Here is a 46,435-nt window from a genome sequence, read left to right as displayed (position 1 = left end):
AACGGCGCGCTGTTCGTGGCCGACGAGGTGCAGAGCGGCGTCGGGCGCACCGGCGACTGGTTCGCGTGCGACCGGGAGGGCGTCGTGCCCGACCTCGTGGTCGTGGCCAAGGGCGTGGCCGGCGGCATGCCGCTGTCGGCCGTGACGGGTCGCGCGGAGCTGGTCGACGCGGTGCACACCGGCGGCCTGGGCGGCACCTACGGCGGCAACCCCGTCGCCTGCGCCGCCGCGCTCGCCGCGCTGGAGGCCGTCGAGCGCGACGGCCTGCTGCAGCGGGCGCGGGAGGTCGAGGAGCTGGTGACCAGCCGCCTGCGGGCGCTGGCCGCCCGCGACCCGCGCGTCGGCGACGTCCGCGGGCGCGGCGCGATGCTCGCCGTCGAGCTGGTCGCCGCCGACGGCAGGACCCCCGACGCGGCGCTGGCCGCGGCCGTGGCCGCAGCGGCCAAGGCGCAGGGCGTGATCGTGCTGACCTGCGGCACCGCCGGCAACGTGCTGCGCTTCCTGCCGCCGCTGACGATCGGCGACGAGCTGCTCCACGACGCCTTCGACGTGCTCGACGCGGCCTTCGCGGGTGCCCGGTGACCGCCCTGGAGGACCGCCCCGGCACGGCCGGCGGCGCACCCGCCACCGCTGCGGCCGGAGGGGCGGCCACGCTGGCCGACGCCCGTGCGCAGCTGGCGGCGGCGGTGAAGCTGCTGGGCTACGACCGCGGCACCTACGAGCTGCTCGCCGTGCCGCGCCGCGAGGTCACCGTGAGCATCCCGCTGCGCCGTGACGACGGCACCGTGGAGGTCCTCACCGGCCACCGGGTGCAGCACAACTACTCCCGAGGGCCGGGCAAGGGCGGGGTGCGCTTCAGCCCCTCCGTCGACCTCGACGAGGTGCGCGCCCTGGCGATGTGGATGACGTGGAAGTGCGCCCTGCTCGACGTGCCCTACGGCGGGGCCAAGGGCGGGGTGCGCATCGACCCGCGCCGGTACTCCGCCGCGGAGCTGGAGCGCGTCACCCGCCGCTTCACCTCCGAGATCTCCCCGCTCATCGGCCCGGCCCAGGACATCCCCGCCCCCGACGTCGGCACCGACGAGCAGACGATGGCCTGGATGATGGACACCTACTCCGTCGGCGCCGGGCACACGGTGCTGGGCGTGGTGACGGGCAAGCCGATCTCCCTGGGCGGGTCCCTGGGGCGCGCCTCGGCCACCTCCCGCGGCGTCGTCCACGTCGCCCTGGCCGCACTGCGCCACCTGGGGCTGGACCCAGCGCGCTCGACCGCGGCGGTGCAGGGCTTCGGCAAGGTGGGCCGCGGCACGGCGCGCTTCCTGGCCGAGGCCGGGGTGGCCGTGCGCGCGGTCAGCGACCAGTACGGGGCCGTGGAGGCCCTGGGCGGGTCGGGGCTGGACGTGGTGGCCCTGGAGGCGCACGTCGACGCCACCGGCTCGGTGACCGGCTTCCCGGGGGGCGTCCCGCTGGACGGCCCCGAGCTGCTGACCGCTGACGTCGACCTGCTCGTGCCCGCCGCCGTGGAGGGCGTGCTTCACGAGGGCAACGCCGGTGAGGTGCGTGCGCGCCTCGTGGTGGAGGGCGCCAACGGCCCGACCACGGCCGCCGCCGACGCGCTCCTCGCGCAGCGGGGCGTGCTCGTGGTGCCGGACATCCTGGCCAACGCCGGCGGCGTGATCGTGTCCTACTTCGAGTGGGTGCAGGCCAACCAGGCGTACTGGTGGTCGGAGGACGAGGTGGAGGCCCGCCTGGCCGACCGCATGACCTCGGCGTGGCAGCAGGTGCTCGCCCAGTCCCAGCGCCACGGCGTGGACCTGCGGGCCGCCGCCACCAGCCTGGCCGTGCAGCGCGTCGCGCAGGCCCACACCCAGCGGGGCCTCTACCCCTGAGGGCGGGCATACCCTGCTGGACGTGGCCCTGGTGCTCGTGGTGGACGACACGGCGCAGATCCGCATGCTCATCCGCCTCAACCTTGAGCTCGAGGGCCACGAGGTCGAGGAGGCCGCCGACGGCGACGAGTGCCTGGCGCGCCTGCGCGACCCCGCCGCCGCCCGCCCCGACGTCGTGACGATGGACGCGGTCATGGAGCCGCGCGACGGGTGGAGCGCCGTCGCGGAGATGCGCCGCGACCCCGCCCTGGCCGACGTGCCCGTGGTGATGGTCACCGCCAGCGTGCAGGCCCACCAGCGCGCCCGGGCCGTGCAGGTGGGCGTCGACGCGCTGGTGGCCAAGCCCTTCGAGCCCACCGCGCTGGTCGAGGTCGTCGAGGACCTCGCCGCCGCCGGCAGGCCCCCGCGGGGCGCCAGCGCCTCACCTTCGCGCCAGTAGCCTGGTGGGGTGACCCCCGAGGAGCTGTCGGCAGCCGTCCGCGCCTGCCTTCACGACGCCGTGAGCGCCGGTGAGCTGGCCCTGCCGGCGGGCGCGGTCCCGCAGGCCGTGAAGGTCGAGCGGCCCCGCAACCGCGACCACGGCGACTGGGCCACCTCGGTCGCGCTGCAGCTGGCCAAGCCGGCCGGGCTGCCGCCGCGCGAGGTCGCGGCGGTGCTGGCCGCCCGCCTGTCCGGGGTGGCGGGCGTCAAGAGCGTCGACGTCGCCGGGCCGGGCTTCCTCAACGTCGTCCTCGACGCCGCTGCGGCCGGTGAGCTGGCGCGCACCGTGGTCGAGGCCGGCGCCGCCTTCGGGCGCACCGACGGCCTGGCCGGGCGGAAGGTCAACCTCGAGTTCGTCTCCGCCAACCCCACCGGCCCCGTCCACCTGGGCGGCACCCGCTGGGCCGCCGTCGGGGACTCCCTGGCCCGCGTGCTGGCCGCCGTCGGCGCTGACGTGACCCGCGAGTACTACTTCAACGACCACGGCGCGCAGATCGACAGGTTCGCCCGGTCCCTGCTGGCCCGCGCCCACGGCCAGGAGGCGCCCGAGGACGGCTACGGCGGCGCGTACATCGAGGAGATCGCCACCACCGTCGTCAGCGGCGCGCTCGCCGCGGGGGAGGCGGACCCGCGCACCCTGCCCGAGGCGGAGGCCCTGGAGGCCTTCCGCAGCCGCGGCGTGGCGCTGATGTTCGACGAGGTCAAGGCGAGCCTGCACGACTTCCGCGTCGACTTCGACGTGTACTTCCACGAGGACTCCCTGCACACCTCCGGCGCGGTGGCCACCGCGGTGCAGCAGCTCAAGGACTCCGGGCGCCTCTTCGAGGCCGACGGCGCCTGGTGGCTGCGCTCCACCGAGTTCGGCGACGACAAGGACCGCGTGGTCATCAAGTCCGACGGCAGCCCCGCCTACGTCGCCGGTGACCTCGCCTACCTGCGCGACAAGCGCGCCCGCGGCTTCGACCTGTGCATCTACCTGCTCGGGGCCGACCACCACGGCTACGTGGCCCGCCTCAAGGCGGCCGCCGCGGCGTTCGGCGACGACCCGGACGTCGTCGAGGTGCTCATCGGCCAGATGGTCAACCTCGTGCGCGAGGGCGTGCCGGTCCGCATGAGCAAGCGCGCCGGCACCGTGGTGACCATGGAGGACCTCGTCGAGGCCGTCGGCGTCGACGCCGCGCGCTACGCCCTGGTGCGCTCCAGCGTCGACTCCCAGATCGACGTCGACCTCGACCTGCTGGTCAAGCGCACCAACGACAACCCCGTCTTCTACGTGCAGTACGCCCACGCGCGCACCGCGGGGGTGGGCCGCAACGCCCGCGAGCTCGGGGTGCGCACCGAGGACGGCTTCGACCCCTCCGTGCTCGACCACGCCACCGAGTCCACCCTGCTGGCCGCCCTCGGCGACTTCCCCCGCGTGGTGGCGCAGGCCGCCGAGCTGCGCGAACCCCACCGGGTGGCCCGCTACCTGGAGGCCCTCGCCGGCAGCTACCACAAGTGGTACGACGAGCGGCGCGTCACGCCGGTGGGCGAGGAGTCCGTCACCGACGTGCACCGCACCCGCCTGTGGCTCAACGACGCCACCCGCACGGTGCTGGCCAACGGCCTGGCCCTGCTGGGCGTCTCCGCCCCCGACCGCATGTGACCCTGGAGAGCACCCCGTGAGAGCGCACCCCGCAGGCCCGCAGCACGCAGCGGGCCTGGGCGGTCCGGGCTGGCTGAGCGAGCCCGACGACCCGAACGACCTCCTGCCCGCGCTGTGGCCGACCAGCGCCCGGCGCGGCGCTGACGGCGCGGTGAGCGTCGGCGGCGTGCCGGTCACCGAGCTGGCCGCCGAGCACGGCACCCCCGCCTACGTCGTGGACGAGGCCGACTTCCGCGCCCGGGCCACCGCCTTCCGCGACGCCTTCGCCGACGCCTTCGCCGACGCCTGCGGCGGGGCTGACGTGTACTACGCGGCCAAGGCCTTCACCTGCACCGCGGTGGCGCGCTGGCTCGCCGAGGACGGCCTGCGCTACGACGCCTGCACGGGTGGGGAGCTGGCGGTGGCGCTGCGCGGCGGCACCGACCCCGCGCACGTGCTGCTGCACGGCAACAACAAGTCCGACGCGGAGATCGCCCGGGCGGTGCGGGCGGGCGTCGGCAAGGTCGTCGTCGACGGCTTCCACGACATCGACAGGACCGCCGACGCCGCCCGTGAGGCCGGCGTGCGCCAGGGGGTGCTCATCCGCACCACGGTGGGCGTCGAGGCCCACACGCACGACTACATCGCCACCGCCCACGAGGACCAGAAGTTCGGCCTGTCGCTGGCCTCCGGCCAGGCCGCCGAGGCCGTCCGCCGGGTGCTCGCGCGCCCGGAGCTCGAGCTGCGCGGGCTGCACAGCCACATCGGCAGCCAGATCTTCGACGTCTCCGGCTTCGAGGTGGCCGCCCGGCGCCTCCTCGGCCTGCACGCGCAGGTGCTCGCCGAGCACGGCGTGGAGATGCCCGAGGTCGACCTCGGCGGCGGCTTCGGCATCGCCTACACCACGCAGGACGCCCCCCTGAGCCCCGCCGACCTCGCGCGGGGCATGGCCGAGGTGGTCACCGCGGCGTGCGCCCAGCTCGGCGTGGCCGTGCCCAAGGTGTCCGTGGAGCCCGGCCGCGCCATCGCCGGCCCGGCCGGGGTGACGCTGTACCGGGTGGGCTCCACCAAGGACGTCGCCCTCGACGGCGGCCTGCACCGGCGCTACGTGGCCGTCGACGGCGGGATGAGCGACAACATCCGCACCGCGCTGTACGACGCCGACTACTCCGCCACCCTGGGCGGGCGCAGCTCGGTCGCCGCGCCCGTGCTGTCCCGGGTGGTCGGCAAGCACTGCGAGAGCGGCGACGTCGTGGTCAAGGACGAGTTCCTCCCCGACGACGTCACCGCCGGCGACCTGCTCGTCGTGCCCGCCACCGGCGCCTACTGCCACAGCATGGCCAGCCAGTACAACCACGTCCCGCGCCCGCCGGTGGTGGTCGTCAAGGACGGCACCAGCCGGGTGCTGGTGCGCCGCGAGTCCGAGGAGGACCTGCTGGCGCGCGACGTCGGCTGACCGGGGCGCCGGGCAGCGGGGCGGACGCGCGCCCGGGCACCCGGACCTGGCAGGATCAGGGGCGTGGCGATCGCGTACGCGCTCATGGGTGTCGGTGCCCTGCTGGTCTTCCTCGGCCTGCTCAACGGCGACATCACGACGGCGCACGACATCTCGAAGTTCAGCGGCGTGCTGCTCATCGGCATCGGCCTGGTGGCCTCCGCGAGGATCGCCGCCAAGCGCAAGCAGGCCGAGCGGATCGCCCGGATCCGGGAGGGCCTGCCGCAGGTCGAGCCGCTGGGGCGCGGCGGCGCGTCGCACTGACGCACCACCGCGCCGCCGTCGCCGGCGCGGCGGGGCTCAGACCGGCGGCAGCACCCGGGTGGGCACCGCCGGGTCGCCCTTGGACAGCGCCAGCCCCTCCCACGGCAGGCTGACCAGCACCTCGCCCAGGTGCTCGCGCGCCGCCGCGAGGCCGTCACCGCTGGAGGCCGGGCCCACCCGCTGCCCGCCGCGCACCAGCGGCACCTGCAGCGCGCGGTCACCGGGCTCCGCCGGCGGCGGCCCGCCGGCGCTGACGACCTCCTCGGTGGCGGTGCCGGAGCTGCGGTGGCGGCGCACGGCGGTCTTGCGGCCCCCGTGGCTGGCCTTGGACTCCGAGCGCTTGGCCACCGGGCGGCCCTCGACCTCCACGAGCTTGTAGACCATCCCCGCGGTGGGGGAGCCGGACCCCTGCACGACCGAGGTGCCCACGCCGTAGGCGTCGACGGGGGCGGCGCCGAGGGCGGCGATGCCGAACTCGTCGAGGTCGCCGGAGAGCACGATCCGGGTGCCCGTGGCGCCCAGGGCGTCGAGCTGCTGGCGCACCTGCACGGCCAGCACCGCCAGGTCCCCGGAGTCGATGCGGACGGCGCCGAGCTGCGGGCCCGCCACGCGCACGGCGGTCTCGACGCCGGCCCGGATGTCGTAGGTGTCCACCAGCAGCGTCGTCCCGGTGCCCAGGGCGGCCACCTGCGCGCGGAAGGCGGCCTCCTCGGAGTCGTGCAGGAGCGTGAACGCGTGCGCGGAGGTGCCCGAGGTGGGCACGCCGTAGCGCCGGCCGGCCTCGAGGTTGGAGGTGGAGGAGAAGCCGGCCAGGTAGGCCGCGCGCGCGGAGGCCACGGCGGCCTCCTCGTGGGTGCGGCGGCTGCCCATCTCGATGATCGGCCGGTCCCCGGCCGCCACCGCCATGCGCGAGGCCGCCGAGGCCACCGCGGAGTCGTGGTTCAGCACCGCCAGCACCAGCGTCTCCAGGACGACGGCCTCCTCGAAGGTGCCGGTCACGGTCAGCACGGGGGAGCCGGGGAAGTACACCTCGCCCTCGGCGTACCCGTCGACGTCGCCGGTGAAGCGCCACGCGGCCAGGTGCTCCAGGGTCTCCGGCGACAGCCGGCCCGCCTCGCGCAGCGCGTCGAGCACCGGCTCGTCGAAGCGGAAGCGCTCCAGGGCGTCCAGCACGCGGGCGGTGCCGGCCACCACGCCGTAGCGGCGCCCGTCGGGCAGCCGGCGCGCGAAGACCTCGAAGGTGCAGCGGCGCTGGGCGGCGCCGCTGCGCAGCGCCGACTCCAGCATGGTCAGCTCGTAGGCGTCGGTCAGCAGCGCGGTGCTGGGCAGGTCGGTGCGCGTCGGCGCCGCTGACCGCGGCGGGGTCATCTCCACGGCCTCACCGTAGGATGGGGGCGCGTGAGCACCCACCGGACGGACGCACGGTGATGACGGGTCCACAGCCCGTGCTGGTCCCGGCAGCGGGCGCGCGGCTCGTCGCCAGCGCCGCGCCGGCGGAGGCCGAGGAGCGCGTCGAGGCGCCCGACGGCGAGCTCGCCAGGCCGTGGGTCACCATCGTGTGGAACGACCCGGTGAACCTCATGTCCTACGTGACCTACGTCTTCCAGACGTACTTCGGGCACCCGAAGGAGAAGGCGGAGAAGCTCATGCGCGACGTCCACGAGGCCGGCCGCGCCGTCGTCTCCAGCGGCACCCGCGAGGAGATGGAGCGCGACACCGAGGCGATGCACGCCTACGGCCTGTGGGCCACCTTCGCGAAGGACGCCTGAGCGTGGCCCGCCGCTTCGAGAGCACCCGGCGCGGGGTCTCCGCCACCCTCGACGACGACGAGCGCGCCCTGCTCGCGGGCCTGCTCGCCGAGGTCGCCGAGCTCCTCGACGACGGGTCCGCCCCCGCGGCCGACCCGCTGGAGGCCCTCGTGGGCACCGGCGGCCCCACCACGCCGCCGGCCGACCCGGCGGTGGCCCGCCTCCTGCCGCAGGGCGCCCGCGACGACCCGGACGCCGCCCGGGAGTTCCGCCGCCTCACCGAGAAGGGTCTGCGGGCCCGCAAGCGGGAGGCGCTGGAGCGCGCCCGCGCCACGCTGGACCGGCCCGGCGCCGTCGTCCTCGACCCCGACGAGGCGCACGCCTGGCTGGTGTCCCTGACCGACGTCCGCCTGGTGCTCGCCGAGCGGCTCGGCCTGCGCTCCGACGAGGACGCCGAGGCCGTCCTCGCCGAGGCCGCCTCCCGCTCCCCGGAGGACCCGCGCGTCTGGATGGTCTCGGTGTACGACTTCCTGACCTGGCTGCAGGAGTCCCTGGTCGGCGCGCTGACGGCGCGGCGCGGGAGGGACCGGCGTGGCTGACGCCCCGATCGGCATCTTCGACTCCGGCGTGGGCGGCCTCACGGTGGCGCGCGCGGTGCTCGACCAGCTCCCCGGCGAGGCGGTGGTCTACCTCGGCGACACCGCCCGCGCCCCCTACGGGCCGCGCCCGCTGGCGCACGTGCGCGCCTACGCGCTGGAGTGCCTGGACGAGCTGGTCGCCTCCGGCGTCAAGCTGCTGGTCATCGCCTGCAACACGGCGAGCGCCGCGGTGCTGCACGACGCGCGCGAGCGCTACTCGGTGCCCGTGGTCGAGGTGATCCGGCCGGCCGTGCGGCGGGCGGTGGCGAGCACCCGGACCGGGCGCGTCGGCGTCATCTGCACCGCCGCGACGGCCACCTCGGGCGCGTACGCCGACGCCTTCGCCGCCGCCCCGGGGATCACGACGACGACGACGCCGTGCCCGCGCTTCGTCGACTTCGTCGAGGCCGGCGTGACGTCGGGCCCGGAGCTGGTGGAGGCGGCGCGCGAGCAGCTCGCGCCGGTGCAGGCGGCCGGGGTCGACACCCTGGTGCTGGGCTGCACGCACTACCCGCTGCTCACGGGCGTCATCTCCTACGTCATGGGCGACGGCGTGACGCTGGTCTCCAGCGCCGAGGAGACCGCCAAGGCGGTCTACCGGGAGCTCACCGCGCGCGGTGAGCTGCGCCCCGACGGGCTGGCCGAGCCGCAGCACCGCTGGCTGACCACCGCCGACCCGGAGCGCTTCGCGGTGCTGGCCCGGCGCTTCCTCGGCACGGCCGCGCCGGCGCGGCTGCGCGCCGAGCGGCACACCACGGTGCTGCACACCGGGCTGCTGCCCAAGATCACCGCGCCGCTGGCGCGCGACCGGTAGAGGGGGACGCGGCGTGAGGCTGACGGTGGTCGGGAGCTCGGGGTCCCTGCCCGGACCGGGCTCCCCGGCGTCGTGCTACCTGCTGGAGGCGGAGGACCCAGCCGGCGGGCGCACCTGGCGCGTGGTGCTCGACCTCGGCAGCGGCGCCTCGGGGCCGCTGCAGCGGCACCTGCCCGGTGGCGACCTCACCGCGCTGGACGGGGTGCTGCTCTCGCACCTGCACGCCGACCACTGCCTGGACGCCTGCTCGCTCTACGTGGCGCTCAAGCACGGCCCCGCCGCGCACCGCGGCGAGCCCCGGGCGCCGATGCCGCTGTGGGCGCCCGCCGGTGCCGCGGGGCGCCTGGCCCGCGCCTACGACCTGCCCGAGGACGGCCCGGGCATGACCGAGCAGTACGCCTTCGGCACCTGGGTGGACCGCCAGCCGGTGCGGCTGGGGCCGTTCACCGTGGAGCCGGTGCGGGTCGAGCACCCCGTGGAGGCCTACGGCCTGCGCGTCACCGGCCCCGCCGAGGGCGGCGGCACCGCGGTGCTGTCCTACACCGGGGACACCGACGACTGCCCCGGGCTCGACCACCTCGCCGCCGACGCCGACCTGCTGCTCACCGAGGCCAGCTTCACCGACGACCTGCCGTTCGAGCGCGGGGTGCACCTGTCGGGCGCCCGGGCCGGCGGCGTCGCCGCGCGCGCCCGGGCCCGCGCGGTGCTGGCGACGCACCTGACCCCCTGGGCGGACCCGGACGCGGTGCTCGCCGAGGTCCGCTCCCGCTTCGACGGCCCCGTCGACCTCGCCCGCCCCGGCGCCGTCCACTCCCTCTGAGGCCCCTCCGCGACCGCAGCCGAGCGCCCGGTCGCGGTTCCCGCGTGCCCGAGAACCGCAGCCGAGTGCCTGGTTGCGGTTCCCCGGCCCTCTGGAGCCGCAGCCGAGCGCCCGGTTGCGGTTCCGGCGTCCCCGGGAACCGCAGCCGAGCGCCTGTTCGCGCTCACGGGGGGCGACGACGGCGCGGGTGGGGGCGTCGGCGGCGGGTCCTAGGCTCGTGAGCATGGCTGAGAGCACCAGCAGGCCCGGCGGGCGGCGTCCCGACCAGCTCCGCGACGTCACCATCACGCGCCGCTACCTCGAGGCCGGCGAGGGCAGCGTCCTCGTGGAGTTCGGCCGCACGAAGGTCCTCTGCGTCGCCTCCCTCACCGAGGGCGTGCCGCGCTGGAAGAAGGGCAGCGGCTCGGGGTGGGTCACCGCCGAGTACGCGATGCTCCCGCGCGCCACGAGCACCCGCAGCGACCGCGAGTCGGTCAAGGGCAAGGTCGGCGGGCGCACCCAGGAGATCAGCCGCCTCGTCGGCAGGTCGCTGCGCGCCGCCGTCGACGTCGCCAAGCTCGGGGAGAACACCGTCGTGCTCGACTGCGACGTGCTCCAGGCCGACGGCGGCACGCGGACCGCCGCGATCACCGGCGCCTACGTGGCGCTCCACGACGCCGTCACGTGGGCCCGCGAGAAGGGCATCGTCACCAAGGACCCCCTGCGCGGCTCCGTCGCCGCGGTCAGCGTGGGCATCGACAGGGGGCAGCCCGTCCTCGACCTGGAGTACGTCGAGGACGTGCGCGCCGAGACCGACATGAACGTCGTCATGACCGGTGACGGGCGCTTCGTGGAGGTCCAGGGCACCGCAGAGGGCGAGCCGTTCGACAGGGCCGAGCTCGACGCCCTGCTCGAGCTCGCCGCCGGGGGCTGCGCCGAGCTGACCCGGCTGCAGCGCCAGGCGCTGGGCCTGTGACGCGCGCCGCGAGGGCGGCCACCGGTGGCGCCGGAGGGCCGGTGCGCGTGGTCCTGGCCACCCGCAACGCGCACAAGGTCGGCGAGCTGCGCGCCATCCTGGCCCCGCACCTGCCCAGCGACGCCCGCGTCGAGCTGCTCGCCGTGGGCGACCCCTCGCTCCCGCCGGTGCCCGAGGTCGCCGAGACGGAGGTGACCTTCGCCGGCAACGCGCTGCTCAAGGCCCGCGCGGTGGCCGCGGCCACCGGCCTGGTGGCCGTCGCTGACGACTCCGGCATCGCCGTCGACGTGCTCGGTGGCTCCCCGGGCATCTTCTCCGCTCGCTGGGCCGGTCGCCACGGCGACGACGCCGCCAACCTCGCCCTGCTGCTGGCGCAGGTCGCCGACGTGCCCGACCAGCACCGCGGCGCCGCCTTCGTCTGCGCCGCGGCGCTGGTGGCCCCCGACGGCCGCGAGCACGTCGAGCTGGGCGAGCTGCGGGGGCGCCTGGCGCGCGAGCCGCGCGGGGAGGGCGGCTTCGGCTACGACCCGGTGCTCGTGCCGGAGGGCTCCGAGGTCAGCTGCGCGCAGCTGGCACCGGAGGCCAAGGACGCCATCAGCCACCGCGGCCGGGCCTTCCGGGCCCTGGCCCCGCACCTGGTGGCGGCGGCCCTCAGGCGCTGACGGCACGGCCACCGCTGCCGGCTGGCAGGATGGCGCAGCCGCCACCGGGTGCGACGCCGTCATGACGGTGCGTCGTCGCGCCGGGCGCGCAGGAGGAGGCGAGGTGCCGGACCAGCACGGGCTGCCCCTCGCCGAGGCGCCCTCCTGGCTGACCCTGGACGGCGCCGACCGGGTGGTGGCCATGAACCGGCCGGCGGAGGCGCTGCTCGGCGCGCCCCGCGAGGAGGTGCTGGGGCGCTGCCTGTGGGACCTGTTCCCGCAGGGGCGCGAGCACGCCTTCGGGCCCCGCTACGCCGAGGCGCGCCGCAGCGGCACCCCCCTGGCCTTCGAGGCGTACGGCACCGGGGTGCAGCGCTGGCTCTCCGTGCACGCCGTGCCCGAGGGCGAGGTCCTGCACGTGCACCTGCTCGACGTCACCGAGCGCCGCCGGGCGCAGGAGGAGCTGCAGGCCACCGTGCGCCGCCTCGAGCTGCTCGGGGCTGTCAGCGAGCTGATCGCCCACGGCTCGGACCAGGGCATCGCCGTCGGTGAGCTGGCCCGCCTCGTGGTCCCCGACCTGGCCGACTGGTGCACGGTCACGCTCGTGCAGACCGGCCGGCTGCGGCGCACGCTCGGCTGGGCCCACCACGACCCCGCGCTCGAGCCGGTGCTGGAGCGGTACGCCGGCTACCAGGCCGCCACGATGAGCCGCGAGGCCGCCGTGGCGGTGTCCCTGCGCACCGGGCGTGAGGTGGTGGTCCCGGCGCTGCCGCCCCTGGGTGACTGGGTGGGTGACGCGCAGGCGCGGGCGCTGCTGGAGGTGCTGCGGCCCGCGTCGGTGGTGGTCGTGCCGCTGCAGGCGGGCAGCCGCACCCTCGGGGCGATGGCGCTGGTGCGCACCGACCCCGCCGCGGTGCGCACCGAGGCCGAGCTGCAGACCGCGCGCGAGGTGGCCCGCCGCGCCGGGCTCGCGCTCGACAACGCCCGCCTGTACGGCGAGCAGGCCGAGCTGAGCGCGGCCCTGCAGCGCAGCCTGCTCACCGCCCCGCCGCGGCCGCCCGGCGCCGAGCTGGCGGTCCGCTACGTCAGCGCCGCCGTCGAGGCGCGCATCGGGGGGGACTGGTACGACGCCTTCCGCCAGCGCGACGGCAGCACCGTGCTCGTCATCGGCGACGTCATCGGCCACGACTCGCGCGCCGCCGCGGCCATGGGGCAGGTGCGCGGGCTGGTCCGCGGCATCGCGCACGCCACCGGCCACCGCCCGGCGCAGGTGCTGACGGCGGTGGACGAGGCCGTGGAGGGCCTGGAGCTGGCCACCTCGGCCACGGCCGTCGTCGCCCGCCTCGACCCGCGGGCCGGTGGCGCCGGCGTGCCGCCCGACGCCGCCCGGCGACTGGTCTGGTCCAACGCGGGGCACCCGCCGCCGCTGCTGCGCCGGCCCGACGGCACCGCGGTGGTGCTGGAGGACGCCGAGACCGACCTGCTGCTGGGCATCGACCCGGGCACCACCCGCCGCGAGCACAGCGCCGCCCTGGCGGTGGGCAGCACGGTGCTGCTCTACACCGACGGGCTGGTGGAGCGGCGCGGCACGTCCCTGGACACGGGCGTGGAGGACCTCAGGGCGGCGCTGCAGGCCGAGGGCCACCTGCCGCTGGAGCAGCTGTGCGACGCCGTCCTGGCGCGGGTGCTGCCCGACGAGCCGGAGGACGACGTCGCCCTGCTGGCGCTGCGGGTGGTCTCCGGCGACTGACCGCCGGCCCCGCTGCTGGGGCGCCCGGTCGGCGGCGGGCTGGTGCGCGAGGCGGGACTCGAACCCGCACGCCCGGAGGCACAGGATCCTAAGTCCTGCGTGGCTGCCAGTTTCACCACTCGCGCTGGCCCGGCGGGGGCCGGTCAGTCGACGCCGAGCTCCTTGCGCAGGCGGGCGACGTGGCCGGTGGCCTTGACGTTGTAGGCGGCGCGGGTGACGACGCCGTCGGGGCCGACGACCACGGTGGAGCGCAGCAGCCCCGTCGTGGTGCGGCCGTACATCGTCTTCTCCCCCCAGGCGCCCCAGCGCTGGATGACCCCGCGCTCGGTGTCGCTGGCCAGCGGGAAGGGCAGGTGCTCCTCGGCCGACCAGGCCTCGAGCGCGGGCAGCGGGTCGGGGGAGACCCCGACGACGTCGTACCCCGCCGCGCTCAGCGAGCCGAGGTTGTCGCGGAAGTCGCAGGCCTGCGTGGTGCACCCGGGCGTGCCGGCGGCCGGGTAGAAGTACACGACGACCGAGCGGCCCCGGTGCTCCGACAGGGTCCAGCTGCCGCCGTGCGTCGCGGGGAGCGTGAAGTCCGGGGCGAGGTCACCCGGCTCGAGGCGGTCTGCCACGCCCAGGAGGCTAGCGGACACGCCGCCCGCTGCCCCCGAGCAGGTGGGCCTGGGCTGCCGGAGCGCGCTGCAGCCACTAGCGTCCCGAGCATGAGCGTCCCGCCCGACGAGCCGGCGCGCCTCGAGCGCGAGATCAGCCTCCACCAGCAGCACCTCGCCGCGACCGTCGACGAGCTCGCCTCGCGCGTCGCGCCCAAGGCGCTCGCCCAGCAGGGCGTCGAGAACGCCAAGGGCAGGGCCAAGGAGCTCGTGCTCGACGAGGACGGCGCCCTGCGGGTCGAGCGCATCGCCGCCGTGGGCGGCGCCGTCGTCGCCGTGGTCGGCCTGTTCACCGGGCTGGCCGTCCGCCGCCGCCACCACTGACGCCGGAGCCACCCGCCGGCGGTAGCGTCGGCGGGTGAGCACCTCTGCCGGGAGCCCCGCCGCCACGGGCGACGCGCGCCTGCCGATCCGGATGCTGCACGACCGCGTGCTCGTCGCCCTCGACCGCGAGGCGGGCGAGCGGCGCTCGGGTGCGGGCATCGTCATCCCCGCCACGGCCGCCGTCGGCAAGCGCCTGGCGTGGGGCGAGGTGGCGGCCGTCGGCCAGCACGTGCGCCAGGTGCAGCTGGGGGACCGGGTCCTGTTCGACCCCGAGGACCGGGCCGAGGTGGAGCTGTCGGGGCGCGACTACGTGCTGCTGCGCGAGCGCGACCTGCACGCCGTGGCCGCCCCTCGCGTGGAGGCCGGCTCCACCGGTCTGTACCTCTGAGCGCCGAGCAGGGGCAGCAGGCGCCCGCGCCCCCGGGGGACGGCCCCGCGGAGCGCCGGGGGGTGTGGCCCAACGCCCGCTACACGGTGCTCGACGCGCCGGGGCCGCTGCCCCGGGACATGCTGCGCGACCTGCTGGCCATCCGCCGCGACCCGCTGGCCTACCTGCGCTCGGCCGTGCAGCGGTGGGGTGACCACGTCGCCTTCCCGCTGCCCACCACGCCGGTGCTGCTGGTCAACACCGTGGCGGGGGCGCGGCGGGTGCTGGTGGAGGGTGCCGGGGCCTGGTCCAAGCGCACCGTCCAGTACGGGTCGCTGTCGCTGGTCACCGGCAGCGGCCTGCTCACCAGCGACGGCAGCGCCTGGCGCGAGGCGCGCCGCGTGGCGCAGCCCGCCTTCCACCGCTCCGGACTGGTCGCCGTGGCCGAGCAGTCGGTGGCCGCGGCCGAGCGCCTGCGGTCCCTCTGGGACGCCGGGGACGGCGCGGCCGGCGGTGTCGTCGACGTCGACGCCGCCGCGCTGCAGGCGACGCTGGAGGTGGTCGGGCGCACGCTGTTCGGGGGGGACGTCACGGCCGAGGGGGTCGACGACGGCGAGCGCGTGGTGGCCGCCGTGCTGGAGGCCCTGGGCGTGGTCGTCTCCCGCGCCCGCACCCCGGTGCCCGGCTGGCTGCCCACGCCGTCGCGGCGCCGGCTGCGGCGGGCCAACCGCGTCATGGACGAGGTGGTGGACCGGGTCGTCGCGCGCCGCCGCGCCAGCGGGGAGCTCGGGCAGGACCTGCTCGGGCTGCTCCTGGCCGCCGTCGACGAGGGCCGCCTGCCGCCCGAGGCCGTGCGGGGCGAGCTGGTGACCATGGTCATCGCCGGCCACGAGACGGTGGCCTCCTGCCTCACCTGGACGCTGCACCTCCTGGCGGAGCACCCGGAGGCGCAGGACCGGCTGCACGCGGAGCTGGACGCCGTCCTCGGTGTCGCCGAGGGCGGCGGCGAGGGCGGCGGTGGCGGCGGAGCGCGCTCCAGCCACCGGGCGCCGACCTGGGAGGACCTGCCCGCCCTGGCGTGGACGCGCGCCGTGGTCGACGAGTCGCTGCGCCTGTACCCCCCGGCCTGGGTGGTCACCCGGCGCGCCGAGGCCGACGACGTGGTGGACGGCGTGGCCGTGCCCGCCGGCACCCTCGTGATCGTCAGCCCGTGGCTGCTGCAGCGCCGGGCCGACGCCCACGCGGACCCCGAGCGCTTCGACCCGGGCCGGTTCACCGGTGAGGGGCCGGAGGTGCCGCGCGGTGCCTACCTGCCCTTCGGGGCGGGGGCGCGGCTGTGCATCGGGCGGGACTTCGCCCTCACCGAGGCCGTGCTCGTGCTCGCCTCGCTGCTGCGTGACAGGGCGGTGCGACCCGTGCCGGGCCGTGAGCCGGTGCTGGAGGCCCTGGTCACCCTGCGCCCGCGGCACGGCCTGCCGCTGCGCCTCGAGCGCCGCTGACGGAGCGCCGCTCGCGGGCCCTCCGGCGGCCACCACCCCCACCCGCACGGCCCCGCGGGACTGGTAGTGTGTTCACCGCACACGCGCTTCTAGCTCAATTGGCAGAGCAGCGGACTCTTAATCCGCGGGTTCTGGGTTCAAGTCCCAGGGGGCGCACCCGGTGCGGAGGGGCCCGACCTGACCAGGTCGGGCCCCTCCGTCGTCCCCGGCCGCTCGCAGACCGACGACGACGGCACCCTCACCCGGCGCGCAGGGACACGTCCGCGGCCTCGGCGACGTCCGCGGTGCGCCCGGGGGCGCTCTGGAAGCGCCAGTACAGGTTGGTGTGCGCCACGACGTCGGCCACCGGGGGAGCGCCCCACGCGCTCTTGTCGCCGGCGGTGTGGGCGTCGCCCACGAGCGTCACGTCGTAGCCGCGGGTGAAGGCGCCGTGGATGGTGGACCTGATGCAGGCGTCGGTCTCGGCGCCGGTCACCACCAGCCGGCCGACCCCGCGCTCGGCCAGGACCTGCTCGAGGTCGGTCGCCTCGAAGCTGTCCCCGTAGTGCTTCTGGACCACGGGCTCGCCCTCGGCCGGAGCCAGCTGGTCGACGATCCTCCAGCCGTCGCTGCCCGCCGGCAGGCCCTCGTCGGAGTGCTGCACCCACACCACGGGCACGCCCTCGGCGCGGGCGCGGTCGACCAGCCCGGAGATGGCGGTCACCACCTCGTCGCGCCGCGGCGCCTCGCCGACGACGTCGTTCTGCACGTCCACGACGAGCAGCGCGCTGCCCTGACGGCCTTCCAGCGTGGTCATGGTGCCTCCCACCTCGGTGCGTCCTCTCGAGGCGGCACGCTAGACCCGGCCGCCGACACCCCGCACCGCTCGCGCGCCGGCGGTCAGCGCCTCGAGCGCCCGTCAGCTGCGCACGAGGCGCGCGATGGCGGCCGAGGCCTCGCGGACCTTCTCGTCGGCCTCGGGGCCGCCGCGGCGCGCGGCGTCGACCACGCAGTGGGCCAGGTGCTCCTCGAGCAGCCCCAGCGCGACCTGCTGCAGCGCCTTGGTGGCCGCCGAGACCTGGGTCAGGACGTCGATGCAGTACTGGTCCTCGTCGACCATGCGCTGCAGGCCGCGCACCTGCCCCTCGATGCGGCGCAGGCGCTTGAGGTGGGCGTCCTTGGCGTGCGAGTAGCCGTGCTGCGCCGCCTCGTCCATGGTGCCGAGGATACCCCTGGGGGGTGTCAGGCGACCTCGTCGACGGCCGCCTCGCCGAGCCACGGCTCGAAGCCGTCGCTGCGGCCCGCCCAGCGGCCCAGGCCGCGGGCGAGCTCGGCGTCGGTGAGCAGGCTGTCCTGGAAGGCCGCGAGGACGGGGGCGGGGTCCTCCTCGACCCCGGTGACGACCAGGCGGGTGCTGCGCTCGACCTCCAGGCCGGTCGCGCCCCACGGCCCCGCGTCGCCCACGCTGAGCTGGCCCCCCGCGCCGTCCCAGGCGCCCACCACCGCCGGGCGCGTCGGCAGCCAGAACCGGCCCCGCCCCACGAGCCGGCCGCCGGCCAGCGCCTCGAGGTTCCCGCGCAGCCGCTCGGGGTGGGCGGGCCGCCAGTCGTGCAGGTCCAGCGTCCACACGCCGTGGGCGTCGGGCGCGCCGCTGGGCGCAGCAGCGCGCGGGTCGTCCCACAGCCGGGAGGTGCGGGGGTCGTGGCGGTGGCGCAGCAGGTGGGGCGCCCCCAGGTCGCTGGCGGCACGGGCGTCGACGGTGCCCGGCAGGGCGAGGTGCTGCAGCAGCGCGAGCGTCCGCGCGTCGGCGCCGGGCGCCAGGACGAGGTCGGCGCCGCGCAGCTGGCGGGCGAGCACCTCCCCGACGCTGCGCGCGTCGTCGTCACCGTGCTCGAGGTCGCGCTCGCCGAGCAGGTCGTCGCCGAGCAGGTCGCCGGCGGCGGTGGTGCCGTCGACGGCGAGCACCACTCCGGCGAGGTCGAGGCGCTCGCGCACGGCGCGCTCGGAGGCCGCGCCGCCGAGCAGGCCCAGCAGCCCGCGGACCGCGGGCACCGGCTCGCTGGCCAGCGGCAGCGCCAGCAGCGCCGCGCTCCAGCGGTCCAGCTCGGCCAGGCGCACGAGCGCGGGCAGCAGGTCCTCGCGGACCGCGCACGACAGGCAGGCGTGCTCGAGGGGGACCACGACGTCCTCCAGCACGCCCGTCCCGTCGCTCACCACGCGGCGCAGCAGCCCCTGGCCGGCACCGGTGAGGTCGTGGCGGACGACCACGGCGTCGGGGGCGTCCAGCTGGACGCTGAGCACGGCGGCGTCGCGCGACGCGGCGTCCACCGCGGTGACGGCGGTGACGGGCAGGCGAGAGGCTGCGACCACGGGGGCCTCCGGGTGTCGTTGTGAGAACGGTTCTCGCCTAGAGTGGCACATCACGAGAACGCTTCTCGTGATGGCTACCCCGTGGAGGTCTTCGTGAAGGTCCGCTCCTCGCTGCGCTCGCTCGCGCGCCAGCCCGGCTCGAAGGTGGTCCGCCGGCGCGGCCACCTCTACGTCATCAACAAGGCCAACCCGCGCTCCAAGGCGCGGCAGGGCTGAGGCCGGCCATGACCCGCCCCTGCCAGGTGACCGGGCGCCGCGGGCGCTCCGGCAACGCCATCTCCCACTCCCACCGGCGGACCAAGCGCCGCTTCGAGCCCAACACCCAGTCCAAGCGCTACTGGGTGCCCTCCCTCGGCAAGCACGTCCGGCTGGACCTGACGCCCGCCGGCATGCGCGTCATCGACAGGCGCGGCGTCGCAGCCGTCGTCGCCGACCTGCAGCGCCGCGGGGAGGTGGTCTGAGGTGGCGAAGGCCCAGGACGTCCGCCCCGTGATCACGCTGCGCTCCACCGCGGGCACCGGCTCCACCTACGTGACGCGCAAGAACCGCCGCAACGACCCCGAGCGCCTGGTGCTGCGCAAGTTCGACCCCGTCGTGCGCCGCCACGTCGACTTCCGCGAGGAGCGCTGAGCATGGCCAAGAAGAGCAAGATCGCCAAGGACCTCCAGCGCCGCGAGGTGGTCGCCCGCTGGGCCGAGCGCCGCGCCGAGCTCAAGCGGCTCTCGACAGCGGCCACTGCCACCGAGGAGGAGCGCGCTGGCGCGCGCGCCGCGCTGCAGCGCCTCCCGCGCGACGCCAGCCCCACCCGACTGCGCAACCGCGACGTGGTGGACGGGCGCCCCCGTGCCGTCTACCGGAAGTTCGGGCTCTCGCGCGTGCGGCTGCGCCAGCAGGCGCTCGCGGGCGAGCTGCCCGGCGTCACCAAGTCCAGCTGGTAGGCCCGACGAGCACGAGGAGGACTGCGTGGAGAACGACCTGCACCCCGAGCACGGCCCCGTGGTCTTCCGCGACAGGACGGCGGACACCGCCTTCCTGACGCAGTCCACGGCGGTCTCCCGGGCTCGCGGCACGGTCGAGTGGGGGGACGGCCGCACCCACCCCGTCATCGACGTGGTCCCCCGCAAGCGGGTGGTACCCCCAGTCTCCTCCGCGAGCCACCCGTTCTGGACCGGGCGCGCCCGCGTGCTCGACTCCGAGGGGCGCGTGGAGGAGTTCCGCCGCCGCTACGGGCAGCGCTCGCAGTGACCACCTCCTCGTCCTCCTCGTCGTCGTCACCGGCCGGCCCCCTGGTGGCGGTCTGCACCGGCCACCGGTGCGCCGCGCTGCGGCGCCTGGACGGCGAGGACGACGAGGTGGGCGCCTCGCTGCGGCATGCCGTGCGCGCCTCGCGCGGCGGGGTGCTCGTCTCCAGCCCGTGCGTCGGCGCGTGCGCGAGCGCGCCCGTCGCGGCGGTGGGGCAGCGCGAGGACGGGCGCGAGCGCCCCGACGTCGTCGTCTGGCTCGGGCCGCTCGACGCCGGCGACCGCGAGCACCTCGCCGCGTGGGTGGGCGGGCTGGGCGCGGTCGGAGCACCGCCCGGGCTCAGCGGAGCCGGCGACGTGCCCGCTGCTCTGCGGCCCGCTGTGCTCGCCGTCCGGGGGCCTGCTGCTCATCAGGTCCCTGACCACGGCCGAGGGGCTGCGCGTGGGCGGGGGACCCCGGAGCACCGGGGGCAGCAGGGCGCCGCACCGACGCGCTCGCCACGGCGGCCGCCGCCACCGCCGTCGTGAGGGGCACCGACAGCGCCACGCACGCCCCGCCGATCGCCGTGCGGACCACCTCCTCGGCCAGCGCCGAGGAGCTGACGGCGTCGACCCAGCGCGGGTCGGTCACCGCGAGGATGACCAGCACGGGCAGCGCGGCGCCCGCGTAGGCGAAGGCCACCGTGTACACGGTGGAGGCCAGGTGGTCGCGCCCCACGCGCATGCCCGACCGCACCAGGGTGGTGAACGAGGCGCCGGGCGCGTGCTCGCGCACCTCCCACACCGCGGACGCCTGCGTGATGGTCACGTCGTTGAGCACCCCGACGCCGGCCAGCACGATCCCGGCGACCACCAGGCCCCGCAGGGTCTCCACCGACGTGAGCTGGCCCAGGTAGGCGGAGTCCTCGTCGGACAGGCCCTGCAGGTGGGTGGCGCCCACCGCGACCTGCGCGGCGACGCCGACGAGCACCAGCCCGCTGACCGTGCCCAGGTGGGCCGCGGCGGTGCGCAGGCTGAAGCCGTGCGTCAGGTAGAGGACCACCGACATGATCGCGGTGCACCCCGCCACGGAGACCAGCAGCGGCGGCCGCCCGGCCAGCAGCGCGGGGATCATGAAGAACCCGAGGACGGCGCCCGCCAGCACCATGCCGCCCAGCGCGGCCAGCCCGCGCCTGCGCGCCACCAGCACCGTGAGCAGGGCGAAGGCCCCGACCGCCACCGCCAGCGGGCGGGTGCGGGAGAAGTCGACCCACTGCCAGTCGGCGTCGTAGCCGGGCGTGGGCGGGAAGTAGCCCAGGTCCACCCTGTCGCCGGGCCTGATGCCCCCCTCAGCCACCTGGGCGGGCACCGGCACCTGCACCTGCTGCCCCGCCGAGGGCCCCTCCAGCACGGTGGCGGTGAGCACCGGGCAGCTGGCGGTGCTGGGCACGGTCCCGTCGGGCTGGCGGTCCAGCGACGTGCCCGGGCAGGTGCGCCGCTCCACCGAGACCGCTGACGCCGCCACGTCGACGACGACCGACCCTTCGGCGCCCACCTGCTCCCGCAGCGCCGCCAGGGTCCCCGCGGGCGGCCACAGCAGCGCCACCCCCACCGCGGAGGCGAGCGCGCACACCACCGCCAGGACGACGACGACGCGGCGCGCGAGCGCGCCCGCGCGGACGCCGTCGCCCGGACGCGTCCCGTCGGGGCGCGGGTGCCCGTGGCCGACGTGCTGGTGCAGGTCCGAGGCCACCCCTCCATGGTCTCGGCAGGCCCTGGCGCGCGGGCGGTTTCCGCCCACGCGACCCACCCCGGCGGCCCCGCGGCAGCGCGGGTGCCCCCGCCCGGTGGTGGCGCGCGAGCCCCGCCCGGTGGCGGCGCGGGCCGCGAGGGGCAGGGTGTCGGCCATGGCCCTGATCCGCTGCGACTTCTTCTCCGACGCCCTGGGACTGTCCACGTCGATGCAGGTGGTGCTGCCCCAGCCGGCCGCCTCCCAGATCGGCATGGCCAGCTCCGGCGGGGACGAGCCCCCGCCGGTGCTGTACCTGCTGCACGGGCTCTCGGACGACTGCACCACCTGGACCCGGCGCACCTCGGTGGAGCGCTACGCCTCCGAGCTCGGCCTGGCGGTGGTCATGCCGCAGGTGGCGCGCAGCTTCTACCTCGACGGCGCGCACACCGGTGCCTACTGGCAGTTCCTGTCCGAGGAGCTCCCCGCCGTCGTCCAGCGGTTCTTCCGCGTCTCCACCGACCGCGAGGACACCTTCGCCGCGGGCCTGTCGATGGGCGGGTACGGGGCGCTGCTCTCGGGGCTGCGCCAGCCGGAGCGCTTCGCGGCCGCGGCGAGCCTGTCGGGGGCCCTCGACGTCGCCGGGCTGCAGCGCGAGGACGCGCACGACGTCTTCTCGCACGTGCTCGACGCCCCGGCCGAGGGCACCTCCGCCGACCTGTTCGCCCTCCTGGACGTCGTGGACCCGGCCACCGCGCCGGACCTCTACGTGCGCTGCGGCACCGAGGACGCCCTGGTCGGCTCCAGCCGCCGCTTCGCCGCCGCCGCCCGCGAGCGGGGCTTCGCCGTGACCGAGGGCTTCGACCCCGGCGCGCACGAGTGGGGCTACTGGGACCGCACCGTCCAGGACGTGCTGGCCTGGCTGCCGCTGCGCCCCCGCTGAGCGGGGCTCAGCGCGTCGGGGAGGGCGCCCGCAGGAGCTCCAGGCGCGAGCCGGCGCCGCCGAGGACCGCGCCGAGGGCCTCGTTGAACCGCGCGTTGGCGGGGTGGTCGAGGTGGGCCTGGAAGGCGGACGCGGAGGCGTACCGCTCCAGCACCACGACCGAGTGGTCCTCGGCGTCGGAGGCGTAGACCTCGAAGCGCTGGTTGCCGGGCTCTGCCCGCACCGACTCCCCGTACTCCTGCAGCATCCGCAGGACCCGGGTCAGCTGGGCCGGGGGCACCGCGATGGTCGCGATGAGGTCCACGGCTCCGGGTTCGTCCACACGATCCTCCCTGGATGGCTCGGTGACCGCGCGCGCACCCGCTGCGGCGCTGCTCCCCGGCGCACCAGCGCTGGGGAGCAGCACCGCGGCGGGACCGCGGGTCAGCTGGTGGTGACCTGCTCCTCGGCGGGCACGGTGACCGCGCCCGTCATGATCGCCACGCCCTCGCCCATGGTGTGGGTCTGCGGGGAGATCACCGCCGCCCGGCGCCCGAGGCGCTGGACGTGGATGCGGTCCGCCACCTGCCACACGTGGGGCATGTTGTGGCTGATGAGGATGACCGGCAGGCCGCTGTCGCGCAGCTGCTCGATCATCGACAGCACGAGGTTGCCCTCCTTGACCCCCAGCGCCGCGGTGGGCTCGTCCAGGACGACCACCTTGGAGCCGAAGGCCGCCGCCCGGGCGACCGCCACCGCCTGGCGCTGGCCGCCGGAGAGGGTCTCCACCGCCTGGCCCATGTCCTGGATGGTCTGGATGCCCAGGCGCTTGACGGAGTCCCCGGCGCGCTGCTTCATGCCCTTCTTGTCCAGCATCCTGAACACCGAGCCCAGCACGCCCGGCCGGCGCTCCTCCCGCCCGAGGTACAGGTTGGAGGCGACGTCGAGGGCCGGCGCGACCGCGAGCGTCTGGTAGACGGTCTCGATGCCGGCCTCGCGGGCGTCCTGCGGGCGCTTGAAGCTGACCACCTGCCCGTCGAGGCGCAGCTCCCCGGCGTCGGGGACCACCGCCCCGGTGAGGGCCTTGATGAGGGTGGACTTGCCGGCGCCGTTGTCGCCGATGACGGCGAGGACCTCACCGGGGAACAGGTCGACGTCGACGCCGTCGAGCCCGACGACCTTGCCGTAGGTCTTGACCAGGCCGCGGGCCTGCAGGACCGGCTGCGCGCCGGCCGTCGAGGGGGTGCTCACGCCTTCACCTTCCGGATCCACTGGTCGACCGAGACGGCGACGATGACGAGGATGCCGATGGTCAGCACGCGGTACTGGTCGTCGACCCCGGCCAGGGACAGGCCGGTGGCGAAGGCCTGGACGATGAGGGCCCCGATGAGGGTGCCCAGCACGCCGCCCCGGCCGCCGAACAGGCTGGTGCCCCCGATCACCACGGCGGTGATCGACTGCAGGTTCGCGTCGGCCGCGGCGTTGGGGCTCGCCACCCCGGCGCGCCCGATGAGCACCCACGCGGTGATGCCGTAGAGCAGCCCCGCGGTGGTGTAGACGCTGAGCAGGACGCGCTTGACGCGGATGCCGGCCAGGCGCGCGGCCTCCATGTCGTCTCCGACGGCGTAGACGTGGCGGCCCCAGGCGGTCTGGCTGAGCGCGAAGCCGACCACCACGTACAGCACCGCCACGATGACCACACCGGTGGTGACGTAGAAGGTGCCCGGTCCGAAGGGCCGGATCGCCTCACCGGTCCACGTCATCAGGCCCGGCAGGTCGTTGCCCTGCACCGACTGGCCGCCGGAGTAGAGCAGCGCGATCGCCGTGAAGATCGACAGCGTGCCCAGGGTGACGATGAACGGCGGCAGGTTCACCCGGGTCACCAGCCACCCGTTGAGGGCGCCGGCGCCCACGCCCAGCAGGACGCCGATGAGGATGGCCAGCACGGCCGGGACGCCGTTCTGCGCGGCCAGCGTGGCCATGAGCATCGTCGACAGGATGGTGATCGCCCCGACCGACAGGTCGATGCCGGCCGTCAGGATGATCAGCGTCTGGCCGATCGCCAGCGCCGCCACGATGGCGGTCTGCTGCACCAGCAGCGACAGCGCGTTGGGCTGGGCGAAGTTCGGGTTCAGCGCGGTGAACACGAGCACGGCCAGCACCAGGATCAGTGCGGGGCTGATGGCGGGGTAGGAGTGCAGCAGGTGCTGCACCCGCTGCAGCGGGGTGTGCTGGCGGCGCGCCAGCTCCTCGGCCGCGGACGCCGGGGCGCTGGCCGGGCTCGTGGTCGTCATGGTGCGGTCAGCCCCAGCAGACGTCCGCGCCGTCGGCGGACGTGATGCTCTCCACGCCGTCGACCGGCTTGTCGGTCACGAGGGCCACGCCCGTGTCGTAGAAGTCCAGGCCGGGGCTGGTGGTGGGCTCGGTGCCGTTCTTGGCGTAGTCGGCGATCGCCTTGACGCCCAGCTCGGCCATCTTCAGCGGGTACTGCTGGGAGGTCGCGCCGATGACGCCGTCGGCCACCGACTGCACGCCGTCGCAGCCGCCGTCGACGGAGACGATGATGACGTCGTCCTTGCCGGCCGCCTGCAGCGCGTTGTAGGCGCCGGTCGCCGCGGGCTCGTTGATCGTGTAGACGACGTTGATGTCCGGGTTCTTGGTGAGGCAGTTCTCCATGGCGGTGCGGCCGCCGTCCTCCGCGCCCCCGGTGGGCTCGTTGCAGACGATGGTGTAGTCGCCGCCGTCGTACTGACCGGTCGGGGCCTCGTCGCCGTTCTTGGCCTTGTCGGCGGTGTCGATGCCCATGCCGGTCAGGAAGCCCTGGTCGCGGTTGTAGTCCACCGAGACGACCTTGTCGTTGAAGAGGTCGAGCAGGGCGATGGTCGCCGGCTGCCCGCCGAGCTGGCCCTTGGCCCACTCGCCGATGAGCTGGCCCGCCTTGAAGTTGTCGGTGGCGAAGGTGATGTCGACGGTGTCGGCCGGGTCCGGCGGGGTGTCCAGGGCGATGACGTAGAGGCCCGCCTCGCGCGCCTTCTCGATGGCGCTGTTCACGCCCGGGCCGTTGGGCGTGATGATGATGCCCTGCTGGCCGGCGGCGATGGCGTTCTCGATCAGCTGGACCTGGCCCTGCTCGTCGCCGTCCTCCTTGCCGGCGCCGACGGTCAGGTCGACCCCCTCCTTCTCGGCCTCCGCCTTGGCGCCCTCCTGCATGGCGACGAAGAAGGGGTTGGTGGAGTCCTTGGTGATCAGGGAGACGGCGACCTGGTCGCCGCCGCCACCGCCCTCGGCGCCTGCGGAGCCTCCGGAGGTGTCGCTGCCGCCGCACGCCGCCAGCGAGGTGACGGCGAACAGGGAGGCCGCGAGGACGGCGGAACGGCGCAGGGCGGTGCGGCGGGACGCGTGGCTCAGCACGGGGGTGCTCCTTCCGGCGCAACCTCGCGCCGATAGACAACGTTGTCGGGTAGAAGGTTCACTCATCACCACCACGTCGGTCAAGGGCTTCAGCAGAACCGTGACCTCGCGGTGACAACGGTGTCCATCACAGGGGAGACGAATCCGTGCAGCAGGTCCGCCCGCGCGCCACGATGCGGGAGGTGGCCGCCCTCGCGGGCGTGAGCCTGAAGACGGTCTCGCGGGTGGTCAACGACGAGCCGGGCGTCGCGCCGGCGGTCCGCGAGCGGGTGCGGACCGCCGTGCAGCAGCTCGACTACCGCCACCACCGCGGCGCGAGCGACCTGCGCCGTCGCGAGCGGCGCGGCGGGGTGGTGGGCGTGCTGGTGCAGGACGTCGCCAACGACTTCTCCGCCCAGCTGCTGCGGGCCATCGAGGACCGCGCGCGCCAGCACGAGCTCGTGGTGCTCGCCGCGAGCCTGGACGAGGACCCCGACCGGGAGCGGGCCGTGGTGTCCGACCTGGTGGCCCGCCGGGTGGACGGCCTCGTGCTGGTGCCCGCCACCGACCGGCAGGACTACCTGCTGCCCGAGCAGCGGGCGGGCCTGCCGCTGGTCTTCGTCGACAGGGCGCCGCGCGGCATCGCCGCCGACGCCGTCACCGTGGACAACGCGGCCGGGACGCGCGCCGCCGTGGAGCACCTGCTGGAGCGGGGCCACCGCCGCATCGCCTACCTGGGCGACCTGCCGCACATCGCCACCGCCCGCGAGCGCCACGAGGGGTTCGCGCAGGCCCTGGCCGCCGCCGGCGTGGACGACCGCCCCCCCGCCCAGCTCGGGGTCCGCGACGAGGTCCAGGCCCGCGCCGCGGTCCTGCGGCTGCTCGAGGACCCCCACCCCCCGACGGCCCTGGTGACCGGGCGCAACGTGCTCACCACCGGCGCCCTGCGGGCGCTGCGCGAGCGGGGCGCCGAGCACGCCGTCGCGCTGGTCGGCTTCGACGACCTCACCCTCTTCGAGATGGTCGACCCGGGCGTGAGCGCCGTCCAGCAGGACGTCCGGACCCTGGGCTCCACGGCCGCCGACCTCCTGGTGGCGCGCCTGCGCGGCCACGACGGCCCGCCCGAGCACGTCGTGCTGCAGCCGCGCCTGGTCGTGAGGTCCTCCAGCTCCGTCCCCCCGGGCGACCGGGCCCGCCGGGCCGTGGAGACCAGCGCGTGAGCGGCGCCGAGGAGCCGCGCAGCTGCGGATGGCGAGCGCGCAGGAGGTCCGCGCCGCCACGGGCCAGGCGATCGGCGGGGTCGCCCCGGTGGGGCACCCGGCGCCGCTGCGCACGCTGGTCGACGAGGCGCTCGCGGAGCACCCGCTGCTGTGGGCGGCCGGTGGCACCCCGCACACCGTCGTCCCGCTGACCCACCGGCAGCTGCTGGCCGTCACCGGTGGCACGTCCTGCCGCGTGGCGTCCGGCTGACCGCCTCCGCCGCAGCGAGCCGGCGGGCCGGCGCGCGCGTGAGAGCAGGTCGGGGCGCGGTCCGCACGTCGGGCAGGGGCGCCCGAGGGCGCCCAGGATGCTGGCGTGACGGTCTCGAGCAGCCCGGTCCTGGTCCTCGGCGCCACCGGTGACGTGGGCGGTGAGGTGGTGCGCCTGCTGGTGGCGGCCGGTGAGCAGGTGCACGCCCTGCACCGCTCACCGGAGCAGGCGCAGGGCCTGGCGGCGGCGGGCGCGCGCCCGGTGCTGGCCCGCCTGGGCCAGCGCGAGGAGGTGGCTGCGGCGCTGCGCGACGTGCGCCGGGTGCTGCTGCTGACGCCGCCGGTGCCCCACCAGCTCGAGCTGGACCGCCAGGTCGTCGAGCTCGCCGCGCAGGAGCGGCTGGAGCACGTGGTGCGCATCTCCGCCAGCGACTCCCACCTGCGCTCACCTGTGCCGTGGGCGCGGGCCCACGCCCACGCCGACCACCTGCTCGCGGCCACGGACCTGCCGTGGACGGTGCTGCGCCCCTCGGCCTTCCTGCAGAACATCACCCGCCAGAGCCCCACCGTCCGCCGCGGGGTGCTGCCCCACACCGCCGGGAGGGGCGCGGTCTCGTGGGTGGACGCCCGCGACGTGGCGGCCGTCGCCGCGGCGGTCTTCGCCGACGGGCCGCAGGCGCACCTGCGCGCCACCTACTTCCTGACCGGGCCGCAGAGCCTGTCCTACGGGGAGGTCGCCGAGCGCCTGACGGCCGGGCTGGGCCGGCGGGTGCGCGCGGTGGCGCTGCCGAAGGCGGTCTACCGGCTGGCGCTGCGCGCCGGCGGTGTCGACGCGTTCACCGCCGCGGGCCTGGGCGCGCAGTTCGCCGACGTGGTGCGCCACCAGGTCGACGTCGACGTCACCGGGGAGGTCGCGCGGCTGACCGGGCGGCCGCCGCGCGACCTGGACACCTGGGTGCGGGAGAACCGCGACCAGCTGGTCTGAGCCGCCCTTCAGCGCTCCGCGGGAGGCGCCGGGGCCTCGGCGGGCTCAGCCGTCTCGGGGGGCTCAGCCGTCTCGGGGGGCTCAGCTGCAACGGAGGGGCCGGCGGCTGCAGCCTCGGGGGCGAAGGCCGCGTCGGGGTCCCGCAGCAGCTGCTGCGCGGCCTCGGCGTGGGCGGCGACCTCGGGGCGCGGTGAGCCGGCCGCGGCCTCCAGCACCACCGCGGCGGCCGGGCCCAGCTGCACCAGGACCCGGCTGAGGCTGCGCTGCAGCTCCGCGTCGCCGCGGCCGAGCTGCCCGGCCAGCAGCTCGGCGAGCCGGGTCCGCTCGGCGGCCGCCGCCGCGTCCACCGGCCGGTCCTCCTCCAGGTCCTCCCGGGGCGTCAGGGCCACGGCCGCGCGCCAGGCGGTGCGGGCGACGACGTCGTCGGGGTCGGCCAGCAGTTCCGGGGTGATCCACGGCCGCGCGCTGCGGTCGAGCAGCTTGGACAGGGCGTGCAGCGCCTGCGCGCGCGCCTGCGGGCGCGGGTCGTCCAGCTCCGGGCGCAGCCTCGCCAGCACCGGCGCGTGGGGCAGGCGCGTGAGCACCCACGCCAGGGTGTCGCGCACGAACGGGTCGGGCTCCACCGCGGCGCGCTGCACCACCGCCTCCAGGTGCTGGGCGTCGGGCCAGGTGCCCAGCGCCATCGCCGCGCGCAGCCTCACCGACACCTGAGGTGACGCCAGCGCGGCTGCGGCGCCGGCGGCCTGCGCCGGGCCCGCCGTCCTGTCCGTCCTGTCCGTCCTCGGGTCCGACGTCATCGTGACCACCTCCTGTCCCAGTGAAGGCCCCCGACCCGTCGGGCACCCAGGCGGCCCCGCCCCGCGGCCCCGGGCGGGGTCACAGGCGCGGGTCGACGGGCTCGGACTCCAGCGCGAGGACGGCGAACACCGCCTCGTGCACGCGCCACAGCGGCTCGCCCCCGGCCAGGCGCTCCAGCGCCTCCAGCCCCAGCGCGTGCTCGCGCAGCGCCAGGCTGCGCTTGCGGCCCAGCTGCCGCTGCCCCAGCCGCTCCAGGTCACCCCGGTAGCCGGGGCCGTAGACGAGCCGCAGGTACTCCGGGCCGCGCACCTTCATCCCCGGCTGCACGAGCCCCCTCGGTCCTCGCAGCGCGGCCCCGGCGAAGGGCTTGACCACCGCCCCCTCGCCGCCCGCGGCCGTGAGCTCCGTCCACCAGGCGGTGCCGGCCTCGCAGGACGCCGCGTCGGTGGTGTCGACCCGCTGCCGCCGCGTGGCGCGGAACAGCTGCGGGTCCGCCTCCACCAGCCGGTCGGCCACCGACAGGTGCCAGCCGTGGTCGCGGTCGGCGAACACCACCGCGCCGCCGGGCGTCCCGGCCGCCAGCACCTGGAAGGGGGCCAGCTGCACCCCGTCGAGGCGGCCCTCGGCCACGCCCGTCGGCCACACGTACCGGCGGTAGGCCTCGGTGAACTCGGCGGCGTCCACCTCGCGCTGCCGGGTCCGCTCCAGCAGCGCCCCCACGTCCAGCCCGCGCGCCGCCGACCGCTCGAGGACGGCGACGGCGGCCGGCAGCGCCGCGCGCGCTGCCGCGCCGACAGCGGCGTACTGGCCGCGCAGCAGCTCCTCGGCCTTGGCCGACCAGGGGAGCAGCTCGGCGTCGAGCAGCAGCCAGGGGTCAGCGTCGCCGTCCTCGCCAGCAGAGCCGCACAGCTCCTCCCACAGCCCCGCGCGCTCGGCCGCGGAGCGCACGCCGTCGAGCAGCGCCACCGCCAGCTCGTCGCCGAAGAACGACCGCCCGGTCCGCGTGTGGACCACCCCGCCGGTCGACGACCACGGCGCGAGCCCGTCGCGCGAGCGCGCCACGAGCACCACGGCGCGCGAGCCCATGTGCTTCTCCTCGCACAGCAGGTCGGTGACGCCCGCCTTCCGGTACGCCTCGAACGCCGCCTGCGGGTGCTCCAGCAGGTCGGGCGCCTCCGCCCAGCCGCCGGCCGGCGCCATGGTCGCCGGGAGGTACCAGAGCAGGTGCGGGTCCACGGCGAACCGGCTCACCACCTCCAGCGCCCCCGCCGCCTGCTCCGCGGCGACGGCCACCCGGCCGGCCAGCCGCGTCTCGACGCCGCGGCCCGTGCCGTCGGGGGAGAGGACGACAGTGAGCGCGAGGTCGTCGTCGTCTCTCACCGGTGGCTTCCGCACCAGCGGCTCCACCGGCTCGTGGTGCACCGCCTCCGCCGGCACCTGCACGGTCTCCCGCTCCGGCCACCGCAGCGCCGACAGCTTCCCGCCGAACACCACGCCGGTGTCCAGGCACAGCGTCCCGTTGACCCACTCCAGCTCCGGCGTCGGCACGTGCCCGTAGAGCACCGTCGCCCGGCCCCGGTAGTCGCGGGCCCAGTCCAGCCGCACCGGCAGCCCGAGCTCGTCGGACTCGCCCGTCGTGTCGCCGTACAGCGCGAAGCTGCGCACCCGCCCCGACGCCCGGTTGTGGTAGGCCTCCTTGAGCCCCGCGTGCGCCACGACGAGCTTCCCGTCGTCCAGCACCAGGTGGCTGACCAGCCCGTCGGCGAAGCCGCGGACGCGCTCGCGGAACGCACGCCGCTCGTCGTCGTCCTCGATGGCCGCGATCTGGGCGAGCGTCGCCTCCAGGCCGTGGGCCACCGAGACGTCCTTGCCGTCGAGCGCGCGGACGAGCTTGGCCTCGTGGTTGCCGGGCACGGCGAGCGCGTGCCCGGCCTCGACCATCCCCATGACCAGGCGCAGGACGCCGGGGGTGTCCGGGCCCCTGTCGACCAGGTCGCCGAGGAACACCGCGCGGCGCCCGTCGGGGTGCGCGGCATCGACGGCGCGGCCGCGCTCGTCGCGCGCGAGGGAGTAGCCGAGCTCGCCGAGCAGGGTCTCCAGCTCCGAGCGGCAGCCGTGGACGTCACCGATGACGTCGAAGGGCCCGTGCTGGTCGCGCAGGTCCGAGCGCAGCGGCGTCCTGACGACGCGCGCGGCCTCCACCTCCTCCACCGAGCTCAGCACGTGCACCGTGCGGAAGCCCTCCCGCCGCAGGGACCGCAGCGACCGGCGGAGCGCGTCGCGGTGGCGCTTGACGACGTGCGCCCCGAAGTCGCGGTCCGGGCGGGCGGCGTTGCGCTCCAGGCAGACCCGCTCGGGCAGGTCGAGCACGATGGCGACGGGGAGGACGTCGTGGTCGCGGGCCAGGGCCACGAGCTGGCGGCGCGCGTCGGCCTGGACGTTGGTCGCGTCCACCACCGTGAGGCGGCCGCGGCGCAGCCGGACCCCCGCGATGTGGTGGAGCACGTCGAAGGCGTCGGCGGTGGCGGCCTGGTCGTTGACGTCGTCCGCGACGAGCCCGCGGCAGTGGTCGGAGGAGACCACCTCGAACGGCCCGAAGTGCCGCGCCGCGAACGTCGACTTGCCCGATCCGCTGGCGCCGACGAGCACCACGAGGCTGAGGTCGGGGACCTCGAGCACCCGCTCGGCCTGCTCGTTCACGCCGCCCCCTCGGTGCTGTCGCGCCGGGTGAACACGGCCATCTGCGTGGGCGGGCCGACCTCGTCGTCGTCGATCCCCACCGGTCTGACGACGACGGCGTAGCCGCGGCGCTCGGCCACCTCCGAGGCCCAGGCGGCGAACTCGGCGCGGGTCCACTCGAAGCGGTGGTCCGGGTGCCGGAACGCCCCCGCGGCCAGGGCCGGGTAGCGCACGTTGTGCTCGGCGTTGGGGGTGGTGACGACGACCGTGCGCGGCCGGGCGTGCGCGAAGACGCTGCGCTCCAGCGCGGGCAGGCGCGGCGGGTCGAGGTGCTCGACCACCTCCACCAGCGTCACCGCGTCGACGTCGGCGAGGCGGTCGTCGCGGTAGGTCGCGGAGGTCTGCAGCAGCTGCAGCCGGGCCGCGACGGAGTCGGGCAGCCGGTCCGTGCCGATCCGGCGGGCGGCGCGCTCGAGCTCGCGGGCCGAGACGTCGGCGCCCACCACGCGCGTGAAGCGGGGGTCGCGCAGCAGCTCGCGCACGAGGCCGCCCTCGCCGCAGCCGAGGTCGACGACGCTCGCGGCACCGGCCTCGCGCAGAGCGGCGAGCACCGCCTCGCGGCGCAGCACCGCCAGCGGCGTCGCCCGCTCGGTGCTGTCGCCCGCCCCCTCCTCCTCGATCGCCGCGGGGGTGGCGTCGTCGACGAGGGCGGGGGAGGGGATGCCCTCGACGTCGTCCAGGCGGGCGACCGCGTCGCGGACCAGGGAGCGCTGGTGGCGCAGGTAGCGCGTCATGACCAGGTCGCGCTCGGGGTGGGCGGGCAGCCAGTCGCCGCCGGCGCGGACCAGCTTGTCCACCTCGTCGGCGCTGACCCAGTAGTGCTTGGCGTCGTCGAGGACGGGCAGCAGCACGTAGAGCTGGCTCAGGGCGTCCGCCAGTCGCAGCGTGCCGCGCAGGCGGGTGTCGACGACGCGGGAGGCGCCCCACTGCGGCACCTGCGGGTCCAGCGGCTGGGCGGCGGCCTCGACGTCCCAGCCCAGCGGCGCGAACAGGCGCTGCACCAGCGGGGCCCCGCCGCGGCTGACGAGCGACGGGACGTGGACCTCCAGCGGCAGCGGTTGCCCCGGCAGCTCGGGGCGGGCGTCGCAGCGCCCGGCGAGCGCCGTCCTGAACACCTTGCCGAGCGCGACGGCGAGCAGGGAGGACGCGACGTAGGGCCTGTCGTTGACGTGGTCGGCCAGGGCGAAGCCCTCCGGCGCCTGCCCGCGGCCGCGGCCGCGCTGCAGGGCGGCGGTGTCGACGTCGAGCAGCAGGGCCGCGGTGGCGCGCTCCTCGCCCGCCTCGGGCCACAGCACGTGCGCGGTGCCGCCGAACACCTCGCTGGACTGGGCCCGGTCGGGGTGCTTGTGCAGGAGGAAGCCGAGGTCGCGGGCGACCGGCACCGCCGGAGACGCCACCAGGCTGATCGTCAGGAGCACGTCGCCATCCTCTCCACCCTCCGTGATCATGGGCGATCGGCCACCGAGGTGGTCGATCGCCCATGGTCACGGACTTCTCGGCGTCAGTCGCCCCTGGTGCTGACGACCTGCCGCGGCTCGCGGCGGACCTTCGCGAGCAGCCCGTCGGTGGGCTTGTCCACACCGCCATCCTGCGGGGCGGCGCAAGCGGTTTCGGGTCGTCGCGGGCGAGCTCCTCGCCCGTGCCGCGGGGAGTGCGAGGGGGGTGGGCGGGGAGGGGCTAGGCGGAGGCGCGGGCGAGGCTGCGCGCCAGGCGCGCCTCGAGGGAAGCGAGGTCGCCCTCGGGCAGGCGGCGCGCGACGGCGACGAGCGCCGGGGGCAGCTCGGCGGCGTGCTCCCCTCGGCACGCGGAGGCCAGGCTGGCGCCGCGGTCGGGGTGGACCTCGACGGGGGCGCCGGAGGCCACGATCTCGTGGGCCCAGCGGTCGACGTGCGCGGCGAGGGTGGCGGCCATGCCGTGCAGATCGGCACGCGGCGCGGCGGCCTTGAACCCGCGCCCGGAGCCGTCCGGGTGGCGGCGCGGCCCTCCGGTGCGCCTCACAGGGGCTTCACAGCGGCCTCGCCTCGACGCCCCGCCACGGCGCACCTAGGGTCGTCATCACGGTCTCGGCTACTACTGCGGGGATCGTAGAGATCGCCCACAGGGCGACGCCGAGAGGGGCCACCCGTGAGCTCGAGCACCACCAGCACCCGCCGCTCCACCCCCCGGGCCGCTGCCCCCTCGGGCGCGCTGCGCTTCCTGCAGGCGGCCACCGCCCTGTCCGTGCTGGTGGTCCTGGCCCAGTTCGTCACCGCCGGGCAGCTGCTCAGCGGCGGGCGGGGAGCGGAGGAGCTGCACGCCGGGGGCGCCATCGCCCTGCACGTCGTCCAGGGCCTCGTCGTCGTCGCCGCCGTGCTGCTGCAGCGCGCGACGCGCGGTCCGGTCTGGCCGGCGGCGCTGGCGCTGCTGTCCTTCGCCATCGGCTTCGCGCAGGCGTGGACCGGCGACCACGCGGGCCTGGCCGTCCACGTCCCGGGCGCCGTGATCACCACCGTGGTCACCGTGTGGCTGACCGCGTGGGCCTTCACCGGGGCGCGCCGCACCGCCTGAGCCGGGAGCCGCCCGCACCGCGGCGTTCGGCCGCGCGCACCGCGCGTGGTAGGACTTCAGGCGATCAGCCAGCCCGCACCGCCGCGCCCGGCCGCGCCGCGCACCACCGAGGAGCACCTCCCGATGCCGACCCCCCGGGGCGTGGACGCCCAGATCGCCCGCTCGTGGCTGCTCGTCAACGCGGGGCGCCCCGACGACTTCGAGCCGGCCGCCAGGTCGCGCGCCGACCAGGTCATCCTCGACGTCGAGGACGCGGTCGACCCCGCCAACAAGGCCGAGGCGCGCCGGGGCGTCGTCGACTGGCTGGAGACCAGCGGGCACACCGCCTGGGTGCGCATCAACGACAGGACCACCTCCTTCTGGGAGGACGACGTCCGCGAGCTGGCCCACGCCGCCGCCGCCGGCAGCGGCCTGGCCGGCGTCATGCTCGCCAAGACCGAGGCCCCCGAGCACGTCACGGAGACCTTCGACAGGCTCGGCGGCTCCCTGCCGGTCATCGCCCTCGTCGAGTCCGCCCTCGGCATCGAGGAGTCGGTGCGCATCGCCCGCGCCCGGGGCGCCTTCCGCCTGGCCTTCGGCAGCGGCGACTACCGCCGCGACACCGGCACGGCCGCCGACGACCTCGCGATGGCCTACCCGCGCTCCCGCCTCGTGGTCGCCAGCCGCATCGGTGGCCTGCCCGGCCCCATCGACGGCCCCACGGTCGGCTCCAGCCACGCGGTGCTGCGCGAGCAGTCGGCCCTCACGGTGGCCCTGGGCCTGACGGGCAAGCTGTGCCTGCAGACCGAGCAGGTGCCGGTCATCAACGAGGTCATCAGCCCCACGCAGTCCGACATCGCGTGGGCGCAGGACTTCCTGGCCGACTTCGAGGCGCGCGGCCGCGTCGTCCGCGACGGCTCGGACCTCCCGCGCCTCGGGCGCGCCCGCAAGATCATGAACCTGGCGACGGCGCTGGGGATCGTCCCCTCCTCCTGAGCCCGCTGTCGGTGGCGCGTGCCACCGTGGGCCCGTGGACGACGACGACGGCCTGCCCGGCGCCCGCGGCGAGCTGCGGCTGGTGACCGTGCTGCTCACCCTGGCCGTCCCGCCCGCGGCCGACGCCGAGGACGCCGCGGCGCTGGCCGCCGACGCGGCGGCCTCCACGGCGCTGCACGTGGTGCACGCCGCGGGCGTGGAGGGCCACCTGCCCGCCCCCGGGGCCACGGTGGTGCGCGCCGGGCGCCAGCAGCCCTGGACGGTGCAGGCCGTGGGCCCGCGGTCGGTGCGGCTGCGCGACCTCGCCGGTGACGTGGTGGAGGTCCCGCGCACCACCGTGCTGCCCGACCCGCTCGACGCCGGCGGGCTCGCCGAGGGTGCCTGACCGGGTGCAGGGCGCCGCGCCACCGGCTGCACCGCCGGCCGCTCGTCCGCCGCGCTGGGCGCGGTGGGCCTCCGAGGCCCTCGCGCCCGCCCCGCTGGCTGCGGTGGTGCCGCTCGTGGTCGGTGCCGTCGCGGCGGGGTGGAGGGGGGCCGCCCTGGCGGCGGTCGGTGCGGTGGTGGCCGTCCTCCCCGGGGTGCTGCTCGTGGTGGGCCTCGTGCGGCGGGGCCGCGTCGTCGACCACCACCTCCCGGACCGGGCCGACAGGCCCCGCGTGCTGGGGGCGGTCCTCGTGGGCGTGGTCGCCGCTGCAGCGCTCGAAGCAGCGCTGGGTGCTCCGCCGGCGCTGCGCGTGCTCTTCGCGGCCATGGCGGTCCTCCTCGCCGTCGTCGTGGTGGTCTCGACCCGGTGGAAGGTCTCGCTGCACGCCGCGGCCGCAGCGGCGTCGCTGGGGGCGCTGGTGGCGGCGCTCGGGCCGTGGGCACTGGCCGGCGCGCCGCTGGTGGCGCTGCTGGGCGCCGCGCGGGTGGCCCTGGGGGCCCACACGCCGGTGCAGGTGCTGGTGGGCCTGGCGCTGGGGGCGGTCGCCGCCGTCGTGGCCGCAGCCCTCACCGGCTGAGGCGCCCGACGGCCTGCGGATCGGCGGCGCCTCCTCAGGCCTGGGGAAGCGCGGGAGGTGGGGAGCCCGAGGTCCGGTGGGCAGCCCTGCGTCCGGTTCCAGCGCCTGACCCGGACGTCGACCTGCCCACCGGACGTGAGCCTGCCCACCGGCACGCAGGCGACGCCGTGGCGCTCCTCGACTTCCAGTACGATACTGTTTCGTACTGAAAACCGGGGACGCAGAGGAGGACGCGTGGCCGACGACCCGAGGGTGGTGCGCTCGCGCGCCGCCGTGGTGGCCGGAGCCGCCGAGCTGCTGCTCGAGGACGGGCCGGGCGCCGTCACCGTCGACGCCGTCGTCCAGCGCACCGGCGTCGCCCGCTCCACCATCTACCGCCACTTCCCCACCAGCACCGACGTGCTGCGCGCAGCGGTCGACGCGGTGCTCCCCGTCGGCGCACCCGTGGAGCCCCTGGGCGCGCCCGGGCGGGCGCCCACGGCGGAGCAGGCCCGGGAGGCCCTCGGCCGCCGGCTCCACGCCACCGCCGACCAGCTGGCCACCGGGGCCTGGGTGCGGGCCCTGCCCGCGCTGCTCGAGCTGCTGGCGCGCGACCCCTCCCTGGAGGAGCACCGGGCGCAGGTCGTCGCCCGCCACCGCGAGCCGCTGGAGGAGCAGCTGCGCGCCGTCCGCGACGCCGGCCTGCTGCCCGCCGACGCCGACCTCGCCGTCGTCGCCGCCCGCCTCCTCGGGCCGCTGTTCTACCGCCGCCTGGTCAGCGGCGAGCCCCTCAGCCACGAGCTGTGCGACCACCTGGTCGACACCGTCCTCACCCCCGGAGAGCACCGATGAGCCACCCGCACGCCCACCGCGCCGGCCCTGAGCGGCCCACCCTGCGCGCGGAGCTGCGCGACGCCGTCGCACCCCGCACGGTCGCCCTCGTCGTGGCCGTGCTGCTGCTGCAGCTGGGCTTCGTGCTCAGCTACGTCGGCGCCTTCCACGACCCGACCCCCCGCGACGTCGCCGTGACGGTGGTCGGCCCCACCCCGCAGGTGGCCGACCAGACCGCGGCCGCGCTCGACGACGTCGCCGGGCACCCGCTGGAGGCCACCGCGACGACGGACGCCGACGCCGCCCGCGCCGACCTGGCCGCCGACGCGACCAGCGCCGTCCTGGTCATCAGCCCCACCTCCGCGCAGGACCAGCTGCTGGTCACCACCGCGGGCGGCGCCGCCACCGCCACCGCCGTGCAGGCCGTGCTCACCCAGGCCGAGGCCACCCAGGGCCGCACCCTGGCGGTGGAGGACGTCGTGCCCGCGGCCGGCGGGGACGCCCGTGGGCTGTCGGGCTTCTACCTGGTCACCGGGTGGGTCGTCGGCGGCTACCTGCTGGCCGCGCTGCTGGGCGTGGCCCGCGGTGCGCGTCCGGCCACCCTGCGCCGCGCCGCGATCCGCCTCGCGGCCGTGGCCCCCTACGCGGTGCTGTCCGGGACCGGCGGCGCGCTGGTGGTCGGCCCGCTGCTCGGGGCGCTGCCCGACGACGCCGGGACGCTGTGGGCCTTCGCAGGCACCGGCGCGCTCGTGGTCCTCGCCGCAGCGGCCGTGACGATGGCGCTGCAGGTGCTCGCGGGCACCGTCGGCATCGGCCTCGCGGTGCTGCTCTTCGTCGTCCTGGGCAACCCCAGTGCGGGCGGGGCCTACCCACCGGCCCTGCTGCCGCCGTTCTGGTCCTGGCTGTCCGGGGTGCTGCCCAACGGCGCCGCCGTCGACGCGGTGCGCCGGATCGCCTACTTCGACGGCGCGGACGTCGGCCAGCGCCTGCTCGTGGTGGCCGCCTGGGCCGTGGCCGGCGCCGTGGTGGCGCTGGTGGCGGCCCGCTGGCACCAGCTGCGCGCCGACGGCCGCGCGCGCAGCCCCCGCGCTGCCCGCACCCCCGGGCCCGCCGCCGCCTGACCGACCCACCACCGTGATCATGGACGATCGGCCACTCGCAGGTGGCTGATCGCCCATGATCACGGCTGGGGGAGGGGGGACCCCCTACCCCAGGAGGGGGTCCGGGCGCCCGCGCGGGCACCGGAACGGGCCCGCAGGAGGGCGCGCGGGCGCAGCGCCGCCGCCTAGCGTCACCGCTGTGATCGAAGCCCGGAACCTCGTCAAGCGCTACGGCGCCAAGACCGCCGTCAACGACCTCAGCTTCACCGTCACCCCCGGCCACGTGACCGGCTTCCTCGGGCCCAACGGCGCCGGCAAGTCCACCACCATGCGCATGGTCGTCGGCCTGGACCGGCCCACCAGCGGCGCCGTCACCGTCAACGGCAAGCGGTACGCCGAGCACCGCACCCCGCTGGCCGAGGTCGGCACGCTGCTGGAGGCCAAGGCCGTCCACCGCGGCCGCAGCGCCCACGACCACCTGCTCGCCCTCGCCCAGAGCCAGGGCATCGGCCGCAAGCGGGTCGCCGAGGTCATCGACCTCGTCGGCCTGCACGACGTGGCGCGCAAGCGCGCCGGCGGCTTCTCACTGGGCATGGGTCAGCGCCTGGGCATCGCCTCCGCGCTGCTGGGCGACCCCGCCACGATCATCCTCGACGAGCCGGTCAACGGCCTCGACCCCGACGGCGTGCTGTGGATCCGCACGCTGCTGCGCGGCCTGGCGGCCGAGGGCCGCACCGTCTTCGTCAGCTCCCACCTCATGAGCGAGATGGCGCTGACGGCGGAGAAGCTGGTCATCGTGGGCCGGGGCCGGCTGCTGGCCGACACCACCGTGGAGGACCTCATCGCCACCGCCACCGACAGGCCCGTCGCGGTGCGCTCCCCGCAGGCCGGGGAGCTGGGCCGCCTGCTCGTCAGCGCAGGCGCCAGCGTCACCGACGTCGAGGTGGGGGAGCTGTCGGTGACGGGCACCACCGCCGAGCGCATCGGCGAGGTCGCCGCCGAGCGCGGCATCGTGCTGCACGAGCTGCACACCGAGAGGGCGTCGCTGGAGCAGGTCTACATGGCCCTGACCCGCGACTCCCGCGAGTACACCACCGACGACGACGCGCAGCAGGAGCAGGAGGCCGCGGCATGAGCACCGGCACGGACCAGAGCACGACGACGGGCGCGGGCGGCGCCGTCCCCGCTGCGCGCCAGCACCGCTCGAACCACCTCGCCGGCGGCGGCAGCGCCCCGTCGGGCGCCACGCTCGGGCGGGCGGTGCTGGCGGAGTGGACCAAGCTGCGCTCCCTGCGCTCCACCTGGTGGACCCTGCTCATCGCCCTGGCGCTGGCCATCGGCTTCGCCGCGCTGCTGGCCGCGGTGGTCTCCGACCCCGAGAACGCCCAGCCGCAGGGCGGCCCCGGCGTCAACGGCCTGGCCGACCCCGTCGCCACGGCCCTGGGCGCCACCGGCTTCTCCGCCCTGGTCATCGGCGTGCTCGGCGCGCTGGTGGCCTCCGGGGAGTACGCCACCGGCTCGATCTCCTCCAGCCTCATGGCGCTGCCGCGCCGCTGGCCGCTGCTGGTGGCCAAGGCGTCCGTGCTCCTGGCGGTGCTGGTGCCCTTCACCCTCGTGCTCTCCCTGAGCGCGCTGTGGATCGCCCAGGTCGTCTACGGCGACGCCGCGACCATCGACTGGACCGCCTCGGAGACCGTGGTGGCCGTCCTGGGCAACTGCGCCTACCTCGTGGCGGTGGCGCTGCTCGGCCTGGGCCTGGGGCTGCTCCTGCGGGCCACGGCCGGGGCCATCACGGTGCTGGTGGCCGTCGTCTTCGTGGCCCCGCCGCTGCTGCAGCTGGTCACCTGGGACTGGGTGCAGGCCATCGCCCACCGCTTCCCCGACGTCGCGGCCGCCTCGCTGCAGTCGACCCTGGGCACCGGGGTGCTCTCGGACGTGGCCGCCTGGCTGACGCTGCTGGGCTGGGCCGTGGTGCCGCTCGCGCTCGGCGCGGTGGTCCTGCAGCGCCGCGACGCCTGAGCCCCGCGAGCCCCGGCATCGACCTGCGCGCGCGCCTGGCCGCCCACCCCCGTCTGCGAGACGCGGGGTGGGCGGCGCTCGTGCTGCTGCCGCTGGTGCCCGACGCGGTGCTCACCTCCGGACCGCACGCCGCGCTGGTGACCGCCCTGGTGGCCGCCCCCCTGTGGTGGCACCGCCGCGCGCCGCTCGTGGCCCTGCTGGCCACCTGCGCCCTGGCCGCGCCTGCCTGGGCGGTGCTCGGCGGCCGGCCGGCCTTCCCCGCGGTGCTGGTGCTGGTGGGCGCGGCCTCCCTGGCCGTCGAGCGGCGCGGGGCGCAGCTGCGGCTGGGCGTGGTGGCCGCCGTCGTCGTCCTGCTGGTCCTGGGTGCCACCGACGCTGCCGGACGGGGGGCGGGGGAGCCCCCGACCTCCGTGTGGGCCGCTCCCGTGGTGGTGGGGCCGATGCTGGCCGCCGCGGTGCTGCTCGGCACCACGGTCAGGGGCCGGCGCGAGCAGGTGCGCCTGCTGCGCGAGCGCGCCGACCGGCTGCAGGCCGAGCGCGACCAGCGGGCGCAGATCGCCGTGGCCGCCGAGCGGGCGAGGATCGCCCGCGAGCTGCACGACGTCGTCGCCCACGCCCTCACCGTGGTGGTGCGCCTGGGCGACGGCATGACCGCCCGCGCCCGCCGCGACCCCGCAGCCCCGCCCGACCCCACGGCGCTGGACGCCATGACCGCCACCTCCCGCCAGGCGCTGGCCGAGATGCGGCGCCTGCTGGGGGTGCTGGAGCAGCCCGGCCGCGACGACTCCGCCGAGCGCTCCCCGCTGCCCGCCGGGGAGCAGGACGACGACGGGCTGGACGCCGTCGTGGCCGCCGTGCGCGCCGCGGGCGTGCCGGTCCGCCTGACCCGCAGCGGCCCGCAGGAGGGCTGGAGCCGCACCACGCGCCTGGCGGTGCACCGCATCGTCACCGGGGCGCTGACCAACGTGCTCGACCACGCCGGGCTGGGGGTGCGCGCGGAGGTCCGCGTCGGCTGCGACGGCCGGGTCGTGGAGGTGGTGGTGGACGACGACGGCGTGGGCGTCGGCGTGCCCCCCGCCGCGCCGGCCGCGGGCAGCCGCGAGGGACGCGGGCGCGGGCTGCCCGGCATGCGCGAGCGGGCCGAGGCGTTCGGGGGCTCCTTCAGCGCCGGGCCGCGCCCCTCCGGGGGGTGGCGGGTGCGGGCCGTGCTGCCCGCGCACCCCGAGCGGCCGGAGCTGCCGCTGCCGGCGGAGCGCCCGCAGGTGCCGCCGGCGGGGGAGCGCGCGGTGCAGGCTGGTCCGCTGTGAGCGAGGAGCAGCGGCCGCTGCGCGTGCTGCTGGTCGACGACCAGGCGCTGGTCCGCCTCGGCTTCCGCATGCTCCTGGAGGCCACCGGCCCCGAGGAGGGCCTGGAGGTGGTGGGGGAGGCCGGCGACGGCGCCACCGCCGTGCGGATGGTCGCTGCCCTGCAGCCCGACGTGGTGCTCATGGACGTGCGGATGCCCGGCGTGGACGGCATCGAGGCCACCCGGCGCGTCGTGGAGTCCGGGTCGGCGGCTCGCGTGCTGGTGCTGACGACCTTCGACCTCGACGAGCTGGCCTTCGCCGCGCTGCGCGCCGGGGCCAGCGGCTTCCTCCTCAAGGACGTCCAGCCTGACGAGCTGGTGCGCGCCCTGCACGCCGTGGCCGCCGGCGACGCGGTGCTCACCCCCCGGCTGACCCGGCACCTGCTGCGCCTGGCCGAGGAGCGGCTGCCCGGTGCCGGGGCGGAGGCGGCCGGTGGCCCGGCGGCAGGCGCACCCGCAGCGGCGGTGCGCCCCGAGCGGGCGCAGCTGGAGCAGCTGACCCCGCGCGAGCGCGACGTGCTCGTGGAGGTGGCCCGCGGGCTGTCCAACGCCGAGGTCGCCCGCAAGCTCGTGCTGTCCGAGCCGACCGTCAAGGGCCACGTGGGCCGCCTGCTGGCCAAGCTGGGGCTGCGCGACCGGGTGCAGGTGGTCGTGTGGGCCTACCGGGCCGGCGTGGTCACCCCCGACGACCACACCCCCTCCTCGTGATCGTGGACGACCCGTGCGCCACCAGCCCGTGACCACGGCCGGGGTGGGGGCGGCGCCCGCAGGCGGCGCGCGTAGCGTGCTCGCCCGTGTCCGCGCTGCTCGTCGTCGTCGTCGCCGCTGAGGGCCGCGCGCCCGCCGTCGTCGGGGTCGACGAGCCGGTGGTGGCCGCCGACGACCTCGGGCTGACCCGCGGCGACGGGTGCTTCGAGGGGCTGCGCCTCGTGCGCGCCGCGGGGGAGGGCGGCGCCGTCGCGGTCCCCAACCTCGAGGCGCACCTGGCCCGCCTGCAGCGCTCGGCCCGCTCCCTGGACCTGCCCGACGACGCCGCTCCCTGGGCGCGCGCGCTGGACCTGGCCGCCCGCACGTGGGCGGACGGCGGGCGGGGGGCCCGGGGCACCGGGGAGGCGGAGGAGGAGGTGGTGGCCGTCGAGGCGGCGGTGAAGCTGTCGGTCACCCGGGGCAGGCCCGTGCCCGCGGGCGCAGCGCCCGTGCCGACCGTGGTGGTCACCGTCAGCGCGCTGGACGCCGGCTCGCTGCGGGCGCGCCGCGAGGGCGTCTCGGTGGCCTCCATGACCCGCGGGTACTCACCGGACGCCTTCGCGGGCGCGCCGTGGCTGCTGGGCGGTGTCAAGACGCTCTCCTACGCCGTGCACACCGCGGCCCAGCGCGAGGCGTCCCGGCGCGGCGCCGACGACGCCCTGTTCACCGCCGCCGACGGGTCGCTGCTCGAGGCCCCGACCGCCTCGGTGCTGTGGGTGCCCGAGCCGGGGCTGCTGCGCACGGTGGCGCCGGGCGACAACGGCATCCTGGGCAGCACCACCCAGCACCTGCTCTTCGAGCGCGCCCGCCGCGCGGGCTGGCGGGCCGAGGAGACCACCGGCACCCTCGCCGACCTGCGCGCCGCCCGGGTGGTGCTGCTCACCAGCGCCGTGCGCGGACCGGTGCGGGTGGTGCGGCTGGACGGCGAGCCCGTCAGCCAGCACCCCGAGGCCGCGGCCCTGGCCGCCGAGCTGGCCGGGCTCGCCGGCTTCTGACCGCCACCCTCGGCGCACCGGGCGGCGCAGGCACCGGGTTGGATGGCCCGATGCCGCACCTGCTGCACCTCGACTCCTCCATCGGTCCCGCCTCCGGCCCCGGCGCCTCGCGCTCGCGCGAGATCACGGCGACCTTCGCCGGCGCCTGGCGCGAGGCGGGCGCGCAGCACACCGTGCACCACCGCGACCTCGTCGCCGAGCCGCTGCCGCACCTGCTCGACCCGGCCCTGCACTGGGCGCCCCCGCTGCGCCCGGCCGGCTCCAGCCCCGACCCCGCCGCCGAGGCGCTGCAGGCCCGGCTGCTCGAGGAGCTGCTGGCCGCCGACGTGCTGCTCGTGGGCTGCCCGCTCTACAACTACTCGCTGCCCTCCACGCTGAAGGTCTGGCTCGACAACGTCCACGTCCCGGGCACCACCACCGCCTTCCCCGGGCACGACACCCAGCCGCTGGCCGGGCGCACCGCCGTCGTCGTCACCAGCCGCGGCGGGACGTACGACCCCGGCACGCCCACCGCCGACTGGGACCACGCCGTGCCGCCGCTGCGCATCGTGCTCGGTGACGCCCTCGGCATGGACGTCCGCGTCATCACCACCAGCGCGACGCTGTCCGAGGAGGTCGAGGCCCTCGCCGCCGGCGCCGAGCGGGCCCGCGCCGAGCGGGCCGCCGCGCACGAGCAGGCCGCGGCCCTGGCGCGCGAGCTGGCCGGCGCGAGCCTGTAGGATCCTCGTCAGCCGCGTGCGCGCGGCGAGATGGTGGGCGTAGCTCAGCTGGTAGAGCGCCGCGTTGTGGTCGCGGATGTCGCGGGTTCAAGTCCCGTCGCTCACCCCACCGAACAGGCCCGGGCCCGCGCCCGGGCCTGTTCTGCGTCCGGCCCCCTCACCCGAGCGGGTGGCGCCCGCCAAGGTCCGCCCCGGCGCTGCCGATGACCTGCGTGAAGGACACGCACCGCACGGACGCGGACCTCGGGAGGAGCCACCAGTGCATCACCAGCCCGGCCCGGACCTCGTCGTCGAGCACACGCCCGACTCGGGCGTGATGGACCTCCTGCGGCGCGGCGTGCCGCTGTCGCTGCTGGTCGACCTCTCCCAGCCCGACGGCCCGGACTCCGAGGAGATCCTGGCCGACGAGCGGCTGCAGGGCGAGGCCTCCTGGCTCGAGCGCCCCTGACCCCGGCTCAGCCGCGCGCGACGCGCTCGGCGACGGCCTTCGCGGTCGCCGAGTCCGGCCCGGGGTCCGGCACGAAGACGGCCTGCCGGTAGTACCTCAGCTCGGTGATGGACTCGCGGATGTCGGCCAGCGCGCGGTGGCCCCCGGCCTTGGCGGGCGCGGCGAAGTAGGCGCGCGGGTACCAGCGCCGGGCCAGCTCCTTGACCGAGCTGACGTCGATGATGCGGTAGTGCAGGTGCTCGTCGAGCTCGGGCATGTCGCGCGCCAGGAAGCCCCGGTCGGTGCCGACCGAGTTGCCCGCCAGCGGCGCCTTGCGCGGCTCCGGCACGAAGCGGCGCACGTACTCCAGCACCTGGCGGCCCGCCTCCTCCAGCGTCACGCCGTGCGGCAGCTCCTCCAGGAGCCCCGACGTCGTGTGCATCGTGCGGACCACGTCGCGCATCTGCGCCAGCGCCTCGTCCGAGGGCTTGATGACGACGTCGATCCCCTCGTCGAGCACCTGCAGGTCGGAGTCGGTGACCAGCACCGCCACCTCCACCAGGGCGTCGACGCCGAGGTCGAGGCCCGTCATCTCGCAGTCGATCCAGACGATGCGCTCGGCCGAGGGGCTCACCACCGGCCTCACTGTAGTCAGCCGCTGCTCAGGGGCGCCGGGGCCGCCCCGGCGGCCGGCGCGCGCCCGCGGCCCGTCGCGGGGCCGGCCGGCCGCGGCGCGGCTAGCGTGGCCCCGTGGAGCCCGCGCCGGCCGTCGTCCTCCGCGGCGAGGGCGAGCCGCACCTGCACCTGCCCGAGCGCCGCGCGCGCCGCACCGGGATCGGCCGGGTGCTCGTGCGGATCGCCGTCGTGGTGCTCATCGCCGGGTGCGGGCTGCTGAGCGTGCTGCTCGTGGCCACCGACACCGGCATCACGGGCTTCGGGGTGGGCCTGCTGCTGGCGGTCCTGCCGGTGGTGCCCGTGGTCGCGGCGATCCTGTGGCTCGACAGGTACGAGCACGAACCGCCCAGCCAGCTGGTGTTCGCCTTCTTCTGGGGCGCCTTCGTGGCCACCTTCGTGTCCCTGGTGCTCAACACCTCCTCCATGGAGCTCATCCGCGCCGCCGGCGGGAACCCCGACTCCGCGGCCGTGCTCGTGGCCCCCTTCGTCGAGGAGACCACCAAGGGCCTGGCGGTGCTGCTGCTGTGGCTGTTCCGCCGCCGCGAGTTCGACGGCGTGGTCGACGGCATCGTCTACGCGGCGCTGGCCGGGGTCGGCTTCGCCTTCGTGGAGAACGTCCTGTACCTGGGCCGCAGCTTCGCCGAGGACGGCGGCACCGTGACCGCGGTGACCTTCGTGGTCAGGTGCCTGTTCAGCCCGTTCGCCCACCCGCTGTTCACCGCCGCCATCGGCGTGGGGATCGGCGTGGCGGCCTCCCGGCGCAACCCCGCGGTGAAGGTCCTCGCGCCCCTGCTGGGGTGGTGCGTGGCGGTGGCGCTGCACGCGCTGTGGAACCTCACCGCCTCCCAGGGCCTGCAGGGCTTCATCGGCACCTACGTGGCGCTGCAGGTGCCGATCTTCCTGGCGGCCGTGGCGGTGGCCGTCGTCGCGCGCAGCCGCGAGGGCCGCGTGCTGCGCCGGCACCTGGCCGGCTACGCCCAGGCGGGCTGGGTCACCCCCGCGGAGGCGCGCATGCTGGCGTCCCTGTCCGAGCGCTCGCGCGCCCGCGACTGGGCCGGGCGGGCGCTGGGGCCGCAGGCCAAGGGGGCCATGCGCGACTTCCAGGAGCTGGCCAGCGAGGTCTCCTTCCTGCGCGACCGCATGGAGCGCGGCACGGCGCCGGCCGGTGCGGCGGAGGCGGAGCTGGCCGGGCTGCAGTCGATGTGGCGGCTGCGGAGGGCGTTCGTGCCAGCCGGCGGCGCCTGACGCACCGGCCCGGCGCCCAGCCCGGCGGTCAGCCCGGAAGTCAGCCTGGCGGTCGGCCCGGCGCTCAGCCCGGCGGTCAGCCGCCGACGGTCCACAGGTCGCGGGCCGCGCGCCACACCGGCAGCCAGGAGCCGCCCTCGGTGACCAGCGCCGCCAGCACGAGCGGCTGCGTGAGGCGCAGGTGCAGGAGCACCGCGCAGGTGGCCAGCAGCGCCGCCCGGCCGCAGGAGGGTGTCGAGCCCGCGGGGGTGCGCACGCGGAACGCCGC

55 protein-coding genes, 3 tRNA genes and 1 pseudogene (1 of these 59 only partly in view) are annotated in these 46,435 nt (G+C 76.5%); 41 read left to right on the top strand and 18 right to left on the bottom strand.

The features are described from left to right. From ACUN9U_RS14270 to ACUN9U_RS14245, 6 genes are all read left to right on the top strand, one after another. The coding region (locus ACUN9U_RS14270) for an aminotransferase class III-fold pyridoxal phosphate-dependent enzyme (protein WP_445485657.1) at window positions 1–582 on the top strand (582 nt) is incomplete at its 5' end. Window positions 583–653: 71 nt separating this feature from the next. Continuing rightward, a complete protein-coding gene (locus ACUN9U_RS14265; protein WP_445485669.1) occupies window positions 654–1,889 on the top strand; it encodes a Glu/Leu/Phe/Val family dehydrogenase in 1,236 nt (411 codons plus the stop codon). Window positions 1,890–1,911: 22 nt separating this feature from the next. After that, entirely contained in the window at window positions 1,912–2,328 is a 417-nt protein-coding gene (locus ACUN9U_RS14260) for a response regulator (RefSeq protein ID WP_445485656.1), read from the top strand. 9 nt (window positions 2,329–2,337) lie between these two features. Further along, window positions 2,338–4,014, top strand: coding sequence for an arginine--tRNA ligase (gene argS / locus ACUN9U_RS14255; protein WP_445485655.1), 1,677 nt, complete (start codon window positions 2,338–2,340; stop codon window positions 4,012–4,014). 16 nt (window positions 4,015–4,030) lie between these two features. Further along, window positions 4,031–5,449, top strand: coding sequence for a diaminopimelate decarboxylase (lysA, locus tag ACUN9U_RS14250; protein WP_445485654.1), 1,419 nt, complete (start codon window positions 4,031–4,033; stop codon window positions 5,447–5,449). 63 nt (window positions 5,450–5,512) lie between these two features. Continuing rightward, a complete protein-coding gene (locus tag ACUN9U_RS14245) occupies window positions 5,513–5,752 on the top strand; it encodes a hypothetical protein (RefSeq protein ID WP_445485653.1) in 240 nt (79 codons plus the stop codon). A gap of 36 nt (window positions 5,753–5,788) precedes the next feature. On the opposite strand, the gene ACUN9U_RS14240 is transcribed toward ACUN9U_RS14245, so the two are convergent. Further along, window positions 5,789–7,120, bottom strand: coding sequence for a nicotinate phosphoribosyltransferase (locus tag ACUN9U_RS14240; protein ID WP_445485668.1), 1,332 nt, complete (start codon window positions 7,118–7,120; stop codon window positions 5,789–5,791). A gap of 59 nt (window positions 7,121–7,179) precedes the next feature. On the opposite strand from ACUN9U_RS14240, the gene clpS reads away from it, so the two are divergent. The 7 genes from clpS (at window position 7,180) to ACUN9U_RS14205 (ending at window position 13,118) form a co-directional block, all read left to right on the top strand. Beyond that, window positions 7,180–7,521 (top strand): ATP-dependent Clp protease adapter ClpS, encoded by a 342-nt coding sequence (clpS, locus tag ACUN9U_RS14235; protein ID WP_445485667.1) that lies wholly within the window; start codon window positions 7,180–7,182, stop codon window positions 7,519–7,521. 2 nt (window positions 7,522–7,523) lie between these two features. Further along, window positions 7,524–8,099 (top strand): DUF2017 domain-containing protein, encoded by a 576-nt coding sequence (locus ACUN9U_RS14230; protein WP_445485652.1) that lies wholly within the window; start codon window positions 7,524–7,526, stop codon window positions 8,097–8,099. Next, complete coding sequence (murI, locus tag ACUN9U_RS14225; RefSeq protein ID WP_445485651.1) at window positions 8,092–8,952, top strand: glutamate racemase; 861 nt, start codon at window positions 8,092–8,094, stop codon at window positions 8,950–8,952. Before ACUN9U_RS14230 ends, murI begins: the two co-directional genes overlap by 8 nt. Window positions 8,953–8,965: 13 nt before the next feature. Next, complete coding sequence (locus ACUN9U_RS14220) at window positions 8,966–9,772, top strand: MBL fold metallo-hydrolase (RefSeq protein WP_445485650.1); 807 nt, start codon at window positions 8,966–8,968, stop codon at window positions 9,770–9,772. A gap of 223 nt (window positions 9,773–9,995) precedes the next feature. Further along, on the top strand, window positions 9,996–10,727 hold the full coding sequence (gene rph / locus ACUN9U_RS14215) for a ribonuclease PH (protein WP_445485649.1): 732 nt from the start codon (window positions 9,996–9,998) through the stop codon (window positions 10,725–10,727). Further along, window positions 10,724–11,389, top strand: a complete 666-nt coding sequence (rdgB, locus tag ACUN9U_RS14210; protein ID WP_445485648.1) for an RdgB/HAM1 family non-canonical purine NTP pyrophosphatase — start codon at window positions 10,724–10,726, stop codon at window positions 11,387–11,389. The genes rph and rdgB overlap by 4 nt, the downstream gene beginning before the upstream one ends. A gap of 103 nt (window positions 11,390–11,492) precedes the next feature. Further along, window positions 11,493–13,118, top strand: coding sequence for a SpoIIE family protein phosphatase (locus ACUN9U_RS14205; protein ID WP_445485647.1), 1,626 nt, complete (start codon window positions 11,493–11,495; stop codon window positions 13,116–13,118). Window positions 13,119–13,158: 40 nt separating this feature from the next. Here the strand turns inward: ACUN9U_RS14205 and ACUN9U_RS14200 are convergent. Next, a tRNA-Leu gene (locus tag ACUN9U_RS14200) sits at window positions 13,159–13,243 on the bottom strand. 18 nt (window positions 13,244–13,261) lie between these two features. Beyond that, a complete protein-coding gene (locus tag ACUN9U_RS14195; RefSeq protein WP_445485646.1) occupies window positions 13,262–13,732 on the bottom strand; it encodes a peroxiredoxin in 471 nt (156 codons plus the stop codon). A 90-nt stretch (window positions 13,733–13,822) separates the two neighbouring features. Between ACUN9U_RS14195 and ACUN9U_RS14190 the strand changes: the two genes are divergently transcribed. The 4 genes from ACUN9U_RS14190 to ACUN9U_RS14175 all read left to right on the top strand — a co-directional run bounded on the left by ACUN9U_RS14190 (window position 13,823) and on the right by ACUN9U_RS14175 (window position 16,117). Then, a complete protein-coding gene (locus ACUN9U_RS14190; RefSeq protein WP_445485645.1) occupies window positions 13,823–14,095 on the top strand; it encodes a DUF3618 domain-containing protein in 273 nt (90 codons plus the stop codon). Window positions 14,096–14,186: 91 nt separating this feature from the next. Beyond that, the gene (locus tag ACUN9U_RS14185; protein ID WP_445485666.1) at window positions 14,187–14,483 is read left to right on the top strand and encodes a GroES family chaperonin; all 297 of its coding nucleotides are present in this window, start codon (window positions 14,187–14,189) and stop codon (window positions 14,481–14,483) included. 62 nt (window positions 14,484–14,545) lie between these two features. Then, the gene (locus ACUN9U_RS14180; RefSeq protein ID WP_445485644.1) at window positions 14,546–15,961 is read left to right on the top strand and encodes a cytochrome P450; all 1,416 of its coding nucleotides are present in this window, start codon (window positions 14,546–14,548) and stop codon (window positions 15,959–15,961) included. A gap of 83 nt (window positions 15,962–16,044) precedes the next feature. Continuing rightward, window positions 16,045–16,117 (top strand) — tRNA-Lys (locus tag ACUN9U_RS14175). 82 nt (window positions 16,118–16,199) lie between these two features. Here the strand turns inward: ACUN9U_RS14175 and ACUN9U_RS14170 are convergent. The 3 genes from ACUN9U_RS14170 to ACUN9U_RS14160 all read right to left on the bottom strand — a co-directional run bounded on the left by ACUN9U_RS14170 (window position 16,200) and on the right by ACUN9U_RS14160 (window position 18,310). Further along, the gene (locus ACUN9U_RS14170) at window positions 16,200–16,757 is read right to left on the bottom strand and encodes an isochorismatase family protein (protein ID WP_445485643.1); all 558 of its coding nucleotides are present in this window, start codon (window positions 16,755–16,757) and stop codon (window positions 16,200–16,202) included. Window positions 16,758–16,859: 102 nt separating this feature from the next. Then, window positions 16,860–17,156, bottom strand: coding sequence for a metal-sensitive transcriptional regulator (locus ACUN9U_RS14165; protein ID WP_445485642.1), 297 nt, complete (start codon window positions 17,154–17,156; stop codon window positions 16,860–16,862). Window positions 17,157–17,182: 26 nt separating this feature from the next. Then, complete coding sequence (locus ACUN9U_RS14160) at window positions 17,183–18,310, bottom strand: GTP-binding protein (RefSeq protein WP_445485641.1); 1,128 nt, start codon at window positions 18,308–18,310, stop codon at window positions 17,183–17,185. A gap of 93 nt (window positions 18,311–18,403) precedes the next feature. Between ACUN9U_RS14160 and ykgO the strand changes: the two genes are divergently transcribed. From ykgO to ACUN9U_RS14135, 5 genes are read left to right on the top strand one after another with little or no spacing between them, the layout of a single operon-like run. Beyond that, entirely contained in the window at window positions 18,404–18,526 is a 123-nt protein-coding gene (gene ykgO, locus ACUN9U_RS14155) for a type B 50S ribosomal protein L36 (protein WP_445485665.1), read from the top strand. 8 nt (window positions 18,527–18,534) lie between these two features. Next, entirely contained in the window at window positions 18,535–18,771 is a 237-nt protein-coding gene (gene rpmB, locus ACUN9U_RS14150) for a 50S ribosomal protein L28 (RefSeq protein ID WP_445485640.1), read from the top strand. Window position 18,772: 1 nt separating this feature from the next. Next, window positions 18,773–18,940 (top strand): 50S ribosomal protein L33, encoded by a 168-nt coding sequence (gene rpmG, locus ACUN9U_RS14145; protein WP_445485639.1) that lies wholly within the window; start codon window positions 18,773–18,775, stop codon window positions 18,938–18,940. 2 nt (window positions 18,941–18,942) lie between these two features. Beyond that, window positions 18,943–19,248: a 30S ribosomal protein S14 gene (gene rpsN / locus ACUN9U_RS14140; RefSeq protein WP_445485638.1), complete on the top strand. Its 306-nt coding sequence runs from the start codon at window positions 18,943–18,945 to the stop codon at window positions 19,246–19,248. 25 nt (window positions 19,249–19,273) lie between these two features. Beyond that, a complete protein-coding gene (locus ACUN9U_RS14135; protein ID WP_445485637.1) occupies window positions 19,274–19,555 on the top strand; it encodes a type B 50S ribosomal protein L31 in 282 nt (93 codons plus the stop codon). 26 nt (window positions 19,556–19,581) lie between these two features. Here ACUN9U_RS14135 and ACUN9U_RS14130 read toward each other — a convergent pair whose 3' ends face one another. Next, complete coding sequence (locus tag ACUN9U_RS14130) at window positions 19,582–19,842, bottom strand: hypothetical protein (RefSeq protein ID WP_445485636.1); 261 nt, start codon at window positions 19,840–19,842, stop codon at window positions 19,582–19,584. Between the two features lie 49 nt (window positions 19,843–19,891). After that, window positions 19,892–21,283 carry a YibE/F family protein gene (locus tag ACUN9U_RS14125; RefSeq protein ID WP_445485635.1) on the bottom strand — a complete coding sequence of 464 codons (1,392 nt, stop codon included), beginning with the start codon at window positions 21,281–21,283 and terminating at the stop codon, window positions 19,892–19,894. 154 nt (window positions 21,284–21,437) lie between these two features. Between ACUN9U_RS14125 and ACUN9U_RS14120 the strand changes: the two genes are divergently transcribed. Further along, window positions 21,438–22,202: an alpha/beta hydrolase gene (locus ACUN9U_RS14120; RefSeq protein ID WP_445485634.1), complete on the top strand. Its 765-nt coding sequence runs from the start codon at window positions 21,438–21,440 to the stop codon at window positions 22,200–22,202. A gap of 7 nt (window positions 22,203–22,209) precedes the next feature. On the opposite strand, the gene ACUN9U_RS14115 is transcribed toward ACUN9U_RS14120, so the two are convergent. The 4 genes from ACUN9U_RS14115 to ACUN9U_RS14100 all read right to left on the bottom strand — a co-directional run bounded on the left by ACUN9U_RS14115 (window position 22,210) and on the right by ACUN9U_RS14100 (window position 25,592). After that, complete coding sequence (locus ACUN9U_RS14115) at window positions 22,210–22,524, bottom strand: putative quinol monooxygenase (protein ID WP_445485633.1); 315 nt, start codon at window positions 22,522–22,524, stop codon at window positions 22,210–22,212. Between the two features lie 101 nt (window positions 22,525–22,625). Continuing rightward, window positions 22,626–23,432 (bottom strand): ATP-binding cassette domain-containing protein, encoded by an 807-nt coding sequence (locus ACUN9U_RS14110; RefSeq protein WP_445485632.1) that lies wholly within the window; start codon window positions 23,430–23,432, stop codon window positions 22,626–22,628. After that, window positions 23,429–24,475 carry an ABC transporter permease gene (locus tag ACUN9U_RS14105; RefSeq protein ID WP_445485631.1) on the bottom strand — a complete coding sequence of 349 codons (1,047 nt, stop codon included), beginning with the start codon at window positions 24,473–24,475 and terminating at the stop codon, window positions 23,429–23,431. The genes ACUN9U_RS14110 and ACUN9U_RS14105 overlap by 4 nt, the downstream gene beginning before the upstream one ends. Window positions 24,476–24,482: 7 nt before the next feature. Continuing rightward, on the bottom strand, window positions 24,483–25,592 hold the full coding sequence (locus ACUN9U_RS14100) for a substrate-binding domain-containing protein (RefSeq protein ID WP_445485630.1): 1,110 nt from the start codon (window positions 25,590–25,592) through the stop codon (window positions 24,483–24,485). A 173-nt stretch (window positions 25,593–25,765) separates the two neighbouring features. On the opposite strand from ACUN9U_RS14100, the gene ACUN9U_RS14095 reads away from it, so the two are divergent. The 3 genes and pseudogenes from ACUN9U_RS14095 (at window position 25,766) to ACUN9U_RS14085 (ending at window position 28,025) form a co-directional block, all read left to right on the top strand. Beyond that, window positions 25,766–26,791, top strand: a complete 1,026-nt coding sequence (locus ACUN9U_RS14095) for a LacI family DNA-binding transcriptional regulator (protein ID WP_445485664.1) — start codon at window positions 25,766–25,768, stop codon at window positions 26,789–26,791. 19 nt (window positions 26,792–26,810) lie between these two features. Then, window positions 26,811–27,041 (top strand): annotated as a pseudogene (locus ACUN9U_RS14090) (YbaK/EbsC family protein); the annotation flags it as partial. Window positions 27,042–27,146: 105 nt separating this feature from the next. After that, complete coding sequence (locus ACUN9U_RS14085; protein ID WP_445485629.1) at window positions 27,147–28,025, top strand: NAD(P)H-binding protein; 879 nt, start codon at window positions 27,147–27,149, stop codon at window positions 28,023–28,025. 8 nt (window positions 28,026–28,033) lie between these two features. Here ACUN9U_RS14085 and ACUN9U_RS14080 read toward each other — a convergent pair whose 3' ends face one another. The 4 genes from ACUN9U_RS14080 to ACUN9U_RS14065 all read right to left on the bottom strand — a co-directional run bounded on the left by ACUN9U_RS14080 (window position 28,034) and on the right by ACUN9U_RS14065 (window position 33,560). Continuing rightward, a complete protein-coding gene (locus ACUN9U_RS14080) occupies window positions 28,034–28,822 on the bottom strand; it encodes a HEAT repeat domain-containing protein (RefSeq protein ID WP_445485628.1) in 789 nt (262 codons plus the stop codon). A 79-nt stretch (window positions 28,823–28,901) separates the two neighbouring features. Further along, the gene (locus ACUN9U_RS14075) at window positions 28,902–31,523 is read right to left on the bottom strand and encodes a polynucleotide kinase-phosphatase (RefSeq protein ID WP_445485627.1); all 2,622 of its coding nucleotides are present in this window, start codon (window positions 31,521–31,523) and stop codon (window positions 28,902–28,904) included. Beyond that, complete coding sequence (locus ACUN9U_RS14070; protein WP_445485626.1) at window positions 31,520–32,980, bottom strand: 3' terminal RNA ribose 2'-O-methyltransferase Hen1; 1,461 nt, start codon at window positions 32,978–32,980, stop codon at window positions 31,520–31,522. The genes ACUN9U_RS14075 and ACUN9U_RS14070 overlap by 4 nt, the downstream gene beginning before the upstream one ends. Before the next feature lie 259 nt (window positions 32,981–33,239). After that, window positions 33,240–33,560, bottom strand: a complete 321-nt coding sequence (locus ACUN9U_RS14065; protein ID WP_445485625.1) for a hypothetical protein — start codon at window positions 33,558–33,560, stop codon at window positions 33,240–33,242. Window positions 33,561–33,686: 126 nt separating this feature from the next. Between ACUN9U_RS14065 and ACUN9U_RS14060 the strand changes: the two genes are divergently transcribed. From ACUN9U_RS14060 to ACUN9U_RS13995, 14 genes are all read left to right on the top strand, one after another. After that, entirely contained in the window at window positions 33,687–34,109 is a 423-nt protein-coding gene (locus ACUN9U_RS14060; protein ID WP_445485624.1) for a hypothetical protein, read from the top strand. Window positions 34,110–34,232: 123 nt separating this feature from the next. Beyond that, complete coding sequence (locus ACUN9U_RS14055) at window positions 34,233–35,084, top strand: HpcH/HpaI aldolase/citrate lyase family protein (protein WP_445485623.1); 852 nt, start codon at window positions 34,233–34,235, stop codon at window positions 35,082–35,084. A gap of 34 nt (window positions 35,085–35,118) precedes the next feature. After that, window positions 35,119–35,469 (top strand): hypothetical protein, encoded by a 351-nt coding sequence (locus ACUN9U_RS14050; RefSeq protein WP_445485622.1) that lies wholly within the window; start codon window positions 35,119–35,121, stop codon window positions 35,467–35,469. Between the two features lie 106 nt (window positions 35,470–35,575). Next, entirely contained in the window at window positions 35,576–36,085 is a 510-nt protein-coding gene (locus ACUN9U_RS14045) for a phosphatase PAP2 family protein (protein ID WP_445485621.1), read from the top strand. Between the two features lie 234 nt (window positions 36,086–36,319). Continuing rightward, window positions 36,320–36,916: a TetR/AcrR family transcriptional regulator gene (locus ACUN9U_RS14040; RefSeq protein ID WP_445485620.1), complete on the top strand. Its 597-nt coding sequence runs from the start codon at window positions 36,320–36,322 to the stop codon at window positions 36,914–36,916. After that, window positions 36,913–38,016 carry a DUF3533 domain-containing protein gene (locus ACUN9U_RS14035; protein WP_445485619.1) on the top strand — a complete coding sequence of 368 codons (1,104 nt, stop codon included), beginning with the start codon at window positions 36,913–36,915 and terminating at the stop codon, window positions 38,014–38,016. Before ACUN9U_RS14040 ends, ACUN9U_RS14035 begins: the two co-directional genes overlap by 4 nt. A gap of 178 nt (window positions 38,017–38,194) precedes the next feature. Continuing rightward, a complete protein-coding gene (locus ACUN9U_RS14030; RefSeq protein ID WP_445485618.1) occupies window positions 38,195–39,130 on the top strand; it encodes an ATP-binding cassette domain-containing protein in 936 nt (311 codons plus the stop codon). Then, complete coding sequence (locus tag ACUN9U_RS14025) at window positions 39,127–40,014, top strand: ABC transporter permease subunit (RefSeq protein ID WP_445485617.1); 888 nt, start codon at window positions 39,127–39,129, stop codon at window positions 40,012–40,014. The genes ACUN9U_RS14030 and ACUN9U_RS14025 overlap by 4 nt, the downstream gene beginning before the upstream one ends. A gap of 80 nt (window positions 40,015–40,094) precedes the next feature. Then, window positions 40,095–41,321 carry a sensor histidine kinase gene (locus ACUN9U_RS14020; RefSeq protein WP_445485616.1) on the top strand — a complete coding sequence of 409 codons (1,227 nt, stop codon included), beginning with the start codon at window positions 40,095–40,097 and terminating at the stop codon, window positions 41,319–41,321. Between the two features lie 68 nt (window positions 41,322–41,389). After that, complete coding sequence (locus tag ACUN9U_RS14015; RefSeq protein WP_445485663.1) at window positions 41,390–42,067, top strand: response regulator; 678 nt, start codon at window positions 41,390–41,392, stop codon at window positions 42,065–42,067. Between the two features lie 86 nt (window positions 42,068–42,153). Then, on the top strand, window positions 42,154–43,101 hold the full coding sequence (locus tag ACUN9U_RS14010) for an aminotransferase class IV (RefSeq protein ID WP_445485615.1): 948 nt from the start codon (window positions 42,154–42,156) through the stop codon (window positions 43,099–43,101). Window positions 43,102–43,151: 50 nt separating this feature from the next. After that, on the top strand, window positions 43,152–43,820 hold the full coding sequence (locus ACUN9U_RS14005) for an FMN-dependent NADH-azoreductase (RefSeq protein ID WP_445485614.1): 669 nt from the start codon (window positions 43,152–43,154) through the stop codon (window positions 43,818–43,820). Window positions 43,821–43,853: 33 nt separating this feature from the next. Then, window positions 43,854–43,929, top strand: a tRNA-His gene (locus tag ACUN9U_RS14000). Window positions 43,930–44,079: 150 nt separating this feature from the next. After that, a complete protein-coding gene (locus tag ACUN9U_RS13995; RefSeq protein ID WP_445485613.1) occupies window positions 44,080–44,268 on the top strand; it encodes a hypothetical protein in 189 nt (62 codons plus the stop codon). 7 nt (window positions 44,269–44,275) lie between these two features. Here ACUN9U_RS13995 and orn read toward each other — a convergent pair whose 3' ends face one another. Then, the gene (gene orn / locus ACUN9U_RS13990) at window positions 44,276–44,839 is read right to left on the bottom strand and encodes an oligoribonuclease (protein WP_445485662.1); all 564 of its coding nucleotides are present in this window, start codon (window positions 44,837–44,839) and stop codon (window positions 44,276–44,278) included. A 158-nt stretch (window positions 44,840–44,997) separates the two neighbouring features. On the opposite strand from orn, the gene ACUN9U_RS13985 reads away from it, so the two are divergent. Then, window positions 44,998–46,167: a PrsW family intramembrane metalloprotease gene (locus tag ACUN9U_RS13985; protein WP_445485612.1), complete on the top strand. Its 1,170-nt coding sequence runs from the start codon at window positions 44,998–45,000 to the stop codon at window positions 46,165–46,167. A gap of 76 nt (window positions 46,168–46,243) precedes the next feature. Here the strand turns inward: ACUN9U_RS13985 and ACUN9U_RS13980 are convergent, their stop codons facing one another. Beyond that, window positions 46,244–46,435 carry the end of a hypothetical protein gene (locus ACUN9U_RS13980; protein ID WP_445485611.1) on the bottom strand. It continues 543 nt past the right edge of the window, so only the last 192 of its 735 coding nucleotides appear in the window; the start codon falls outside the window, past its right edge — the gene reads right to left on this strand; its stop codon occupies window positions 46,244–46,246.

The organism is Quadrisphaera sp. KR29 (assembly GCF_052644995.1).
This window is presented reverse-complemented; position numbering and strand designations above follow the sequence as displayed.

Coding starts and splice junctions, on each gene's coding strand:
- ACUN9U_RS14240 (WP_445485668.1), bottom strand. CDS start 7,120: ATGACCCCGCCGCGGTCAGCGGCGCCGACGCGCACCGACCTGCCCAGC.
- clpS (WP_445485667.1), top strand. CDS start 7,180: ATGACGGGTCCACAGCCCGTGCTGGTCCCGGCAGCGGGCGCGCGGCTC.
- rph (WP_445485649.1), top strand. CDS start 9,996: ATGGCTGAGAGCACCAGCAGGCCCGGCGGGCGGCGTCCCGACCAGCTC.
- ACUN9U_RS14190 (WP_445485645.1), top strand. CDS start 13,823: ATGAGCGTCCCGCCCGACGAGCCGGCGCGCCTCGAGCGCGAGATCAGC.
- ACUN9U_RS14185 (WP_445485666.1), top strand. CDS start 14,187: ATGCTGCACGACCGCGTGCTCGTCGCCCTCGACCGCGAGGCGGGCGAG.
- ACUN9U_RS14170 (WP_445485643.1), bottom strand. CDS start 16,757: ATGACCACGCTGGAAGGCCGTCAGGGCAGCGCGCTGCTCGTCGTGGAC.
- ACUN9U_RS14165 (WP_445485642.1), bottom strand. CDS start 17,156: ATGGACGAGGCGGCGCAGCACGGCTACTCGCACGCCAAGGACGCCCAC.
- rpmB (WP_445485640.1), top strand. CDS start 18,535: ATGACCCGCCCCTGCCAGGTGACCGGGCGCCGCGGGCGCTCCGGCAAC.
- rpsN (WP_445485638.1), top strand. CDS start 18,943: ATGGCCAAGAAGAGCAAGATCGCCAAGGACCTCCAGCGCCGCGAGGTG.
- ACUN9U_RS14120 (WP_445485634.1), top strand. CDS start 21,438: ATGGCCCTGATCCGCTGCGACTTCTTCTCCGACGCCCTGGGACTGTCC.
- ACUN9U_RS14105 (WP_445485631.1), bottom strand. CDS start 24,475: ATGACGACCACGAGCCCGGCCAGCGCCCCGGCGTCCGCGGCCGAGGAG.
- ACUN9U_RS14095 (WP_445485664.1), top strand. CDS start 25,766: ATGCGGGAGGTGGCCGCCCTCGCGGGCGTGAGCCTGAAGACGGTCTCG.
- ACUN9U_RS14080 (WP_445485628.1), bottom strand. CDS start 28,822: ATGACGTCGGACCCGAGGACGGACAGGACGGACAGGACGGCGGGCCCG.
- ACUN9U_RS14055 (WP_445485623.1), top strand. CDS start 34,233: ATGCCGACCCCCCGGGGCGTGGACGCCCAGATCGCCCGCTCGTGGCTG.
- ACUN9U_RS14035 (WP_445485619.1), top strand. CDS start 36,913: ATGAGCCACCCGCACGCCCACCGCGCCGGCCCTGAGCGGCCCACCCTG.
- ACUN9U_RS14025 (WP_445485617.1), top strand. CDS start 39,127: ATGAGCACCGGCACGGACCAGAGCACGACGACGGGCGCGGGCGGCGCC.
- ACUN9U_RS14015 (WP_445485663.1), top strand. CDS start 41,390: ATGCTCCTGGAGGCCACCGGCCCCGAGGAGGGCCTGGAGGTGGTGGGG.
- ACUN9U_RS14005 (WP_445485614.1), top strand. CDS start 43,152: ATGCCGCACCTGCTGCACCTCGACTCCTCCATCGGTCCCGCCTCCGGC.
- orn (WP_445485662.1), bottom strand. CDS start 44,839: ATGACGGGCCTCGACCTCGGCGTCGACGCCCTGGTGGAGGTGGCGGTG.